At 44.2% G+C, this 57,671-nt stretch carries 55 protein-coding genes, 3 tRNA genes and 1 pseudogene (2 of these 59 cut by a window edge); 35 read left to right on the forward strand and 24 right to left on the reverse strand.

Going from position 1 to position 57,671, the window contains the following annotated elements; all coding sequences use genetic code 11:
* On the reverse strand, window positions 1–982 hold the 5' portion of the coding sequence (locus tag ZYMOP_RS00260) for a threonine ammonia-lyase (RefSeq protein WP_013933356.1). It extends 257 nt beyond the left edge of the window; only the first 982 of its 1,239 coding nucleotides appear in the window; its start codon is at window positions 980–982; the stop codon falls past the left edge of the window.
* Between the two features lie 348 nt (window positions 983–1,330).
* On the opposite strand from ZYMOP_RS00260, the gene ZYMOP_RS00265 reads away from it, so the two are divergent.
* A complete protein-coding gene (locus ZYMOP_RS00265; protein ID WP_013933357.1) occupies window positions 1,331–2,980 on the forward strand; it encodes an amidohydrolase in 1,650 nt (549 codons plus the stop codon).
* Between the two features lie 106 nt (window positions 2,981–3,086).
* Here ZYMOP_RS00265 and astD read toward each other — a convergent pair whose 3' ends face one another.
* The gene (gene astD / locus ZYMOP_RS00270) at window positions 3,087–4,526 is read right to left on the reverse strand and encodes a succinylglutamate-semialdehyde dehydrogenase (RefSeq protein ID WP_049778854.1); all 1,440 of its coding nucleotides are present in this window, start codon (window positions 4,524–4,526) and stop codon (window positions 3,087–3,089) included.
* 252 nt (window positions 4,527–4,778) lie between these two features.
* Between astD and cobA the strand changes: the two genes are divergently transcribed.
* On the forward strand, window positions 4,779–5,591 hold the full coding sequence (gene cobA / locus ZYMOP_RS00275) for a uroporphyrinogen-III C-methyltransferase (RefSeq protein ID WP_013933359.1): 813 nt from the start codon (window positions 4,779–4,781) through the stop codon (window positions 5,589–5,591).
* A 56-nt stretch (window positions 5,592–5,647) separates the two neighbouring features.
* On the opposite strand, the gene spt is transcribed toward cobA, so the two are convergent.
* Both spt and ZYMOP_RS00285 read right to left on the reverse strand, forming a co-directional pair.
* A complete protein-coding gene (gene spt, locus ZYMOP_RS00280) occupies window positions 5,648–6,850 on the reverse strand; it encodes a serine palmitoyltransferase (protein WP_013933360.1) in 1,203 nt (400 codons plus the stop codon).
* Between the two features lie 65 nt (window positions 6,851–6,915).
* The gene (locus ZYMOP_RS00285) at window positions 6,916–7,170 is read right to left on the reverse strand and encodes an acyl carrier protein (RefSeq protein WP_013933361.1); all 255 of its coding nucleotides are present in this window, start codon (window positions 7,168–7,170) and stop codon (window positions 6,916–6,918) included.
* Window positions 7,171–7,440: 270 nt separating this feature from the next.
* Here ZYMOP_RS00285 and ZYMOP_RS00290 point away from each other — a divergent pair, with 270 nt between their 5' ends.
* Entirely contained in the window at window positions 7,441–8,451 is a 1,011-nt protein-coding gene (locus tag ZYMOP_RS00290) for a hypothetical protein (protein ID WP_013933362.1), read from the forward strand.
* A gap of 74 nt (window positions 8,452–8,525) precedes the next feature.
* On the opposite strand, the gene guaA is transcribed toward ZYMOP_RS00290, so the two are convergent.
* Window positions 8,526–10,106: a glutamine-hydrolyzing GMP synthase gene (guaA, locus tag ZYMOP_RS00295; protein ID WP_013933363.1), complete on the reverse strand. Its 1,581-nt coding sequence runs from the start codon at window positions 10,104–10,106 to the stop codon at window positions 8,526–8,528.
* A gap of 438 nt (window positions 10,107–10,544) precedes the next feature.
* Here guaA and ccmC point away from each other — a divergent pair, with 438 nt between their 5' ends.
* The 9 genes from ccmC to ZYMOP_RS00335 all read left to right on the forward strand — a co-directional run bounded on the left by ccmC (window position 10,545) and on the right by ZYMOP_RS00335 (window position 16,570).
* A complete protein-coding gene (gene ccmC / locus ZYMOP_RS00300) occupies window positions 10,545–11,270 on the forward strand; it encodes a heme ABC transporter permease CcmC (protein WP_013933364.1) in 726 nt (241 codons plus the stop codon).
* Window positions 11,267–11,431 (forward strand): hypothetical protein, encoded by a 165-nt coding sequence (locus tag ZYMOP_RS09505; protein WP_013933365.1) that lies wholly within the window; start codon window positions 11,267–11,269, stop codon window positions 11,429–11,431. Before ccmC ends, ZYMOP_RS09505 begins: the two co-directional genes overlap by 4 nt.
* Window positions 11,432–11,441: 10 nt before the next feature.
* The gene (ccmE, locus tag ZYMOP_RS00305) at window positions 11,442–11,879 is read left to right on the forward strand and encodes a cytochrome c maturation protein CcmE (protein WP_013933366.1); all 438 of its coding nucleotides are present in this window, start codon (window positions 11,442–11,444) and stop codon (window positions 11,877–11,879) included.
* A 1-nt stretch (window position 11,880) separates the two neighbouring features.
* Complete coding sequence (locus ZYMOP_RS00310) at window positions 11,881–13,839, forward strand: heme lyase CcmF/NrfE family subunit (protein WP_013933367.1); 1,959 nt, start codon at window positions 11,881–11,883, stop codon at window positions 13,837–13,839.
* Window positions 13,836–14,366 (forward strand): redoxin family protein, encoded by a 531-nt coding sequence (locus ZYMOP_RS00315; protein WP_013933368.1) that lies wholly within the window; start codon window positions 13,836–13,838, stop codon window positions 14,364–14,366. The genes ZYMOP_RS00310 and ZYMOP_RS00315 overlap by 4 nt, the downstream gene beginning before the upstream one ends.
* Complete coding sequence (locus ZYMOP_RS00320) at window positions 14,363–14,797, forward strand: cytochrome c-type biogenesis protein (protein ID WP_013933369.1); 435 nt, start codon at window positions 14,363–14,365, stop codon at window positions 14,795–14,797. Before ZYMOP_RS00315 ends, ZYMOP_RS00320 begins: the two co-directional genes overlap by 4 nt.
* On the forward strand, window positions 14,794–15,438 hold the full coding sequence (locus ZYMOP_RS00325) for a tetratricopeptide repeat protein (protein WP_013933370.1): 645 nt from the start codon (window positions 14,794–14,796) through the stop codon (window positions 15,436–15,438). Before ZYMOP_RS00320 ends, ZYMOP_RS00325 begins: the two co-directional genes overlap by 4 nt.
* 40 nt (window positions 15,439–15,478) lie before the next feature.
* Window positions 15,479–15,964 carry a DUF3617 domain-containing protein gene (locus tag ZYMOP_RS00330; protein ID WP_013933371.1) on the forward strand — a complete coding sequence of 162 codons (486 nt, stop codon included), beginning with the start codon at window positions 15,479–15,481 and terminating at the stop codon, window positions 15,962–15,964.
* 114 nt (window positions 15,965–16,078) lie between these two features.
* Window positions 16,079–16,570: a DUF3617 domain-containing protein gene (locus tag ZYMOP_RS00335; RefSeq protein WP_013933372.1), complete on the forward strand. Its 492-nt coding sequence runs from the start codon at window positions 16,079–16,081 to the stop codon at window positions 16,568–16,570.
* A 330-nt stretch (window positions 16,571–16,900) separates the two neighbouring features.
* On the opposite strand, the gene ykgO is transcribed toward ZYMOP_RS00335, so the two are convergent.
* Window positions 16,901–17,026 carry a type B 50S ribosomal protein L36 gene (ykgO, locus tag ZYMOP_RS00340; RefSeq protein ID WP_013933373.1) on the reverse strand — a complete coding sequence of 42 codons (126 nt, stop codon included), beginning with the start codon at window positions 17,024–17,026 and terminating at the stop codon, window positions 16,901–16,903.
* Window positions 17,027–17,296: 270 nt separating this feature from the next.
* Here ykgO and ZYMOP_RS00345 point away from each other — a divergent pair, with 270 nt between their 5' ends.
* From ZYMOP_RS00345 to ZYMOP_RS00375, 7 genes are all read left to right on the forward strand, one after another.
* Window positions 17,297–18,142, forward strand: a complete 846-nt coding sequence (locus ZYMOP_RS00345) for a DUF4136 domain-containing protein (protein WP_013933374.1) — start codon at window positions 17,297–17,299, stop codon at window positions 18,140–18,142.
* Window positions 18,139–19,281, forward strand: coding sequence for a M14 family metallopeptidase (locus tag ZYMOP_RS00350; RefSeq protein WP_013933375.1), 1,143 nt, complete (start codon window positions 18,139–18,141; stop codon window positions 19,279–19,281). The genes ZYMOP_RS00345 and ZYMOP_RS00350 overlap by 4 nt, the downstream gene beginning before the upstream one ends.
* Window positions 19,282–19,512: 231 nt before the next feature.
* The gene (gpmA, locus tag ZYMOP_RS00355) at window positions 19,513–20,199 is read left to right on the forward strand and encodes a 2,3-diphosphoglycerate-dependent phosphoglycerate mutase (protein WP_013933376.1); all 687 of its coding nucleotides are present in this window, start codon (window positions 19,513–19,515) and stop codon (window positions 20,197–20,199) included.
* 320 nt (window positions 20,200–20,519) lie between these two features.
* Window positions 20,520–21,515, forward strand: a complete 996-nt coding sequence (locus ZYMOP_RS00360) for a 2-hydroxyacid dehydrogenase (protein ID WP_013933377.1) — start codon at window positions 20,520–20,522, stop codon at window positions 21,513–21,515.
* Window positions 21,516–21,671: 156 nt separating this feature from the next.
* Window positions 21,672–22,136, forward strand: coding sequence for a Fur family transcriptional regulator (locus tag ZYMOP_RS00365; protein ID WP_013933378.1), 465 nt, complete (start codon window positions 21,672–21,674; stop codon window positions 22,134–22,136).
* A gap of 155 nt (window positions 22,137–22,291) precedes the next feature.
* Complete coding sequence (dxs, locus tag ZYMOP_RS00370; protein ID WP_013933379.1) at window positions 22,292–24,241, forward strand: 1-deoxy-D-xylulose-5-phosphate synthase; 1,950 nt, start codon at window positions 22,292–22,294, stop codon at window positions 24,239–24,241.
* A gap of 105 nt (window positions 24,242–24,346) precedes the next feature.
* Complete coding sequence (locus ZYMOP_RS00375; RefSeq protein ID WP_013933380.1) at window positions 24,347–25,762, forward strand: mannose-1-phosphate guanylyltransferase/mannose-6-phosphate isomerase; 1,416 nt, start codon at window positions 24,347–24,349, stop codon at window positions 25,760–25,762.
* A 52-nt stretch (window positions 25,763–25,814) separates the two neighbouring features.
* Here ZYMOP_RS00375 and ZYMOP_RS00380 read toward each other — a convergent pair whose 3' ends face one another.
* A complete protein-coding gene (locus tag ZYMOP_RS00380; RefSeq protein ID WP_013933381.1) occupies window positions 25,815–27,125 on the reverse strand; it encodes a glycosyltransferase family 4 protein in 1,311 nt (436 codons plus the stop codon).
* 277 nt (window positions 27,126–27,402) lie between these two features.
* Here ZYMOP_RS00380 and ZYMOP_RS00385 point away from each other — a divergent pair, with 277 nt between their 5' ends.
* Entirely contained in the window at window positions 27,403–28,200 is a 798-nt protein-coding gene (locus ZYMOP_RS00385; RefSeq protein WP_013933382.1) for an ABC transporter permease, read from the forward strand.
* 139 nt (window positions 28,201–28,339) lie between these two features.
* Here the strand turns inward: ZYMOP_RS00385 and ZYMOP_RS00390 are convergent.
* Both ZYMOP_RS00390 and recJ read right to left on the reverse strand, forming a co-directional pair.
* Window positions 28,340–28,415: transfer RNA gene (locus ZYMOP_RS00390), tRNA-Glu, on the reverse strand.
* 119 nt (window positions 28,416–28,534) lie between these two features.
* Window positions 28,535–30,298, reverse strand: coding sequence for a single-stranded-DNA-specific exonuclease RecJ (recJ, locus tag ZYMOP_RS00395; RefSeq protein WP_013933383.1), 1,764 nt, complete (start codon window positions 30,296–30,298; stop codon window positions 28,535–28,537).
* Between the two features lie 116 nt (window positions 30,299–30,414).
* On the opposite strand from recJ, the gene folE reads away from it, so the two are divergent.
* Together folE and dgcA are read left to right on the forward strand one after the other, a co-directional pair.
* Complete coding sequence (gene folE / locus ZYMOP_RS00400; protein WP_013933384.1) at window positions 30,415–31,020, forward strand: GTP cyclohydrolase I FolE; 606 nt, start codon at window positions 30,415–30,417, stop codon at window positions 31,018–31,020.
* Window positions 31,021–31,124: 104 nt separating this feature from the next.
* A complete protein-coding gene (gene dgcA, locus ZYMOP_RS00405) occupies window positions 31,125–32,120 on the forward strand; it encodes an N-acetyl-D-Glu racemase DgcA (protein WP_013933385.1) in 996 nt (331 codons plus the stop codon).
* A gap of 85 nt (window positions 32,121–32,205) precedes the next feature.
* Here dgcA and rplI read toward each other — a convergent pair whose 3' ends face one another.
* From rplI to rpsF, 3 genes are read right to left on the reverse strand one after another with little or no spacing between them, the layout of a single operon-like run.
* A complete protein-coding gene (gene rplI / locus ZYMOP_RS00410) occupies window positions 32,206–32,838 on the reverse strand; it encodes a 50S ribosomal protein L9 (protein WP_013933386.1) in 633 nt (210 codons plus the stop codon).
* Between the two features lie 14 nt (window positions 32,839–32,852).
* Window positions 32,853–33,077, reverse strand: coding sequence for a 30S ribosomal protein S18 (rpsR, locus tag ZYMOP_RS00415; protein ID WP_011241043.1), 225 nt, complete (start codon window positions 33,075–33,077; stop codon window positions 32,853–32,855).
* Between the two features lie 20 nt (window positions 33,078–33,097).
* Window positions 33,098–33,472, reverse strand: a complete 375-nt coding sequence (gene rpsF / locus ZYMOP_RS00420; RefSeq protein WP_013933387.1) for a 30S ribosomal protein S6 — start codon at window positions 33,470–33,472, stop codon at window positions 33,098–33,100.
* A 529-nt stretch (window positions 33,473–34,001) separates the two neighbouring features.
* Here rpsF and fabD point away from each other — a divergent pair.
* From fabD to tatC, 6 genes are all read left to right on the forward strand, one after another.
* Window positions 34,002–34,937 carry an ACP S-malonyltransferase gene (fabD, locus tag ZYMOP_RS00425; RefSeq protein WP_013933388.1) on the forward strand — a complete coding sequence of 312 codons (936 nt, stop codon included), beginning with the start codon at window positions 34,002–34,004 and terminating at the stop codon, window positions 34,935–34,937.
* Between the two features lie 81 nt (window positions 34,938–35,018).
* Window positions 35,019–35,756, forward strand: coding sequence for a 3-oxoacyl-[acyl-carrier-protein] reductase (gene fabG, locus ZYMOP_RS00430; protein ID WP_013933389.1), 738 nt, complete (start codon window positions 35,019–35,021; stop codon window positions 35,754–35,756).
* 134 nt (window positions 35,757–35,890) lie between these two features.
* On the forward strand, window positions 35,891–36,553 hold the full coding sequence (locus tag ZYMOP_RS00435) for a hypothetical protein (protein ID WP_013933390.1): 663 nt from the start codon (window positions 35,891–35,893) through the stop codon (window positions 36,551–36,553).
* Window positions 36,554–36,708: 155 nt separating this feature from the next.
* Entirely contained in the window at window positions 36,709–36,963 is a 255-nt protein-coding gene (locus ZYMOP_RS00440) for a twin-arginine translocase TatA/TatE family subunit (RefSeq protein WP_013933391.1), read from the forward strand.
* 105 nt (window positions 36,964–37,068) lie between these two features.
* Window positions 37,069–37,446 carry a Sec-independent protein translocase protein TatB gene (gene tatB / locus ZYMOP_RS09675; RefSeq protein ID WP_013933392.1) on the forward strand — a complete coding sequence of 126 codons (378 nt, stop codon included), beginning with the start codon at window positions 37,069–37,071 and terminating at the stop codon, window positions 37,444–37,446.
* Window positions 37,443–38,228, forward strand: coding sequence for a twin-arginine translocase subunit TatC (gene tatC / locus ZYMOP_RS00450; protein WP_013933393.1), 786 nt, complete (start codon window positions 37,443–37,445; stop codon window positions 38,226–38,228). Before tatB ends, tatC begins: the two co-directional genes overlap by 4 nt.
* A gap of 65 nt (window positions 38,229–38,293) precedes the next feature.
* Here the strand turns inward: tatC and ZYMOP_RS00455 are convergent, their stop codons facing one another.
* The 5 genes from ZYMOP_RS00455 to ZYMOP_RS00475 form a co-directional block, all read right to left on the reverse strand.
* Window positions 38,294–38,428 (reverse strand): entericidin A/B family lipoprotein, encoded by a 135-nt coding sequence (locus ZYMOP_RS00455; protein ID WP_013933394.1) that lies wholly within the window; start codon window positions 38,426–38,428, stop codon window positions 38,294–38,296.
* Window positions 38,429–38,737: 309 nt separating this feature from the next.
* Complete coding sequence (locus ZYMOP_RS00460; RefSeq protein WP_252507424.1) at window positions 38,738–40,270, reverse strand: sensor histidine kinase; 1,533 nt, start codon at window positions 40,268–40,270, stop codon at window positions 38,738–38,740.
* A 141-nt stretch (window positions 40,271–40,411) separates the two neighbouring features.
* A complete protein-coding gene (locus tag ZYMOP_RS00465; protein ID WP_252507425.1) occupies window positions 40,412–40,612 on the reverse strand; it encodes a NepR family anti-sigma factor in 201 nt (66 codons plus the stop codon).
* Between the two features lie 406 nt (window positions 40,613–41,018).
* Window positions 41,019–42,443: a DEAD/DEAH box helicase gene (locus tag ZYMOP_RS00470; protein WP_013933397.1), complete on the reverse strand. Its 1,425-nt coding sequence runs from the start codon at window positions 42,441–42,443 to the stop codon at window positions 41,019–41,021.
* A gap of 142 nt (window positions 42,444–42,585) precedes the next feature.
* Complete coding sequence (locus ZYMOP_RS00475; protein ID WP_041581609.1) at window positions 42,586–43,041, reverse strand: hypothetical protein; 456 nt, start codon at window positions 43,039–43,041, stop codon at window positions 42,586–42,588.
* 285 nt (window positions 43,042–43,326) lie between these two features.
* Here ZYMOP_RS00475 and pgi point away from each other — a divergent pair, with 285 nt between their 5' ends.
* The 5 genes from pgi to ZYMOP_RS00500 all read left to right on the forward strand — a co-directional run bounded on the left by pgi (window position 43,327) and on the right by ZYMOP_RS00500 (window position 49,089).
* The gene (gene pgi / locus ZYMOP_RS00480) at window positions 43,327–44,853 is read left to right on the forward strand and encodes a glucose-6-phosphate isomerase (protein WP_013933399.1); all 1,527 of its coding nucleotides are present in this window, start codon (window positions 43,327–43,329) and stop codon (window positions 44,851–44,853) included.
* A gap of 191 nt (window positions 44,854–45,044) precedes the next feature.
* Window positions 45,045–46,391: a glutathione-disulfide reductase gene (gene gorA, locus ZYMOP_RS00485; RefSeq protein WP_013933400.1), complete on the forward strand. Its 1,347-nt coding sequence runs from the start codon at window positions 45,045–45,047 to the stop codon at window positions 46,389–46,391.
* A 173-nt stretch (window positions 46,392–46,564) separates the two neighbouring features.
* Window positions 46,565–46,641: transfer RNA gene (locus tag ZYMOP_RS00490), tRNA-His, on the forward strand.
* A gap of 221 nt (window positions 46,642–46,862) precedes the next feature.
* The gene (locus ZYMOP_RS00495) at window positions 46,863–48,812 is read left to right on the forward strand and encodes a potassium transporter Kup (protein ID WP_013933401.1); all 1,950 of its coding nucleotides are present in this window, start codon (window positions 46,863–46,865) and stop codon (window positions 48,810–48,812) included.
* A gap of 200 nt (window positions 48,813–49,012) precedes the next feature.
* Window positions 49,013–49,089: transfer RNA gene (locus tag ZYMOP_RS00500), tRNA-Met, on the forward strand.
* A gap of 439 nt (window positions 49,090–49,528) precedes the next feature.
* On the opposite strand, the pseudogene ZYMOP_RS09680 reads toward ZYMOP_RS00500, so the two are convergent.
* Window positions 49,529–49,953 (reverse strand): annotated as a pseudogene (locus ZYMOP_RS09680) (transposase family protein); the annotation flags it as partial.
* Window positions 49,954–50,471: 518 nt separating this feature from the next.
* Here ZYMOP_RS09680 and ZYMOP_RS00510 point away from each other — a divergent pair.
* Entirely contained in the window at window positions 50,472–51,737 is a 1,266-nt protein-coding gene (locus tag ZYMOP_RS00510; protein ID WP_013933402.1) for a hypothetical protein, read from the forward strand.
* 500 nt (window positions 51,738–52,237) lie between these two features.
* Window positions 52,238–52,570 carry a hypothetical protein gene (locus ZYMOP_RS00515; RefSeq protein WP_013933403.1) on the forward strand — a complete coding sequence of 111 codons (333 nt, stop codon included), beginning with the start codon at window positions 52,238–52,240 and terminating at the stop codon, window positions 52,568–52,570.
* Window positions 52,571–52,826: 256 nt separating this feature from the next.
* On the opposite strand, the gene ZYMOP_RS00520 is transcribed toward ZYMOP_RS00515, so the two are convergent.
* From ZYMOP_RS00520 to murI, 6 genes are all read right to left on the reverse strand, one after another.
* Window positions 52,827–53,564 carry an RNA methyltransferase gene (locus tag ZYMOP_RS00520; protein ID WP_013933404.1) on the reverse strand — a complete coding sequence of 246 codons (738 nt, stop codon included), beginning with the start codon at window positions 53,562–53,564 and terminating at the stop codon, window positions 52,827–52,829.
* On the reverse strand, window positions 53,561–54,022 hold the full coding sequence (gene nrdR, locus ZYMOP_RS00525; RefSeq protein WP_013933405.1) for a transcriptional regulator NrdR: 462 nt from the start codon (window positions 54,020–54,022) through the stop codon (window positions 53,561–53,563). Before nrdR ends, ZYMOP_RS00520 begins: the two co-directional genes overlap by 4 nt.
* Window positions 54,023–54,026: 4 nt before the next feature.
* Window positions 54,027–55,316, reverse strand: coding sequence for a serine hydroxymethyltransferase (glyA, locus tag ZYMOP_RS00530; protein WP_013933406.1), 1,290 nt, complete (start codon window positions 55,314–55,316; stop codon window positions 54,027–54,029).
* A gap of 14 nt (window positions 55,317–55,330) precedes the next feature.
* Window positions 55,331–55,810, reverse strand: a complete 480-nt coding sequence (gene rpiB, locus ZYMOP_RS00535; protein WP_013933407.1) for a ribose 5-phosphate isomerase B — start codon at window positions 55,808–55,810, stop codon at window positions 55,331–55,333.
* Window positions 55,811–56,028: 218 nt separating this feature from the next.
* A complete protein-coding gene (gene hemA / locus ZYMOP_RS00540; protein ID WP_013933408.1) occupies window positions 56,029–57,243 on the reverse strand; it encodes a 5-aminolevulinate synthase in 1,215 nt (404 codons plus the stop codon).
* A 121-nt stretch (window positions 57,244–57,364) separates the two neighbouring features.
* Window positions 57,365–57,671 carry the 3' end of a glutamate racemase gene (murI, locus tag ZYMOP_RS00545; protein WP_013933409.1) on the reverse strand. It continues 530 nt past the right edge of the window, so the window shows 307 of its 837 coding nt (coding positions 531–837); its start codon lies beyond the right edge, outside the window; its stop codon occupies window positions 57,365–57,367.

The raw sequence follows: 57,671 nt of genomic DNA on the forward strand, positions 1-57,671 counted from the left end.
CTAAATCACGTAACAGCACATTGGCCAGTAACCGCGTATCAATATTACCACCGGAAAAGATGATCCCGACTTGTCTGCCCTGAAAGCGTTCAGGATGCGATAAAACAGCCCCTAAACAGGCAGCACCCGCCCCCTCAACAATCGTTTTTTCAATTTGAACAATCAAAGATAACGCATGTTCAAGGTCAGTTTCATTCACCAATAAGAGATCATCGACCAACATTTTAACAAAACGTCGAGTGATAGTTCCCGGTACCTGAACCGCTATACCCTCTGCCAGGGTATCACCACCGCACGGTAAATTTTTACCTTTGATATAGTTATACATGGAAGGATAAAGTTCAGCTTCAGCTCCCAAGACATCAAGGGGTCGATCCATATTTTTGGCAACGGTCGCGCAACCGGAAATGAGACCTCCGCCCCCAACAGGGACGACCAAAGTATCAATAGCGGGGGCATCTTCCAGCATTTCCAAGGCGACGGTACCTTGACCTGCGATGATAGCCGGATCATTAAACGGATGAACAAAAGTTAAGTCATCTTGTTCTGCCAATTTTAACGCATGGGCCAGCGATTCATCAAATTGTTCGCCATAAAGAACAATTTTAGCCCCATGACCGCGCGTTTGTTCGACCTTTACGGTCGGGGTGTGTTCCGGCATGACAATGGTAACAGGAATATCAAGCCGATTACCATGATACGCTAACCCTTGTGCATGATTACCTGCCGAGGCAGCGATAACCCCTCGTTCTCTCGATTTTTGATCAAGGGATAATAATTTATTAAGCGCACCCCGTTCTTTATAAGAAGCGGTAAACTGAAGATTTTCGAATTTCAGCCAAATGCCCGCACCCGTTAAGTCTGATAGCGTGCGACTATAGAGCGTCGGCGTTCTGACAATAGCATTTTTAATACGCTTATGAGCCTGTTTAACATCATCAAGCGAAACCGGAAGAGTTTCTGGATTATCCAAGCTTACCATGCTTTATCCCGCATTTTCAGCAATAGCGAGAAATTATCGCTATTGCCTTTTAATCTAAAATAGATGTTATCCGTTTATACCCCTACCTGTGAAAAAAATAGGGTTCATCATGTTATAGCAGAGGGGCTTTCTATTGCTGAAGAAATCTTGTTACGTATACTGATCGGAATTTCCATCCAATGATAGAAATCCTAGCGTAAAATAAAGATAGAAAGCAAGCAACAGCGCCCCAATAAAAGTTGTTGCCTTTCGGGCTTACCTATCCTTTTAAGAAGTTATTGGTTAATGGCTTCTCTTCACATCTTATCATGATCAGACAATAACGGATAAACTTGGGAGAAATATGCGTTGAAAATAGTAAAAACGCTCGCATTTGTAGCCAGTATATCCGCTTTTTATGCTTTTCCTCTCAAAGCTGATGGTCTGATCGATCACATTAACGGTATAACCCTCGATACCAAAGGTAACCTCCATCGTTTTACTAGCCTTTTAATTGGCCGTGATGGTAAGGTAGTAAAATTACTAAACAAGAATGACAAAAAACCGAGTGACGTTGATTTCTATCTTAATGGTAAAGATCAAACGTTAATACCGGGGTTTGTGGATGGGCATACCCATGTCATGGCATTAGGGGAGCGGGGCATAGCCCTTGATCTTTCCGATACAGAATCTCTTCAACAAGCTCAGGACAAAATGCGCCATTTTGCAGAAGAGCATCCTACCGCACGTTGGATTCTAGGCGGGGGCTGGAATGAAGAAAAATGGCATCTAGGGCGTCAGCCGCAAGCCAGCGATATTGATAAAGCGATCAATGATCGACCCGTCTGGTTGTTGCGATCAGATGGCCATGTGGGTTTAGCCAACAGTCTTGCGCTTGATGCGGCGCATATTACGAACCAAACGGCGGCGCTCATTAAAGAAGGTCATGTTGGTTATACCACCAATCATCGGCTTTCAGGCTTATTGACCGATCAGGCTATGACTTTGGTTGCGCGCGTCATTCCCCCTTTACAACCGGTTGATCGGGATGCCGCTTTTACCAAAGCCCAACAAATATTTTTTAGCCGTGGCATCACAACGGCCACCGACATGGGAACGTCGATTGATGACTGGAATGTCATGCGCCGCATGGGCGATCTCGGACATCTGCGCCTTCGGATAAGGGCTTATGCTGATGGCCTTGATCCTTTATTATCTATTGCCGGAAAATATCCAACCCTCCAGTTATATAATGGCCGCCTTTCCATGGGGGGGGTAAATTTTTCAATGGATGGCAGTGTAGCATCCTATGGGGCATGGTTGAAACAAGACTATGCCGATACTGTAGGACGACATGGAATAGATACTGTTAATGACGCTAAATTGCGTAACTTAATGAGCCGCGCTGCGATGGATGGTTTTCAGGTTGCAGTTCATGCAGCGGGCGATGCCGCCAACGATCAATTATTAAATGCAATTGATGAACTATCGCAAAGCTATACCGGCGATCGGCGCTGGCGCGTGGAAGATGCCACAGTGATCGACATCGCCGAGATCAACCGTTACTCGAAATATGATCTTGTAGTCTCTATGCAGCCCGCCAATTACTTTTCAGATAAAACGACCATTAGCACCCGTTTAGGAACGAGCCGAATGCAAAATGGCAGTGTAGAAGCTTGGAAAAATTTAGCGGATCATGATGTCCATTTGGCCTTTGGAGAAGATTTTCCAGCCACAGAAACTACGCCTTTTATGACAATTGCCGATATTTTAAACCGTCACGATGATAAAGGCAGCCCTGAACAGCCCCTGAAAAAAGAAGCCGCCTTTTCCGCTTACAGTATTGATGCCGCCTATGCCGCTTTTTCTGAAAAGCAGATAGGTCAGCTTATGCCGGGATATTACGCGGATTTTATTCTGATAGATCGCGATCCTTTTGTCGTCGATACAGAATCCCTACGCCATACCCGCATATTGGAAACTTGGGTCGCCGGTCAACAGGTATGGTCGCAGGATTAATCAGCGTTTCAAAAGAGGCGTCGGAAATCTTTTTTGTAAAAGTTTTCCTTTAAAGGATTCACTTTAAACGAACGATTATGAGCGTATCGCTTTTTATTGCCGAACATCACTTTAAACCGACCGTTATTTGCGTATCGGCTTTTCCGCTTTCTGTTGACGTTACCGGATAGGAACAATAATCGGCGGCAAAATAAGCACTTGGACGATGATTGCCAGATAAACCAATGCCACCAAACGGTGCTGTTGAAGGTGCGCCATTGGTTGGGCGATTCCAATTGATAATGCCGGCTTTGGCTTCTTCCCAAAAGCGCACAAAATGCTCTTCATTATCATCTATAAGCGCCGCCGAAAGACCAAAGCGTGTATTATTGGCCTCTTCTATCGCGGCGTCAAAATTATTGACCCGAATAATCTGGAGAACAGGACCAAAAATCTCTTCATCCGGACGGTCTGTGCTCTGTGTCATATCAATAAGCGCAGGGGTTAAGAACGGTTTTTCAGGGTCTATTCGCTGTAAAGGCCGAATAACCTTACCCCCTTTTTCTAGCCGATTCTTGTAGGCTTTTTCGATATGGTCGGCGGCTTCATTATCAATCACACATCCCATAAAAGGCTTAGGCTCGGCATAGGGTTGATCAATAATAAGACGATCTATCAACTGGCAAATAGCCTGAATAATAGGTTCCGCTTTATCCTCACGAATAATCAGACGGCGCGCACAAGTGCAACGTTGGCCTGCCGATAAATAGGCGGATTGAACTGCAATGGCAGCGGCCGATTCAATATCTTGGGTATCCCAAATTATAAGCGGATTATTGCCCCCCATTTCCAAAGCCAAAATTCGCCCTGGGGTTTCTGCAAAAATCCGGCTTAAGGCAACACCACCATGGGAAGAACCGGTAAATAATAGCCCATCAATATCTTTATGCTGGCTTAAAATTTCGCCTTCTTTTCGCCCGCCGATAACCAACTGCACAACATCCGAAGGTACAGCCGCTTCATGATAACATTGTACCAAGAATTCACCCGAAGCCGGCGTTTTTTCAGAAGGTTTAAAAATAACCACATTACCGGCGAGAATTGCTGGAATAATGTGGCCATTGGGTAGATGTGCCGGAAAATTGAAAGGCCCCAACACCACCAAAACACCATGAGGCTTGTAACGCACCGTGCTTTTTATATCGGGTGTAATTGCCGGAAGATTTTGGGTTGATGTCCTGTCTTTATAAGCCGCAATTGAAATAGCGACTTTACTGGCTACTATTTGGGCTTCTGTTCGGGCTTCCCAAAAAGGTTTGCCCGTTTCTCTGGCTATAATGTCACCAAAAATATCGGCTTTTTCTTGAACGATTTCTGCGAATCGTTCTAAAATATGAATACGTTCTTCAAGTGTGGTTTTAGACCATGCCTTCAAGGCAAGACGCGCCTTTTGAACAGTAGGCTCTATAGTACCGATCGGTCCCCTCCACAAAACACGTCCGGTTGCTGGCTCTTTAGAAATTATTTCATGCACAGTGTTGGTTTCCTTCCCCAGATAAAACCACATTCAATATCTTTGTAACGCCTTTTTAAAAAAGAACAGCTTAAAACGAAGCTTGTTCAGGCTATCGTAAACAAAAAAAACGGACAGTTAAAAATTGCTCTGCCCTGTTTTAGAACAAACTAATATAAAAGAGAGGATGGTTGTCTTTCAGACTAAAAATTTTCCAATCATTCATCCTTTGTCTAAAGTTTATCTAGGATAGTGAAAACAAGGGATGGTTTGTAAAAAGGTCAAAAAGACAGGCAAAAGATTATTATGACTAGCTTGCTTGATCCTGAAGCTCGGGGACGGGTTATCCTCGTAGGCGCAGGCCCCGGAAATCCGGAGCTTTTAACTTTGCGGGCTGTCGATGTTCTTCGACAAGCTGATGTTGTCGTTTATGATGAAGAGGTCGACGCTCGTATTTTATCCTACGCCCCGAAAACAGCCCAATGTATTGCGGTTTCATCTTCGCAAAAGGAAGGTAAGAATAACCGCAACCCCTTATCGCAGGGGGAAATCAATGCTCTTGTTATCGCCCATGTAAGAACGGGTTCTATCGTGGTTCGTTTAAAAGGCGGCGATCCCTTTGTCTTTGGGCGAGGGGGAGAAGAAGTTGAAGCCGTAAGGGCGGCGGGTATGCCAATAGAAGTTGTCCCGGGTGTTTCCGCGGCACTGGGCTGCGCTGCGGATGCCATGCTGCCGTTAACTCATCGTAATTTATCAGATGTGGTTAGCTTTGTTGCCACTTCTGAAAATGGCAATGCCCCTACTGTTAACTGGAAAGGTCTCGCTGGCCCGGGGCATACTCTGGTTGTCTATATGGATGTGAAAAAGGCACAGCATACCGCTAATTGTTTGATCAATGATGGGGTCGATCCCCATATGCCGATTGCCATTATTGAACGGGGAACTTGGGCAGACAGTAAGGTTATCCGTTCTGTACTTACAGAACTCGAAAACGCTATTCAGTCCGAAAAAATTATTGGCCCGGCTATTTTAATTGTCGGGGAAGTGGCCTTGTTAGCCGATGCCAAAGATCTTCTGGAAAAAGGCGCTGCTCATCCCGCAATGATGGTTGGATTATAAAAAATATGTCCGGTCAGAAAATCTGGCCGGACATAATCTTTGTCACCTTGATTTTTTTATGCCAAGACGCCGGTTTGCTTTCCCGCTTCTTTGAACATAGCCAGAATATCAGTGACTTGATCATCGCTATGTTCCGCACAAAGTGAACAACGCAGTAAAAACATCCCTGCCGGAGTAGCGGGCGGGCGTGCCAAATTGACGTAAAGGCCAAGCTCTAACAAGGCTTGCCACATCGCAACCGCTTGTTCCTGATCCGGTAAAATAATAGCGATAATTGCTGACTGGGCGGTTTCGGTCCCCAGTTTAAAGCCCATTTCTTTTAAGCCGCTATGCAACCGATGGGAATTTTTCCAAAGATGTTCACGCTTATGTTGGGATTTTTGCAATTTGCGAATAGAGGTCGCCGCCGTTGCGACAACGCTGGGCGGTAGCGAAGCCGTAAAGACATAGGGCCGACAAACCAAGCGTAACACTTCAAATTTAGGATGATTGGAAACGCAAAATCCACCAACGGTGCCCACCGATTTAGAGAAGGTACCGACAATAAAATCAATTTGCCCGTCTAATCCTAATTCTTCGAAAACACCGCGACCATTTTTCCCGAAAAATCCCATGCCATGGGCTTCATCATCAAGAATAACCGCATTATGCCGTTTGGCGATTTCTACCATCTCTTTCAATGGGGCAATATCACCCAACATCGAATAGACGCCTTCTAAAACAACTAACTTACCGGCATCTTTGGGAAGCCGTCCGAGTCGCCGGTCTAAATCTTCTGGAGAATTATGACGAAAACGGATGATTTCTGCATTACCCAATCGGCAACCATCATAAATGGAGGCATGACTATCGGCATCAATAATAACATATTCATCTTTACCTGCTAATGTAGAAATCATTCCCAGATTAGCTTGGTATCCCGTGGAAAAAACCATAGCATGTTCAGTGCCATAGAAATCTTTTAATGCGTCTTCACAAGCCTTGTGCCCTTGATAAGTGCCATTTAATACGCGAGAGCCTGTCGTCCCAGCCCCAAATTGTTGTAAGGCCTCAATTCCGGATTGAATGACATCGGGATCAAATGTCATCCCCATATAGTTATAGGTGCCAAGCAGGATAACCGGCTTGCCTTTGATGATAGCTTTTGTAGGCGATAAGACCTTTTCCATAACGACGGAAAAAGGGTCTCGACCGCCATGGCTTAACATTTCTGTACGGATAGCAATTAGCGGTTCAAATTTTGAAAAAAGATCAGTCACCTATTACACACTTTCAGTTCATAGCTATTTATAAGAAACGCTCGACAGATCATAAGACTCGGAAATCAATTGTTTTTTTCTGTAGTTAACTTTTTAATAACTGTGGCAAGTTGCCCCACAGTTTCGATCTCGGCCTGTAAATTCATCGAAATCGAAATATCAAAATCGTCTTCCACAGCCGCCACAAAATCCATAACCGTCAAGCTATCCCATTCCAGGCCGGTCGCGAAACTCGTCTCTTCCGTCAGAGGAATAGCCTTTTTATTAAAAGGCTCAATAAGGGCGACAACACGCTGCCAGATTTCATTATTTTCCGTCATGAAGTGTAATTCCTTAGTTCTAAAAAAGCAGTTTTGCCACGCAAGGCCAATTATTAAACATAAATATTTCTGATTTCCCGTATTTATTCAGGAAATAGAGAAGTCATTATCACTATGCTCCAGATATAAGGCACTATCATGAGCAGAACATGTCTCCGTTATGGAGGTGGTTAATCTATGAATGCTCCGCTTTGATAGAGAAGATAGATACGGACATCAAATATTAAAGCGTATCCGCGAGAGATTGCCAGATAACAGGGAGTATGTGTGATGATGGGAATAGAAAAAACGACAAATATCAGCGCTTCACTTTATAACGCGGAAAAATCTACCAGTAACTTGGTCTATAAGAATACGTCTCAAATTCTGATTGTTGCCTTTGACCCTAAACGACAGGCTTTATTAGAAAAATCGGTTTTAAATTTGGGCTTAATGTCTCGAATATTTCCGATTTACGAAGCCGCCGATATGGTTGCTAATGGTATGGCAGGCGATGCTATTTTATTGGATTTAACCTCTATTAAAGATGAATCTTTGGCCGAATCTTTATTGGATGCGGTCATGACCCGAATATCGCATGATATGATCGGGGTCGTTATTAACTTGCCCCTGTCATTAATAGATAATGCTTATAATCGTTTTTTTGAAACAGACGTGCAATTGCTAATCGAAAGCGATGAAAGCAGCTGGTATTCGGCTATTGAAAAAGCCATAAAAACATCTCCGCTTACTTTAAATGATGTAGTTGCCGATACAAGAACGCCCCCTTTGAAAACAATCAGCGAGGAAGTGAACCGCATTGCCAAGATGTTGGCTTCGCTCTCTAACGAAGAAGGTCGAAATCGGGAATATAGTTTGCCCCAATCCCTTTTAGGGGATGAACGAAAAAATGAAATTGCACGGCCAGAATTAAAAGCTGAAACGAAAAAAATCAGCATTAATGCAGCTGTTGTCAGAGCGATTATTCGTGCCCACCGCTTGCGGGATCAATATTTTTCTTCTTGTCTTTTTGCTGATCCTGCATGGGATATGCTTCTCGATTTAACGGCGGCAAAACTGGAAGGACGTCAGGTCTCTGTTTCCAGTTTATGCATTGCCTCTGCCGTTCCACCAACGACGGCTTTACGTTGGATTAAGTCTTTAACGGAAGAAAAAATATTTATCAGAATTGCAGATCTCCGCGATGGACGACGTGTTTTCATACAGCTTTCTGACATGGCCATGGATGCGATGATCCCTTATCTCGCTGCTTCGCTTAGTTTAATAACGCGCGCTCTCTAAATTTGAAATAATAAAGCCAGTCCCAAGGGAAGGGGACTGGCTTATTGTTTTTTTGTATTCTCTTGGAATAGATTTTATTCCCACTCGATCGTTCCAGGTGGCTTGGACGTGAAATCATAGGTTACACGATTGATGCCTTTGACTTCATTCACAATTCGGGTGGCAACATTGGCCAAAAATTCTGCCTGAAAGGGATAAATTTCAGCGGTCATGCCATCTGTAGAAGTAACGGCTCGTAAAGCACAAACGGAATCATAGGTGCGACTATCGCCCATAACACCGACAGTTCTTACGGGTAATAACACCGCAAAAGCCTGCCAAATGGCATCATACAAACCAGCATTACGAATTTCTTCAAGATAAATGGCATCTGCCTTACGAAGAATATCACAACGTTCTTTAGTCACCTCACCCGGAATACGAATGGCTAAACCGGGGCCAGGGAAGGGGTGACGATCAACGAAAATATCGGGCAATCCTAATTCTCGTCCGAGATTACGCACCTCATCCTTGAACAATTCCCGTAAAGGTTCGACCAACTGCATATTCATGCGTTCGGGTAAACCACCGACATTATGATGACTTTTAATAGTGACCGAAGGGCCCCCTTGGAAACTGACACTTTCGATCACATCAGGATAGAGGGTACCTTGCGCCAAAAAGTCAGCGCCCCCGATTTTTTGGGCTTCTTCTTCAAAAATTTCGATGAAGGTTTTACCGATAAATTTCCGTTTAGCTTCAGGATCGGTGACGCCTTTTAAACCCGAAAGGAATAACGCTTCTGCATTTACATGAACGAGGGTAATTCCATAATGTTCACGAAATAGAGAAACGACCTCTTCGGCTTCCCCTTGTCGCATCAATCCGTGATCGACAAAAACACAGGTAAGTTGATCGCCGATTGCTTCATGAATTAAGACGGCGGTTACCGATGAATCAACCCCACCGGATAAGCCACAAATAACGCGCCCCTTGCCAACTTGTTTTTTAATCTCGGCAATTTTGGTGTCACGAAATTCGGCCATGGTCCAATCACCGGCAAGACCACAGATGTTGTGCACAAAATGGGCAATAAGCTTGGCACCATCAGGGGTATGCACCACTTCAGGATGAAATTGCATTGCGTAAAAACGACGTTTTTCATCCGCGACTAAGGCAAAAGGCGCCCCTTCAGAAACCGCAATCGGTTTAAAGCCTTCGGGCAAGGCTTCCACACGATCGGCATGGCTCATCCAAACTTGATGCTTTTCCCCGACCTTCCATAAATTTTCAAAGAGCGGTGAGGCCGATTTGATTTCTATGAAGGCACGGCCAAACTCGCCATCGACGTCATTGGCGGTTACTTTACCCCCTAATTGATGGCACATGACTTGCTGACCATAGCAAATCCCAAAGATCGGAATACCCGCCTTAAAGAAAGCTTCTGGTACGCGAGGACTTCCCTCTGCCACAACCGAAGCGGGGCTACCGGAAAGAATAATGCCTTTTGGTTTTAACCGTAAAAAGGCTTCCTCTGCACGGTTAAAAGGAACAATTTCGCTATAAACACCCGCTTCGCGAACGCGGCGGGCGATAAGCTGGGTTACCTGACTTCCGAAATCGACAATGAGAATCGATTCAGAGACAACTTTATCGGCGATTGAAGAAACGGACATAAAGCTTTCGATAGGGAGGGATAAGCATCCTGTCCAGATGCTTCCTTTAAGAAGGCGCTTTATCTTAAAAAATCTGTAAAAATTTTACGAAGGAAAGCCTTATTATTTTTACTTTTAACCTTTTTTAAAATTATGCCCAAATAAATTTAAACTATTTTAACATTTTGGCAAAAATCTCCAAAATGAAGATTTCATATCCTTGGAAAGGATAATAAGTCCGCATCGGTGCTTCATCAACAGGATAGTGATCGTTGATCGCCTATTCAAAAAATATTGATTTCAAAAACTGATAAGGTCTCTTTTTTGACAGAGAAATACCCAAGAAATTCCTGTAAATGATAATTTTTAACCTGATTAAAGACGGTTTAGTATCATGAAAAATTCCAATCTGGATATCTATGCTTTTTAAAAGGACATGATCTTGTTACGGATAAGGCTATGATGAGACTTGCTAATCCCCATTATTTTCTGTCCTTTTCCAAAAAATTAACGCCATGGCTTGCGATTATCGGCATTTTATCGAGTTTAGCAGGTATAATCGGCGGACTGTTTTTTACGCCGCCTGATTTTCTGCAAGGGGAAACCGTTCGTATCCTTTATATCCATGTCCCAACTGCATGGTTGGCGATGGGGGGATGGAGTTGTATTGCGCTTGCCTCTTTTGTTCAATTTGTCTGGCGACACCCGCTCGCCGGCATCGCGGCAAAGGCTATGGCTTTACCGGGCGCTGTCTTTACAGCCCTTTGCCTGATGACTGGGTCGATATGGGGACGTCCGACATGGGGAACATGGTGGGAATGGGATGGCCGATTAACCTCGGTACTTATTTTGTTTTTCCTCTATCTTGGCTATATTGCCTTATCGCGTTCGGTTAGTTCGGTTAATAGCTTTAGTAGCGTTTCACGATTACCGGCTATTTATGCCTTGTTGGGGGCTATTAATCTGCCCATTATTCATTATTCGGTATTATGGTGGCGCACGCTTCACCAAGGACAAAGCCTTGGTCTTACGCATTCGGCTATTGCCCCTTCTTTACTTTGGCCGCTGCCTTTGACTTTATTGGGGTTTTCCTGCCTTTTTGCCTTAATCACTCTTTTTAGGATGCGTTATTTGCTCGCTCATGCGCAATATGAAGCCCGCCTCCAGCGAATGGCCTCGCTATGAGCGGAGGCTATAATCAGTGGCTTTTTGTCATTTCCGCTTATACTGTCGTCATTCTGGCTACCGTTGGGATATTGACCACTTCGTGGTTACAGATGCGCCGCGCAGAACAACGCCTTCCTTCTCGTAAAATATCCAAAAAAGATCCGCCTCGCGCGCATTGACGGAGAAAAAATGCAGCCTAAACATCAACGGCTTATCTTGGGTCTTGTCGCGCTTGTGGCTGTAATCGGGGCAGGGTTTCTGGCCCTGATCGCTTTTCGACATCAGGCCGCTTATTTTTATACACCTGTTGAAGCGATCAAGGCCCATCTACCGGTTGATCGTAATATCCGATTAGGCGGCATGGTCGAAAGAGGTTCGCTAACCCATGAAAAAGATGGCGTGACAATCGGTTTTAAAGTGACCGATGGTTATCAATCCTTACCGGTTTCTTATCGGGGCATTGTACCCGATCTTTTCCGTGAAGGCTCGGGCGTGGTGGCCGATGGTCATTTCGAAAAAAATGGCCTTTTTATCGCTGAAACTATCTTGGCCAAACATGATGAACGCTACATGCCGCCGAATATGCCTAATAATCCTGCCAACATGACCACGCCTCAGGGAAATTAATGTGATTGCTGAATTGGGTCTTATCCTTTTATGGCTGGCGGCCATGATGGCCTTGTTACAGACAGTTTTCGGGCTGTCCGTTTTGAATAATCGAATGGAAAGGGCTTTTTATAAGACGGTTAAACCAATAGCGATTATGCAAGCCTTACTGTCTAGTATGGCATTTTTGGTATTACTTTGGCTTTTCTTGCGGGTGGATTTATCGGTTACTTTAGTTGCTGAAAATGACCATATTGCAAAACCTTTTCTATATCGCTTGGCTGCCAGTTGGGGCAATCATGAAGGCTCTATGTTGCTATGGGTGACCATTCTTAGTCTTTGTGGTGCTTTACTCGCGTTATTAAGTAAATCGGTTGAACCGAAATTATTATCACTCGCTCTAGGGGCTCAAGGTAGTCTGGCTTTAGGCTTTTTTGCCTTTTTACTCTTTGTTTCCAATCCTTTTTCTCGACTAAACCCGCCGCCATTAGAAGGCTTGGGCCTTAATCCTTTATTGCAAGATCCGGGATTAGCTTTTCACCCGCCTACGCTTTATCTAGGATATGTTGGCCTATCCGTTGCCTTTTCTTTTGCCGTTGCTGCTCTGTTGCAGGGCAAGGCCGATCCTTCTTTTGCCAAAGCTATGCGCCCTTGGGTGATCGGGGCATGGGTATTTTTAACGATAGGAATCGCGGCGGGCAGCTATTGGGCTTATTACGAATTGGGCTGGGGCGGTTTTTGGTTCTGGGACCCTGTAGAAAATGCGGCACTAATGCCATGGCTGGCAGCGACTGCGTTATTTCATTCGATTTCAGTCCTTGCCAAAAGAGATGCCTTGCGCGTTTGGACGCTTGTTTTAGCCGTTACCGCCTTTTCCATGAGCATGATCGGCACTTTTCTTGTCCGTTCGGGTATTCTCGTCAGTGTCCACGCCTTTGCCGTCGATCCATGGCGCGGCAGCTTCATACTTGGATTACTGGGGCTTTATATCGGCGGTGCCTTAATGCTTTTTGCGCTTAGAATTGGCAAAATCCATCAAGGCAGCCAGTTTAATATGCCTAGTCGTGAAGCCGGATTGATTATCAATAATCTGTTATTGGGGGTAATATTGGCGGTAGTGCTGATCGGCACGCTTTATCCTTTATTTTCCGAAGCGCTTACCGGCGATAAACTGTCGGTCGGACCACCCTATTTTAATATGATAGTCAGTCCCTTGGCGTTAATTCTGTGTTTGGTCATGGCATTTGGGCCTTTTTTCCGCTGGCGTCAGGATCACTGGTCAAAAATACGTTGGCCTATGGTGATCGGTCTTTTGGCTTTTTGTCTGACAGAAGCTAGTCTTTGGGGGGCTGATATTTCTTTTGCAGCGTTAAGCTGGATAGCTTTTGGTATAGCCACCGCCACAGCTTTACTCAGTCTATGGCCTTTGTTTTTACAGAAAAAAAAGCTGTGGCACCTCCCACTCAGTCTATGGGGAATGGTTATGGCCCATCTGGGTATAGCCCTCACTTTGGGCGGGATCGCCTCAAATGATCTTTTTTCCAAGGAAGTCTTAACCGCTTTGGAACCGGGGCAGCAGGCAACGCTTGGCCCTTGGCAGCTTCACTTTAACAATGTTATGCCTGCATTGGGTTCCGACTGGAGTGCGATTGTTGCGGACATAACATTGGAACGAAAAGGACAATCCGTTACCTTAAATCCTGAACTTCGCCATTTTACTAACCCTGTAACGGATGTCAGTGAAACAGCCCTCAAGACAACCAGGGCAGGCCAGCTCTATCTTGTTTTGGGACAGCAAGGGGAGGATGGGCGCTGGCAAATACGCGGTTGGTGGAAACCCATGATAACCTTGATCTGGATCGGCGGATTTTTATCAGCGGCGGGAGGACTTTTGGTATTATTGGACAGGCTAATTAAAAAACTAAGGCAGTCTGTATTTTTTTCTCATCATGCTTATGAGAGAGAAAGGCCCAATTTATGAAGCCTTGGATAAAATGGTTGCCCTTTTTGGCCTTTGTCGCGTGCTTTTTACTCTTTCGCTTTTCGTTGATGCACCCCACAAATTCGACAGTACCCTCAAAACAAATTGGCCGCGCTTTACCCGATTTTCATTTAGAACCGGCCTTATCGGACATGGCCGGTCTGTCAACGACAGATTTTAAAGATGGCCATCCCCATTTTCTGAATATATTTGCCAGTTGGTGCCTCCCTTGTGCTGAAGAGGGCGCTTCTCTCATGGCGCTTCACGATGCAGGTATTCCGGTTATGGCGATTGCTGTTCGTGATCGCGCAGAAGATATTACCCGTTTTCTCAACCGGCACGGTAATCCCTATCAGGCTATCGGTCAGGATCAGGGCAGTCATGTTCAAATTGCCATTGGATCATCCGGTGTGCCTGAAAGCTTCCTTATAGATGGTCAAGGCATTATTCGCTATCAGCATATCGGCCCTATTACAGAACAGGATTTACCGCAACTGATGACGATCTGGAGACAGTTACCGTCATGAAACCTTATTCGTTTTTCAAAAATATAGCGGTTATCATAGGTATTTTAAGCCTGTTCGTAGGCGGCACCTCCTTTGTTATGGCCGATCAACCCCATGATCCTTATGCCGATCGGCCTCTTAAAGAGGCGGCACAGGAGGATAAGGCGCAAAATTTAATGACCTCTTTACGGTGCCTCGTCTGTCAGGGGCAATCTATTGCCGATTCTAATGCAGCGATGGCCGCTGATATGCGGGCTATTGTCAGACATGATATTGAACAAGGGCAATCTCCTGAAGCTATCCGGCAATGGTTCATTGATCGTTATGGTGACTGGGTCAGTTATAAACCGACATGGTCAAAACGAAATTGGCCTTTATGGCTATTTCCCCTTTTTGTACTACTAGGCGGTCTTCTTTTGTTACGGCGCTTATTCAGGAAAGAAAAACCATGAATGGCTGGATTATAGCAGCCCTGCTATCGGCACTTGTTTTTCTCTCCCTTTGGAAGATAGGCCGCTTACCTCTTATAGCTTTACAAGCGGTTGCCGCCGTTTTGTGTTTCGGTCTGGCTGGCTATGCTTGGCAAGGACAGCCTTTCTTAAAAGGCCATCCGGCAGAAAATATTCCGAAAAATAATCAGCAAAATGATCCGTTTATCCAGGATCGCTGGATGCTGTTTCCCCATTATGGCGAAGATTCACGCGCCTTGATTACTTCTGATGCCTTCATTAAACAGGGACAATATGCCTATGCTGTCGGGTGGTTAAAAAGCGAAATTCGCCGCCGCCCAAAAAGTGCTATGCTTTGGACAGCTTTAGGGGATGCCTTGGTTCAGGCTTCTGATGGACGGGTTGTCCCTGCGGCTAAATTATCCTTTGAACAGGCTGAAAAACTGGCCCCTAAGTCAGCGGCTGGCCCTGCTTATTTTTATGCCGTTGCCTTGCTAGGGGAAGGACATTTAGACCAAACCCTTGTTATCTGGCATCATTTACTAGACGAAGCCCCAGAAAAAGCCCTCTGGCGTCATAATATCGAAGAACGCATGGCTATTCTCGAAAGACTGAAAAACAGTCTATCCGATGAAAGTCATTGAACAATAAATTATTTACCCTTGTTTTTCTTAAGAGGATGCTATGAAAAAATATCTTATTTGTTGCTTGCCGCTTTTGATCGCGGCAGCCCCATCATCGGACAAGTTGAAAACAGGACAATGGGAAGAAGTTGTCCAGAATATGGTTGTTCATGTCGATGGCCAAACCCATCCCACGGGCAAGACCGAGCGTACTCTTCATTGTGTGAAGGAAGAAGATAGTGATCCTCGGGTCGTTTTCTCAAAAACCCAAGAACATTGCACAGTTTCTCAGCTTGACATCAAAAACGGCAATTTTACTGTAAAACAGGCCTGCTCTTCCGAGGCGCAAGTGCCTTTCCGTGAAATGACGGTTAAGGGGAGCTATACCCCTGAAAATTACAAAATGACCTATACTATAGTCAGTGGTACGCCAGACCGTCCGGCCATTATGACGGCTGATATTTCTGCTCATTATATAGGCGTCTGCCCAGCATCCACCGATGCATCCCATTCTTCTTCAGGCAGAGCACCCGCTAACCCGCAATAAAATTTATTCTTTTCTTTATGTTAAGCCTTCGGCTTTTATAAAAGAACCTGAATTTTAGGATAGCACTCGGCTGCCACATCAACAGTTCAACAGAATATGGTAAAGGAAAGATGCATGAAAAGACTTTGGCTTCTCTCATGGCCTCTGCTGCTAGCCGCAGCGCCTGCCGATTCTGATTATCTAGCGGCTGGTCAGTGGCAGTCCTCAATTGATATTGAAACTGTGACCTTGGATGGTAAGCTGCTGCCGGATAAAAAACCTGCAACATTACAGCCTGTCCGTTGTGTCAAAAATACCGAAAATAAACCCATGACCTTCTTTGCTTATTCTGATGATCCCGAATGTCAGATCATTTCTTTGGTCGCAGGGAAGGGGCATGTGGCTATGAAAGGTGTATGCAGTCGAAACGGTAAAAATTTGACGGGGATTGAAACAGACGGCAGCTATCATTTGCGTGATTATGATATGGCTTATATTCTGCACAATGATGAATCCGGCCATAATATGGAAATAAAAGGCCATATGACCGGCCATTATTTGGGGCTTTGCCCTGCGAGTGACAAAAACTCAGGCGAGATTACACTACCTAAAAAAACTATACCCTGACTAAGAAACTATACCTTAAAAAAAGCTACCGGCCTTTTTTAATCAAAAGGGCAATTTTTGATGAAGGTTATAATCTGAGGTCTTAAACCTACGGATTGCCTATAGGACGCTTTATCCAATAGTCCAATAGCATGCCTTTGATGCTCTGTCTTACGGTTACGGCGCGCCGCTTTTCGAGGCGACTATTCTTGATACAGGGTGTATTTTTCCTATTTTTCGGACAGTTTCAGACAGAAAAAAAGGCCAATGGAAAACCATAGGCCTTTTAATAAAGCATCTGTTTAAAAAAACAGACAAGCTATAGCCTAGGCTATAGCTTCATCATCTGCATCAACCTTGACGGGCTTTAAAACGACGCACCGTCTTATTGATGATATAAGTGCGGCCACGCCGGCGAATCACCCGATTGTCGCGATGGCGCTCTTTTAATGATTTGAGCGAATTGCGGATTTTCATGGCCGGACTACCTGCCTTCATCTTGAATTAGGAAAAATGAGGCCTCTGCCTATTCGTTGAAAGACGGTAAGTCAAGGGGATAAGCTATATATTCCGATAGAAAGCCCGTATTTTTAAAGAATACGCTCTGCCTATCTCTTCCATCATGAGGTCTCATTCATAAAATAGGCATGTTTTTTCTTTATGATTTTAAAAAATTTCTCTTTCTAGGGTGACAGCCTGATAGAGAAGGCGTTGTTCGTGTGGATGGAGACTATGTTGAGGCCTTTAATGATAAAATCCCAAAAAACAGGCGATAAGGTTATCCAATCGGCCTTGCGGCACAGTTTTCAGAAAAAACTAACAGCCAAGCTAGTGCGCTACAAATCTAAGATGCTCTTTTCTTGTCTGCTCTCAGTTACCTTAAGCGGCAGTATGTTTCTTTCTGCCTGTGCAGGGGGCAAGCACATGCCCGTCGAGGTCACACGATTTCATACAGCCCAACTTGTAGCGGGGGGCAGTCTAGCGATAATGCCACATGATCCGACGATGAAAAATACGTTTGAATATCAAAAATACAGTGCAAGTCTGGCGACAATCCTGACACAGGTGGGCTTTCAGGTTGTTCCCAATCCCCAACAAGCTGATTTTATCCTGACATATGATGTCATGCGCGGCACGCGGTATCAAAATAATGCCATTAATGCCGGAGATAATCGTCCCCATGGGGGCATCAGCATGGGCGGTGGTTACGGTAGCGGTGGCGGCGGCTTTGGGGGCGGTTTTGGCGGCGGCGGCATCGGCTTCGGTGGGGGATGGGGCGGTGGTGGCACCGGCGGAATTAGTATTGGCGGAGGCGGCGGAGGTGGCCGTTATGGTGGCGGCGGCGGCGGGATCAGCACCGGATTTTCTATTCCGGTTGGTAATGGTTATCGTACAAGCCCAAGAGTAGAAACCATGCTAACAGCCCAACTTAGCCGTCATGATACGCATCAGGTTATCTGGGAAGGCCATGCCAAAACGCAGGCAAAAAGTAACGCACCAGAAGGCAATCCTGATTGGGCGGTCAATCGGTTAGCTACGGCTATGTTCAGTAATTTCCCCGGCCCTTCAGGCGAAATGGAAAAAATAAAATGACTATTCACATAAATGCTGCTTTTGATGGTGGTAATATTTATGTTCTCAATCAGAACGGCGCTCAATTTGATCTGGAGATTATAAAAGATAATCAATCAGATTTTTATCAGTGGTTTTATTTTAAAGTAACGGGTGCCAAGGGGCAGCCCTTGGAATTAGCTATCCATAATTGCGAGTCTTCCGCATTTCCAGCGGGTTGGGAAGATTATAAGGCGCGGGTTTCGGAAGACCGTTGTGATTGGCATCTGGCAGATACACACTATGAGGACGGGATATTAACGATCCGTTATACGCCCAAGCAAAATATTGTTTATTTTGCCTATTTTGCTCCTTATTCCATGGAACGCCATCATGATTTGATTGCCCGTATTTCGGGTTGTTCTGGGGTCGGCTATGAACAATTGGGCACTAGTCTGGATGGCCAGAGTATTGATTGCCTGACAATGGGGGAGGGGCAGCGTTCAATATGGCTTATGGCACGCCAGCATCCGGGTGAAACCATGGCCGAATGGTGGATGGAAGGTGCGCTTGAACGATTGACCGATGAAAATGATAGTGTCGCACGTCTTTTGCGTCAGAAAGCCCGATTTCACATCGTCCCTAATATGAATCCAGATGGGTCTAGCCGTGGTCATCTGCGTACAAATGCCGCCGGTGCCAATCTTAACCGCGAATGGGCAGAACCGACTAAAGAACGCAGTCCTGAAGTTTTGGCTGTCCGCAATCATATGGATAAAACGGGCGTTGATTTTGTGATGGATGTTCACGGGGATGAAGCTATTCCGCATGTTTTCCTTGCCGGTTTTGAAGGTATTCCCGACCTCAAACGTGAACAGGACAAGCTATTCAGACGTTATCGGAATAAACTGGCTAAATATACGCCCGATTTTCAGAGGAGTTTTGGCTATGGTGAAGATGCTGCGGGACAGGCCAATCTTGCCTTAGCTACTAACCAATTGGCTTATCGTTTTAAGGCTATTTCGATGACTCTCGAAATGCCCTTTAAAGACCATATCGACGTAGAAGACCCCAAAAGAGGTTGGTCACCGGAAAGATCCAAACAATTGGCAAGAGATTGCCTGGCAGTTTTAGCCGATTTTATTGATAACTTGCCCTTCTCTGGAAATGATCTTGCGTAGCGAAACTATTAGGGGCAATCGTAATTTTGCTTCTGATAGCAGTTTTAATAAAGACGATAGCCGCTATTAGTAAAAGTCGTTGGTCTGCATCATTTTCACGAAAGTTGATGGCATTTTTGCTGACCATGCAGGCTGTCGGCGTTAATTATGCATGGCTTCTGTTGTTGATTCGGAAATTGTAACGGTTTACCGAACTAACAAATAACGAAGAGATATTGAAAGGAGTGGAATATGCCCACGCTCGTTTTGTCCCGTCACGGACAGTCCGAATGGAACCTTGAAAACCGTTTCACCGGCTGGTGGGATGTTAATCTGACTGAACAGGGTGTTCAGGAAGCTTTGGCCGGCGGTAAGGCTCTTGCTGATAAGGGTTTCGAATTCGATATCGCTTTTACCAGTGTGCTTACCCGCGCTATCAAAACGACCAATCTTATTCTTGAAGCCGGTAAAAGCCTTTGGGTCCCGACTGAAAAAGATTGGCGTTTGAATGAACGTCACTATGGTGGTCTGACTGGCCTTAACAAGGCCGAAACGGCTGCCAAGCATGGTGAAGAACAGGTTCATATCTGGCGTCGTTCTTATGACGTTCCACCGCCTCCGATGGAAAAAGGCGATAAATTCGATCTTTCCGGTGATCGTCGTTATGCTGGTATTCCTATTCCAGTAACCGAAAGCCTGAAAGACACTGTTGCTCGCGTGCTGCCTTATTGGGAAGAACGCATTGCTCCCGAACTGAAAGCCGGCAAGCGCGTTTTGATCGGTGCTCACGGTAACTCATTGCGTGCTCTCGTTAAGCATCTGTCGAAGATGTCGGATGATGAAATCGTGAAGTTCGAACTGCCAACGGGTCAACCTTTGGTTTATGAACTGAATGATGATCTCACGCCGAAGGATCGTTATTTCCTTAACGAGCGTTGATTATAAGTCCTTATTTATAAGGCTTTTCATTTCCGGTCAGGGAGAAATCCTTGGCCGGAAAGTCGTTTTAGGCCTTTTTTCTAAAAATTAATCTATTTGTTTAGACCTCTTAGAATTGACATTTATTTATAATTTAAAAAATAAAATAACACTTCTTATAAAAAATTATTCCCCTCTTTATGGAACATAAAAATTAACAAAATGTTCTATATATAGACAATAAATTATCATAAAATTTAGACTATTCTATTTTCTTCTTAAAATTTTAAGAAATTTAATTTTCTAAAAAGATAATAATTTGTTTTCCAGAGAGGAATTCTATGCGCGTCGCGATATTCAGTTCGAAAAACTATGATCATCATTCCATTGAAAAAGAAAATAAGCATTATGGACATGATCTTATCTTCCTGAATGAACGACTAACTAGAAAAACAGCGCCCAAAGCAAAGGGCTCTCAAGCTGTATGTATTTTTGTCAATGATGAAGCTGACGCCGAAGTTCTCGAAATTCTCGCTGAACTAGGTATCAAATTAATTGCTTTACGCTGTGCCGGTTATAATAACGTTGATCTAGAAACTGCTAAAAAATTAAATCTTAAAGTCGTTCGTGTTCCAGCCTACTCTCCTTATTCAGTCGCTGAATATGCCGTTGGAATGTTGCTTACGCTTAATCGACAGATTTCACGTGGTCTACACCGTGTCCGAGATAATAACTTTTCTCTGGAAGGTCTAATCGGTCTTGATATCCATAAAAAGACGGTCGGTATTATTGGGGTTGGCCATATCGGAAGTGTCTTTGCCCATATTATGAAGCATGGCTTCGGGGCTAATGTTATTGCCTATGCCCCCCGTCCTAAGCCAGAGCAGGCAGAGAAGATCGGTTTTCAGCATGTTTCTTTGGAAGAACTTATTGAAACCAGTGACATTATCTCGCTTCATTGTCCTTTAACCCCTGAAAATCATTATATGATTAATAAAAATACCTTAGCTAAAGCTAAAAAAGGGTTTTATTTGATTAATACGAGCCGTGGGGGGCTGGTAGATACGAAGGCTGTTATTCATGCCCTAAAGTCTAAACATTTAGGCGGTTATGCTGCGGATGTTTATGAAGAAGAGGGGCCTTTATTTTTTGAAAATCATGCCGATGATATTATTGATGATGACATATTGGAACGCCTGATTTCATTTCCTAATGTAGTCTTTACGGGCCATCAGGCCTTCCTGACAAAAGAAGCGCTTTCGAATATTGCTCATAGCATTTTACAGGATATTTCGGATGCAGAAGCCGGTAAAAAATTGCCGGATGCTTTGGTCTAATATCTGAAATTATAATTTTAATCTAAAAGGCAAGGTTAAGTCGTTCTAGGAAATTTAAAGCTGTTTTTATAAAAGCAGTCCTTATATTAGAAACAAGATTCTCTCCTTAACATGCTTTCAAGAGGAATTTCAGCCTTGGGCGGAAATGCTTTTCCTATGACATATCATTCCCATGTTCAACATAGCGGTGTTGAGTTATTAAACGCTGCAAAAACCGCTTTATTAAAAGCAGGAGAACAATGGACTGCTATGCGAAGCGCTGTTTTTGAGGCGTTATCTCAATTTAATACGCCTGCTTCTGCCTATGACATTGCTGATATTGTCTCAAAATCACAGGGCCGTCGAGTTGCAGCCAATAGTATTTATCGTATTCTCGATATTTTTGTCAGTGCGAATCTAGCTCATCGCGTAGAAAGCGCTAATGCTTATATCGTTAATGCCCATCCAGAATGTCGGCATGACTGTATTTTTTTGGTTTGCGACCAATGTAATCGGGTTGTTCATATTGATAATGATCAAATAAGTACTTCGCTGCATGAAATTGTGACAAAAAATAACTTCAAAGTGGAGCGATCTGTTATCGAAATAAGAGGGCAGTGTGCTGATTGTTCAGTAGTTTAATCTGTTGCAATGACTCTTCGCCCCAAAAGCTTTTGTAACTTTTATGTCGCAGTTTTTGGTTATATTCTCTGACTATCTATCCAAGCTGTTCACCTTTGGGACTAATTGATTTAGTTAAAGAGCTTAATTTCGGTTTGATTTAAGGCCTTAAGCTTATGTTCCCGAACAATAAGACGCCATTGCTTGATACCATAAAGACGCCTTCAGACTTGCGTCATTTAGAGCGCATGGAGCTGAGGCAATTGGCGGATGAGTTAAGGAAAGAAACAATATCCGCTGTCGGTGTAACGGGTGGACATTTGGGTTCAGGCTTGGGTGTTATCGAACTGACGATAGCGCTGCATTATGTTTTTGATACACCCAAAGATGCATTGGTATGGGATGTAGGTCATCAGACATATCCGCATAAGATACTGACAGGGCGTCGGGATCGCATACGCACGCTGAGGCAACGGGACGGGTTATCGGGTTTCACGCAGCGGGCAGAAAGCGAATATGATGCGTTTGGGGCCGCGCATAGTTCGACCTCTATTTCTGCGGCGTTAGGTTTTGCGATGGCCAGCAAGTTATCCCATAAAAAGGATAAAGCGGTTGCGATCATCGGTGATGGTTCGATGACAGCGGGCATGGCGTATGAGGCGATGAATAACGCCAAGGCAGCCGGAGAGCGTCTGATTGTCATTTTGAATGACAATGAGATGTCGATTTCCCCGCCCGTTGGTGCGCTTTCTTCTTATTTAAGCCGTTTAATTTCGTCTCGTCCCTTTATGAACCTGCGGGATATTATGCGGGGGGTGGTGAACCGGATGCCGAAAGGGCTGGCGATAGCCGCCCGTAAAGCGGATGAATACGCGCGGGGTATGGCAACCGGCGGCACCCTGTTTGAAGAGCTAGGTTTTTATTATGTTGGGCCGGTAGATGGTCATAATCTGGATCAGCTTATTCCGGTTCTTGAAAATGTGCGCGATGCCAAGGATGGCCCTATTTTAGTCCATGTCGTGACAAGAAAAGGGCAAGGTTATGCGCCAGCGGAAGCCGCCGAAGATAAATATCATGCGGTGCAACGGTTGGATGTCGTTTCCGGTAAGCAGGCCAAGGCGCCTCCGGGGCCTCCCAGCTATACTTCAGTGTTTGCAGAACGCCTTATCAAAGAAGCCCAAGCAGATGATAAGATTGTAGCTATCACGGCTGCGATGCCAACCGGCACGGGTCTCGATCGCTTCCAACAATATTTCCCCGAACGGATGTTTGATGTCGGTATTGCCGAACAACATGCCGTCACCTTTGCGGCCGGTCTGGCGGCTGCCCATTATAAGCCTTTTTGTTGTTTGTATTCGACCTTCCTGCAACGGGGTTATGATCAGCTGGTGCATGACGTAGCGATCCAGAACCTCCCAGTGCGCTTTGCGGTGGATCGGGCGGGCTTGGTTGGGGCTGATGGCGCGACCCATGCCGGAAGTTTTGATCTCGCCTTTATGGTCAATCTTCCCAATATGGTGGTAATGGCCCCTTCCGATGAAGCCGAACTTTCCAGTATGGTTCATACCATGGCACAATATGACAAAGGCCCCATCTCTGTTCGTTACCCGCGCGGAAACGGTATCGGGGTGACCTTACCGGAAAATCCAGAAACGCTTACCATTGGTAAGGGACGTCTGCTCCGTCGCGGTAAAACGGTCGCCATCTTATCCTTGGGCACCCGTCTTGAAGAATCTTTGAAAGCGGCTGATCGCCTTGATGCACAAGGCCTTTCTACCTCTGTTGCAGATATGCGCTTTGCCAAACCCTTGGATGAAACCCTTACCCGTCATCTCCTGAAAACCCATAAGGTCATCGTTACAGTTGAAGAGGGCGCTCTTGGCGGCTTCGCTACCCAAGTCCTCACTATGGCTTCCGATGAAGGTTTGATGGATGAAGGCCTTAAAATCAGAACCCTGCGGTTACCTGATCGCTTCCAACCTCAGGATAAACCCGAAATCCAATATGCCGAAGCCGGTCTTGATGCCGATGGTATTGTCGCCGCCGTTATCTCTGCATTACATCGCAATGCTAAACCTGTCGAACTCGTTGAGATCGCTAATCTCGGCAATATCGCTCGTGCTTGAGAATAATGGGATAGATGTTTTTGATTTTATAAATCATTTCTTGAATAAAGTTTTATACAAGTTAGTTAATTTTAACTGTCTTAATAAATAAAAAGAGATCTGATAATGCTGCATCCCGTTGTTCTGTGTGGTGGTTCCGGAACGCGCTTATTTCCTTTGTCGCGTCAGAGTCACCCTAAACAGTTACTCTCCCTCACGGGTGAAAGTAGCCTTTTTCAGGATGCTGTGAAACGCGTTGTTGATCCCGAGATTTTTACAGAACCACTTATTATTTGTAATAATGAATACCGTTTTACAATCGCAGAACAACTTCAAAATATTAACGTAAAAGCCCAAGACATTGTGTTGGAGCCTGAGGGTCGTAATACAGCACCCGCTATCGCTTTAGCCGCTGAGATTATAGCCGCTAAAGATCCCAATGGGTTAATGCTTATTCTACCATCAGACCACGTTATTCGTGATATTATCGCTTTTGGAAAAGCTGTCAGGCAAGCAGAAGTTATCGCCAGCCAAGAAAATGCTCTCGTGACCTTTGGGGTTTGTCCCGTGGCGCCTGAAACGGGATATGGATATATTGAACTAGGCGAATCCCTACCCTCAGGTGGTTACAGCATTGAAAGTTTTCGGGAAAAACCTGATTTAGCTACAGCTGAAAGTTATCTAAAAAATGGTCATTTTCTTTGGAATAGTGGGATGTTTTTATTCCCCGTTCAAAGAATTTTAGAAGATTTTGCTCTTTATCAGCCCGAAATTTTAGCAGCTGTTCGTATCGCTCTTCGAAAAAGCAAAAACGATCTCGATTTCATGCGGATAGATGAAGATGCTTTTTCTAAAGCGCCTTCTATTTCTATTGACTATGCGATTATGGAACCTGCTAAAAATTTGGCTGTTATCCCCGTTGATATTGGGTGGAGTGATGTGGGTTCGTGGTCTTCTCTTTGGGCTATTAGTGACCAGGATGACGATGGTAATGTGTTAATGGGCGATGTCGTGGCGGAGGAATCCTCCAATTGTTTAATTCGTTCTGAAAATGGACTGGTTGCTACCATAGGGGTAGAAAATCTAACTATTATCAATACCTCTGATGTAACCTTGGTGGTTAATCAGGATAAAGCCCAATCCGTAGGGGCGTTAGTCAAGCGGATGATCAAATCGGGCCGTCTTGAGCCTTTAAATCCGAAGCAAGTAGCCCGTCCTTGGGGCTGGTATGAATCTATCGCTTCTGGTCAACGATTCCAGGTTAAGCAAATCATGGTTAAACCTGGCCGACGGCTATCGTTACAGAAACATTTCAATCGTGCTGAACATTGGATTGTTACGCAAGGAACGGCCCGCGTTACTGTAGGTGAGCATGTAGATCTTGTCCGTGAAAATGAATCTATTTATATTCCGATGGGAGAAATTCATCGTCTCGACAATCCCGGTAAAGTCGACTTACTTCTGATTGAAATTCAGACGGGATGTTATCTGGGTGAAGATGATATTGTTCGATTGGAAGACGATTACAAACGAGAATTATAACAAAAAGTAAAGCGCTTTGACAGGTTCAAAGCGCTTAAACTTCTTTTTCAAATTAAATTGAAAAACCGAATTCCTGATAAAAGTCTTTTAAGCGGTTTTTATAATTTTCCATTGAAAATTGCTCTGCCTGTAATGGGCCACGTTGCCGTAACGTTTTTACTAGATTAGCATCTTCTGCGATAGCACTTATCGCTTCTGCTAACGCATCAACGTCATAAGGATCAACTAAAAGCGCTGCCTCTCCAGCAATTTCCTGAATAGCGGGATGGGTTGAACTGATGACAGGCGTACCCAAGCTCATTGCCTCGGCGACCGGTAACCCGAAACCTTCAGCGATAGAAGGAAAGACTAAGGCCCGTGCGCCTTTAACGACACTGACAAGCTGGGAACGAGACATATAATCTAGCTGAATAATTTTTTTCTTTCCTGGTAAATCCCGATCCTTTAATTGTTCGATTAAAGCATGATCCTGTTCAGCACTCCAGCTCCGTCCGCTGACGATTACTAAAGGATATCCTGGACAATCCGCCGCCATATACGCTTCAATAAGACGCTTTACATTTTTCTTAGGCTCAATCGCTCCATAAAACAGAAAGTAATGGCCATATTCTAGGCCAAACAACCCATTTAAATCTCTCTCGACTAAATGTTCAGGACGATTTTTGAGAGCGTCTTCAAACCCTACTGCTTGATATAAATTGGTAACCTGGTTTTCTGGAGCCTTAAATAAACGGAGAATGTCTTGTCTAGAAGCTTCGGACACCGTTAAAATATGATCACCATTTTCAATAATTTGGCGAATAATTTGCCAATTCATGACTTTATCACTTCTATCCGCATAAGGATGGGTAAAAGGTACTAAATCATGAATGGTATAAAAATTGATGCTGCCAACAGATCTTATAGGAATAAGATGTGTCCAATGCATAATTTCTGGTTTATCTTCTAGGTCTATGGAAAGAAATTTATGAGAAGATTTGAAATAAGTCTTAGAAAAATTAAATATATTAGGGTAATTATAAATATAATTTAAATTATTATTAAGGTAGCTTAAGTTTCTTTTGTCTACAAAATCATTATCTGTAATTTTATATGGTACCGCATTATTGTTTTTATACTGATTAAGTAGACGATTAATAGTAGAAAATATTTTTTTTATTTTTTTGTTTGGTGTTTCTTCACAATAAAATAAAATTTCTTGAAGAATCTTGTTGTCTGAATTGTCAACATTTCTACCATATACGGCCCCAGTTTGATAACCTAAATTTTTTGCGGCTTCTAATAGTGAACGCGTATAAGACGCAATACCTGTGCCATGTTTTATCGCTAAATTAAGCCCATCCACAAAAATTTTATAAGTCATTCCAATGAGACCTTCGTGTTTATATATTATAGACTAGTATGTAAAAGTAATATACTTATAATTTGTTTTAATTAATGATATTAGTTTAGCCAAATATTTAATAGCTTAAAATAAAAAAATGATTCATGTATATAACAAATCTTCTTAATAATAAGATGCATCTTTATTAAAAGATAACCTTAAAAAAATATTTATTTAAATTTACATTAAAGTTATCTTTGTAAAATAGCAAAATTTAGAATGTAATTCTAAATTTTTGATATTAAGAGTAGGATATATGATAACAAACAGCCAATTATTTCGTGGATTACAAATACAGTGTCGTGTGATTGGAGCTCTTATTCTTAGAGAACTTCATACCCGTTATGGTCGAGAGAATATAGGATATCTATGGATAATCATAGAACCTATGCTTTTTGCTTCAGGTATCGGAATATTACATGCTGGGGCCGGTGGTTCAGAATTTGCGATGACGGATATCCGTCCTATCCCTTTTGCTCTTGTAGGTTATGGCACCTTTATTATTTTTAGAAATGTCGTGGGCCGAGCAGGGGGTACGATTGAAGCAAATGCACCGCTTCTTTACCATAGAATGGTAAGTATATTCGATATGTTGGTAGCGCGCACTTTACTTGAAGCTGCAGGTGTTATGAGCAGTGTCTTTATTTTATTATTTTTTACCTATTGTTTAGGGCTAGGTACTTTGCCAGCAAGGCCTGCTATACTTATTATTGGACAAATTTACATGACTTGGCTCTCATTTAGTCTAGCCATGATAGTTTGTGCTGCTACCCACGAGAATGCCACGCTAGAACGCCTGTTGCATCCGCTTATCTACTTTGCAATGCCGATATCAAATATATTTATTATGATGGAATGGATACCTAATCCTTATCGTGAGTGGATTGATTGGGTACCTATGGCGCAATGTGCAGAAATTGTGCGCTATGGACAATTTGAATCTGCTAGCAATAAATATTTTAGTTATGGATATATGAATTTAGTATGCATGACACTCACCTTAATCGGATTGTTATATTTACGATTAATTCGTAGACATGTCGTGCTTAATTAAAATTAATAGCTCAAAATTTAAAAGTTATTCTTAAATAGAATAGCTTTTAAATTTAGCAGATATTGGATAAATAAATATAATTTATTTTTAAGGAGATAGAAGCCTAAAACGACATTTGGCTTGTAGAAATAGCCTTGATTGGCGACCCCAACGGGAATCGAACCCGTGTTTTCGCCGTGAAAGGGCGATGTCCTAGACCGCTAGACGATGGGGTCGCTCGCGGCGTGAGGCGGTTGATATGGAGTTTATGGAATAAGGTCAAGAAGTTTTTTTTAAATTTTCTACTTTTTTTCAAAAACTTCTCGCCTATCCCTTATCATAAGACAAAATAGCCTTATTCCCATGAAACATCCTCTATATGAAACTGAACATCCTTGCGGCCATTCCATTCATTTGATTGCACTTTACCCGCTACCCATAAGTTTTTCTCCTTACCTGCCGATATTACAGCATGGGCAAGGGGGGTATCCATGACATTAAAGGCAATCCCTTTAAAACTTTTACCTTCGCGACCGACAAAAATAGCGGAAAGGTGTTTTTCTTTCAAAATTTGATAACGGATAACCCGAACCGGTCCGGTAACAACATGCGGCGAGGGCCAACCTGCCCCATAAGGCCCTCCCACTTCTAACGCGTCCACCAAAGATGTATTGATACCGCCAGCCGCTAAAACATCATCTACCAGCAAGGCTTTTTCCATTTGTGCCTTTTCGACCGCCTTTCGTAATCTTTCGATTAGAAAAGAGGTGAATGCTTCCAATTTATCTTTATGGACACTTAATCCTGCTGCCATAGCATGGCCGCCGCCATTAATAAGTAATCCCGCCTGCTTGGCTTCAAGAACCGCTGCGCCCAAATCTACCCCTGTAATCGAGCGGCCAGAACCTTTTCCTATACCTTCTTCATCCAAGCCGATGACGATAATAGGACAGCCGTGTTTTTGTTTTAAACGTCCTGCGACAATACCGATAACACCGGGATGCCATCCTTCCCCTGCAACAACGATAACAGGCTGATCACGTTGTTCTTCGCATAATATTTGCGCGGCCTCTGTGACGGCCTGTTCTATATCGCGTCTTTCCTGATTAAGGGTATTAAGTTCCTTGGCCAATTTTTGGCATTCTAGCGTATCAGAACTTGTCAGCAAGCGAACGCCCAAATCGGATTGACCGACACGCCCCCCCGCATTGATGCGAGGGCCTAAAGCAAAACCTAAATCATAAGGGGTAGGGGCATTGGAAACAGCTGCGACATCCAAAAGAGCCACTATCCCAGGACGCAATCTTTGCGCCATGACTTTTAGCCCTTGTGTAACAAAAGCTCTATTCAATCCATGAAGCGCCGCAACATCGGCAACCGTTCCCAGCGCGACCAAATCTAACATAGAAACTAAACGGGGTTCTGGACGGTCTAAAAAGTAACCTTTATTGCGCAAATACCTTAATAAAGCCGCCCCCAACAAAAACGCCACCCCCACAGCTGCCAAATGGCCATAAGCAGCGCCTGTCGTTTCTTCATCAAGCCTATTAGGATTAACAACCGCATAGGCCTTGGGTAATTCTGCCTGACATTGATGATGATCGACTACCAAAACATCAACACCAAGCGCTTTTGCCTCTTCCAAGGCTTCATAAGCTTGGGCACCACAATCAACGGTTACAATGAGCTGCGCCCCTTTTTGGGCTAATTTCTGCATAGCCCCAACCGACGGGCCATAGCCTTCTACAAGACGATCAGGAATATAATAGGCCGCTTCAACGCCTAATTGACGTAGCAGATCAATCATAAGGGCAGAAGAAGTCGCCCCGTCCACATCATAATCTCCGAAAATGACAATGGATTCTTTTTTATAAATGGCTAAAGCTAGACGTTCTGCCGCCCGATCCATATCCTGTAATAAAGAAGGGTCAGGCATAAATTCCCGAATAGTAGGATTACGATAAGCCTCTAATCCTTCTCGGGGACAACCCCGGGTTAAAAGTAATCGATCCACTAAATCTTCTAGTCGATTTTCCCCTATCCCCCCCATTCTTTGACCCCGCCACTGCCATGACTGACCTAAAACTGAATGAGAAACGCCACAGACTGGATTAGCCATAAATATCCCGAACTACTTTCATAAGACAAGATAACCATCATTGCCCCTCTATGCATGACATGATAGCGCAACAGGACTTATTAAGCCACAACCCCGAAATAGGACAAAATACGACAATGAAAGATAAACAAGATCTGGCGACCTTACATCCAGATCAGAACGTACCGGAAGAAATACAGGAGGCTATTCGTAGCCTAATCCGGTGGGTAGGTGATGATCCAGAACGGGAAGGCTTACTGGATACCCCAAAACGTGTTGCCAAGGCATGGAAAGCTTATTGTCGCGGCTATCAAGAAAATCCGGTCGATCATTTAGGTACCGTATTTGAAGAAGTCGGGGGTTATGACGATCTGGTTTTGTTAAAAGATATTCCTTTTTATTCCCATTGCGAACATCATATGGCGCCGATTATCGGTCATGCCCATATCGCCTATCTTCCTGATAAAAGAGTAGTGGGTATTTCTAAACTGGCCCGTGTTCTCAAAGGATACGCCCAACGTCTTCAAATTCAAGAGCGTCTCACGACCGAAGTTGCAGACTGCATCTGGAATGGCCTCCATCCTCATGGCGTAGCGGTTGTTATCGCCGCTACTCACAGTTGTATGTCTGCAAGAGGGGTAGAAACACCAGGCGTCTTGACGGTAACGAAGACAATGCGGGGCGTGTTTAAAACAGATATAGAGCGTCAAAAAATAGTATTAGGTCTAATGGGCGTCTCTTAATCTTTAAAGATAAAAGAAACTATCCTGCTTTTATTGGGAATTTTTTTCTCATAAAGTAGAAATAGTGATATGATGTTATAGCAAACAGCTATCGGGAATAGATTATGACAGCTATCCGCAGCCTTTCCATTATGGGTGAAAGCCTGCCGCTAAAAGCGCCTTTCCGGATTTCCCGTGGTGTTAAAAATGCGATTGATGTTATCGTAGCCAATATCAGTGAAGGCGGAATGACCGGGCGGGGGGAAGGTATTCCCTACGCCCATTATGGTCAAACAATTGAAAGCACTCTTATAGAGGCGAATTCAATCAGCCATAAAATCACTGAACATTATGGACGAGAGGCCATTTTATCCATGTTACCGGCAGGCCCTGCCCGTAACGCGATAGATTGTGCCTTATGGGACATCGAAGCCCGCATTTCAGGGCAAAGTGTTGCTGAAATAATGGGTATTCCAGAACTCAAACCCTTGGCGACGGCTATGACTGTTAGCCTTGATGATCCTGAGGTTATGGCCAGGGCAGCGGCCAAGCTAGCCTATTGTCCTGTTATAAAAGTAAAAGTGGATGCCCATAATCCGCAAGAATGCATTAAAGCTGTTCGCGATCAGGCACCCTCTGCACGTTTAATTGTTGATCCCAATGAAAGCTGGTCTTTTGAACTTTTAGAAAAGATACAGAATTTTCTAGCCGATGCCCGTGTGGCTTTATTGGAACAACCGCTGCCTACAGGTGAAGACGAAGGTTTATCTAACTTTACGCCTGCTGTTCCAATCTGTGCCGATGAAGCTTTTCATTCGGCAGATGATTTAGAGCATATCGCCGGTCGCTATCAGGTTATCAACATAAAACTGGATAAAACGGGTGGCTTAACCGCCGCCATTGAAATCATGAAACAAGCCCGCAGCCTTAATCTCAGCATTATGGTAGGCTGTATGGTGTGTTCATCGCTTTCTATTGCTCCTGCCTTTCATTTGGCCTCTCAGGCTGATTTCGTAGATCTCGATGGGCCGGATTGGTTGGTCCAAGATCGGAATGACGGTATGCTTATTGATAACGGCATTATTCATCCGCCAGCGCCTACTTTTTGGGGCGGCCCCTAAAATATATTATTGGCTTGAACGAAAAAAACCGCCTGAATTTTTCAGGCGGTTTTTTAACAAGAAGATTAAAACTTTTCAGAAGATATTAGAGTGACTCTTCTTCTGAATTCGTTTCTTCAGTATCGGCAGCATCAGCCGCTACTTCTTCCTCTTCCGTGACCAAACCCGGTTCTGCGTTTGGATCATAGTCTTCCGTAAAGCTTGCGCCATCACGTTCAAACATCTGATTCATGACGTCAACACCTTCAGCCTGAAGCTCGGCTTCTTCAGGTGAACGGGCCACATTGACCTTGATCACCACAGAAACTTCAGGATGAAGAGCGATACGGATTTCAGAAATACCGATAGACTTGATCGGACGATCAAGAACAATCTGATTTTTCGTTACTTTGGCTTCCGGTTTCACTTCAACCAAAGCTTCAACCAGATCGCGCGCAGAAACAGAACCATAAAGATGGCCGGTATTAGAAGCCTGACGGATCAGGGTAACCGTTACACCATTAATAGATTCTGATTCTTTTTCAGCATCCGTGCGACGGGCAGCATTTTCAGCTTCAATCTGGGCACGGTTAGCTTCAAAGATTTTACGATTGGCTTCATTAGCGCGTAAAGCCTTCTTCCGTGGAAGAAGAAAATTACGGGCATAGCCATTTTTTACGGCAACAACGTCACCGATATGACCGAGTTTCTCGATGCGTTCGAGCAGGATAACATCCATGGATCGGGCGCTCCTTACTTAACGATGAAGGGCAGAAGCCCGATGTGGCGGGCGCGCTTGATAGCACGGGCCAGTTCACGCTGCTTTTTAGCGGAAACCGCCGTGATGCGGCTAGGAACAATTTTGCCGCGCTCAGAAACAAAACCCTGAAGCAAACGAACATCTTTGTAATCAATCTTCGGTGCATCTTTTGCAGCAAAAGGGCAGCTCTTGCGGCGACGGAAGAAAGGACGTGCCATAATATTTTTTCCCTTCAGGCTCAGGCTGCATCACGATCGCGGCGGCGATCACTGCGGTTCGAGCGATCACGCTCACCACGACGCATCATGGCTGAAGGACCCTGTTCATGTTCATCAACACGGACGGTCATGTAACGGATCACATCTTCGTTAATCGCCATCTGACGTTCCAGCTCGCGGATAGCATCGGCTGGGGCATCAATATCCAGCATCACATAGTATGCCTTACGATTTTTCTGGATACGATAAGCAAGATTACGCAGACCCCAAATTTCGGTCTTTACGATCTTACCTTCTTTTTCTTCGATGATAGCAGTTGCCGCACTGGCAAGCCCATCAACCTGGGCCTGAGCCAGATCCTGACGGGCAAGAAACACATGCTCATAAAGAGGCATAGTCTGTCCTTAAATATTGGCCGATCGCTGACGTGGCACCATGCCAACGCCCCTCCGACTGTCGTTTACTTAATTTGGGCCATTAAAAATAACCGCCTCAAACTAAGACGATCATTAAAAGATCATTGTCTAAAAAAGTCTATAAAGACTCAATCATCCAAAAACGTCAGGTATCAATAATGCCTGATAAGTCGGGGGCAATGGCCTATTCTTCGTATTTTTGCAAGATGTTTATGGCCTTGAAAAAACTTCATCTGATAATAAAGTCTTTAAATAATCTGAAATTCTCCATAACAAGCCTGAAAAGCCGGTCTGCTTGATGGGTGGTCTTGTCAGTTTTATAACAGCAGGATAAGGCATTCTATCTTCGAGAGGCTTTTCCGGCTATCAATTTTTTTTAGCCTCTTAAGAGCCTACTCAAACTTAATTATATTTTATGCCCCTTGATGACAAAGGCTGGCATTTTCAAAAAACCGGCTCTTTATGCGGCCAAGATAACAAGAATTTATTGTAAGGGAACCCGAATATAATGCGTGCCTTTATTTTTCCGGGACAAGGTAGCCAAACTGTCGGTATGGGAAAAGCGCTGGCGGATGCCAGTGTCGCTGCCCGTCATGTTTTTGAAGAAGTCGATGAGGCGTTAAAACAGAATTTATTTCGCCTGATGACAGAAGGGCCAGAAGAAGGGCTGCGCCTTACAGAAAATGCACAACCGGCTATCATGGCCAATGCCTTGGCTGTTTTGGCCGTTTTGGAAAAAGAAGGCGGAATTCGTTTGACTGATAAAGCGGATTTTGTCGCAGGTCATAGCCTAGGAGAATATAGCGCGTTAGCAGCGGCGGATGCTTTTGATATTACGACAACAGCCCGTTTATTGAAACAGCGTGGACAGGCTATGCAGGCGGCTGTTCCTGTAGGTGAAGGCACGATGGCCGCTATCCTCGGTCTCGATCTGGAAGCGGTTGAAGCCATTGCCGCCGATGCAGCTCAAGGCGATGTTTGTCAGGCAGCTAATGATAATGCACCGGGACAAGTGGTTATCTCTGGCTCGGTTGCGGCTATCGAACGGGCGGTTTCACTGGCCAAAGAGCGGGGCGCGCGTCGGGCTGTCATGCTGGATGTTTCTGCCCCTTTCCACTGTAGTTTAATGCAGCCAGCTGCTGAAGTTATGGCTAAGGCTTTAAAAGCAATGCCGCCTCGGCAACCTGTCATTCCGGTTTTTGCGAATGTTTCGGCAACGGCTGAAAGTGATCCCAAAAAAATCACCGAATTGTTAATTGAACAAATTACAGGTCGGGTTCGTTGGCGTGAATCTATTGCGGCTATGGCTGAAGCGGGGGTGGATGAATTTGTAGAATTCGGAGGTAAAGTTTTATCGCCGATGATTCGCCGTATCGCACCGGATAGCAAAGCCATCAGTTTGGTCACGCCTGCGGACATCGAAAACTTTGCTGCTCACTTATAATTACCCGCAAAAATAGCCTTATTTCTTTTGGAAAAAGCTGGAAAATAGCCAAAAAGCTCTTTTCTGGCAGGAGAATAGAGTATGTTCAGTCTTGAAGGCATGACCGCGCTTGTAACCGGCGCTTCTGGTGGTATTGGTTCCGTTATTGCTCAAAAATTGGCCGAGCAGGGGGCGCGCGTGGCGCTTTCTGGCACAAGAGAACAGGCCTTAGCAGAAGTCGCCGCCACTTTACCTCATGATCCGGCCATATTTCCGGCCAATCTTGGCGATAAAGAAGACGTTGAAAAACTGATTCCTTCGGTTTTGGAAAAATTTGGTAAAATTGATATCTTAATCAATAACGCGGGCATTACCCGTGATGGATTGGCCATGCGGATGAAGGATGAAGACTGGCAGCAGGTTCTTTCGGTTAATCTGGAATCCGCTTTTCGTCTTAGTCGGGCAGCCATTAAGCCCATGATGAAGGCACGCTTTGGCCGTATTATCGGCATTACCTCTGTTGTAGGCTTAACGGGCAATGCCGGACAGGCCAATTATGCAGCAGCCAAGGCCGGTATGATTGGTATGTCAAAATCATTGGCACGGGAAGTCGCCAGTCGAGGGATCACGGTAAACTGCGTTGCCCCCGGTTTCATTGCTACTAAAATGACAGATGCCCTTTCCGATCAACAAAAGGACAGCATCAAAAGCCAAATTCCGGCAGGCAAATTCGGAACCGGTGAAGATATTGCCGCGGCTGTCATTTATTTATCATCGCGTGAAGCCGGATATGTGACGGGTGAAACCCTGAATATCAATGGCGGCATGGCGATGATCTAGGGCGGATATTAAAACCTATAAAAAGACAGGAAAAAAGGCGATTATATTCTTATTTTGCGCTCTTTTCTGGTCTTTTGGTATAATGTCCGTTATTTATCTTGGCGTTTTTTATCCCGTCGTTATCAGGGGGTCACTTGTCTCTTTTTAAGCCTAGATCTGCACTTCTCCTAGCAACACCGCTTTTTTCTTTGTTGCTGGGCGGTTGTGTCGTCCATCATGGTCAGTTTGATGAAATGGGCGCTATGACGGTAAAACGCAGCAGTTGTCCGGCCGTGGCGGTGCCTGATTATACGGGCGATATAACGCTGTTTGATCCACCGGATAGCCGAACGGCTTCTGCTTTGGATGTGGATGCCGTCATTACCCGTCTAAGGCCGCATTGTGATGAACCCCCTTATGGCGCGATTGTAACCCATTTAACGTTCACGGTTCAGGCGAGAAGGCGGCATGTCGGCGGCGCTCGGGATGTGACCTTGCCTTATTTCGTGGCCGTGATGCGGGCAGGGACAAGATTGCTTTCCAAACAAATGGGCAGTGTAACCGTTCATTTTGAACCCGGTCAGCTAACGACCGATACCGAAGTGACGGCGACTTCTGCAATTGATCACGAATCTGCCACTTTACCACGCAGTATTCTTCATCAGTTAAATAAACCACGGCTGGCAACCGATTTAGATGCTTCCATTGATCCAACAAATGACCCAAAAGTCCGGGCCGCTATGAAAGAGGCTAGCTTTGAAATGTTGGTAGGTTTTCAGTTAACAGAGCCTCAATTAGCCTATAATGCGACCAGATAACATTATTTTAGAATAATTCTCTGGCATTTTGCTCGGAAAGCGCCTGATAAAAAATCAGGCAAATAAAATGGGTATCTTCTGGTAGAAGGAAGCTTTTTCCTTCATTATAGAGTATAAGATTATTGCCCTGTTTAGGGGCTAGGGAGACATTCGCTATGGGCGGCATGAGTATTACGCATTGGATTATCGTTGCAGTCGTCGTCATGATTTTATTCGGGAAAGGGCGCTTTTCTGATATGATGGGCGATGTTGCAAAAGGTATTAAAAGCTTCAAAAAGGGCATGGCAGAAGATGATTCTACGCCACCGGCCCCACCGGTAGCCCCTGCACCAAGATTGGAAAATCAACCCCTTCCACCTGAAACCAACAGCACGACTACGGTTCAAGGTACCAAGGAAGAAAGACGATAAAGCTTTGTTACTATTTACATTCTGACAAAATTTATTTCTGAAAACGATCAGAAAGTCTGCATAATGGGCTTTCTATCCTTATTGAATGATCGTGCGGATTTTTAAATGTTTGATGTCGCTCCCTCTGAACTTTTACTGGTAGCCTTGGTGGCCTTAGTGGTTATCGGCCCAAAGGATTTACCGCGTGCTATGCGTGTTGTCGGGCGTTGGATGGGGAAAGCACGAACGCTTAGCCGTCATTTTCGGTCTGGTGTTGATGAAATGATTCGTCAGGCCGAAATGGAAGAGATGGAAAAGCGGTGGGCTGAAGAAAACGCTAAATTATTGGCCGAAAGTCAAAGTGAAGCGACCGAACCTCAACCTCAACCCGCCGTCGTTGCTGAGACTGTGCCTGTTCCCGATCATAAAACCCCTGTTGTCTTAGAGAAAACTTCTGAAAATTCCTTGAAAGAAAAATCGGGTCAGCAGGAAAAACAATCATGAGCGAAACAGAGGATATTATAGGCGTCGATGACAGTCGCGCGCCGTTGCTTGAACATCTGCTCGAATTACGTAAACGGCTATTGGTTAGTATCGTTGCCTTAGGGGCAGCCTTTCTGCTCTGTTTACATTTTTCTAGGTCTATTTTTGCGTTTCTGGTTCAGCCCCTCCTAAAGGCAGGACAGGGACGTTTAATCTATACCGATATTTTTGAAGCTTTTTTCGTCGATATTAAAGTAGCCTTTTTCGCCGCTATTATGTTGGCCTTTCCTATCATTGCCATGCAAATCTGGCGTTTTGTAGCGCCGGGATTATATGCCAATGAGAAAAGGGCTTTCTTGCCTTTTCTGATTATGACGCCCGTTTTATTTTTATCGGGTGCGGCTATGGCCTATTATTTAGCTATGCCGATAGCTCTGCATTTTTTGTTGGGCTATCAAGGGAATATTGGTGGTGTCGAACAGACAGCTTTACCGGCTGTTGGGAATTATCTTAATTTCGTTACAAAATTCATTTTCGGCTTTGGGGTGGCCTTTTTACTTCCACTTTTGCTGCTTCTTTTAGAACGCGCCGGTTTTGTCACGCGACAACAACTTGTTGCAGGACGACGCTATGCGATTGTCGCGGCTGTAGCGATTGCAGCGGTTTTAACACCGCCGGATATTGTTTCTCAATTGTTATTAGGCGGGCCTTTAATCCTACTTTATGAAATGGCTCTAGTCGCTATGTGGTTTAGCGAGAAGCGACGTAATAAAGAAGATAAAGAGACCGCTTTGGTCGATTAACCCTAACATACATAAGGCCGCTTCCTGTAAAGAAGCGGCCTTTGTTATAATGAAGTTTAACGGACTTATTTATGGCGTTCTGCACTATTAGCCATAGACTGCCCCGCCGAGGACATGTCCTGCCCAAAACCCTGAACTGTATTGCAGGCGCTCAAGCCTAAAAGGCTGGAAGCAATAAACAGACCTATAAGAACACGCATTTCTTTTCCTCACAAAGCGTAGAGTTTTCTCTCTGCGCCTTCTTCCAAAAATAAATAATAAAAATCTCACAGGCTATAAAGCTGTAAGCCAAATATCATTCTTTACCAAAATTATATGAACAACGGATGATAAATGCAGAAAAGAGAGACCTGGAATGTCAGTGAGGGGGAGGGAAACATTCCAGGTCTTTAGCATCGGATAGTCGGGCTAAGGGGGATAAGCCTACCAACCATCTTGATAAAAAAACTACCTTTCCAATAGAAAGTTCCGTCAAAATATTTTTTAATGAAAATTATTATCAATAGTAATTATGAAGGCAGAATATCAATATCATAGTGAAAATAGCCTTCATCTTCTTTGTCAGAAAATTTGCCGCCTAGTTGTCGACCAAAGGCATTGATAATTCTTTTTATAATTTCACTATCTTTCGCTGTAGACAACTGCTTAATCGCCTCGGATTCTATGGTTAAAGTAGCCTTGGAAGAGGTCTTATCCTCTGATGATTGGCGATGAAGCGTAATTTTCAAAGGCAAAATAATATCCAAGGATAACGCAAAATCAGCGATTTCAACTATGATAAAAGCAATAGGCATTGCCTTTTCCAAGGGAACCGAGGCATCGTCAATATCGGTTTCGACATGAAAATTTTTCGCTGTAGAAGGCAAGTTTGTTTGAAGACTGCGCACCAGATCCTTAATCATTAAAGGAAGATCTAGGCCATAGCCTAAATCAAGCTGGTTATAATATTGCCTTTGAACAATAGCCAAAGCATCGACCCGCCTTTGAATGGCGGTATAAGTGGCCTTTTCTCGTGCCGATTGGGCTCTACGGCTATGAATACTCAGCAGACTAGCGACAACTTGAAGATTGTTTTTTACGCGATGGTGCACTTCTCGTGTCAGCATTTTTTGATGCTCAAGCGCTATTCTTAAAGCACGCTCATGAGAAGCAAGGCGTACAGCCACGTGATAGAATGCCTTGCTGACCTGCCTGATTTCTTTTGCTGCACCCAAAGAAGCCGGCTTTATTTCGCTAATTTCTCCGCTTTGTCCATAATCTGTGATGGCTTTTTGCATTCGGCGTAAAGGTCTGAGCAGCATGTAATGCATAACGAGCCAACCGATAATAGCCGTCGAGAACCAGATAAGTATGGGTAACAAAATGAAAAATAAGTCTAATTCTCGAAAAGGGGGTAAATTATTATCATAGATAAGGGTGGCCATACCGCCAAAAGTCGGGACAACAATAGGATGGCTATGTTTCAATAGGCGCTGTTCAGGATAAAGCAGCGGTAAAATCTGACTGTCCTTAGTCAGAAATAAGCCTGCGCCTTCAGGCGTAACCTTTTTATTTATCATCTGAAAAAGAGATTTTTGTCCGATTTCGCCAATAACAATATATTTGGAAAGCGGGTATCGCCCCCCTAAAAAGGTAAATTGTAATTTACCTTCTTTCTCTAATATATCCACATTATAGAAATTAGCTTGGCTAGTCGGCTTAAACGGTAAGGCGATAGCCGTTTTCCCACTGAAATGCTCGCTTTTACAGACAATATGCCCAGAAGTGTCCATAAGGGCATAATCAACAAAGACAAAAGATAAACTGTAAAGATGGTTTATAAGTGGCGTGCACTGTACCGTATCGCCATAGTCGTAACTGCCTTCTTCATCCAAGGCATTACGGGCATCATATGCTAAGATGTCGATCGCATCATCAAGCGTTCGGGCACTTTCCGTGGCGACGAGCTGCGCTTCTTTTTTAAGATTGATTCGGTACTGATGGGAAGAGGCAAAAAAAGCCTCTAGAGCGATAAAGCTGGGCGGCATTTGTGCCAGGCTCAAGACTATGAGCATCCGCAACCAAGTCGGCAATGCGACAAAGCGAAGAAATAACCTTCGGGTAAATTTCGGCCTTTTTAGTAGGATCTGCGAAGGCTTCTTGTTGAAAAATGCCTTCATATATTATCCATCCGTGCCGATGCTTCAGTTTAGCTTTGCCAGAAGAGCCAGTAAATCTTCGGGAATGCTTTCTTCCACTGTTTTTTGGTAGGCATTCCGCAAAGCATAACCAATTGCATTTTTCCGGTCTTCTGCCGGTTTTGCCGATTCATCAGCATGCGAGGCATGGTCGGAAGAAGAAGGTACTTCCTCTGATACTGGCCTTTTATGTTTTTCTACTGTCATGCTGCCATGCATCTTGTTAGTGCGTATTATATCGGATTATATCGGATTTGGTTCAATTTTCAAAAATTCAGTCACTTCCTTCTTATAATATCTATCCCTGCTGTCTAGAATCATTATAAAAGTTTTAGATAAGGGCATCTAAAAGATACTCTTATTAAAAAGCTATCAGAAAATGAAGAAAATCTGTTAGACTGAACAGTCCCCTTTGCATCGAAAATTACCGATCAGCGATCTTATAAAAAAGATAACCAACCCATATAAAAGAAACAAAATATGCTAAAATTTGTTCCTCTCTTCTTCAATGAAGGGCACTGATTTTCTTTATTTTTTTTAAAATTTAACTATTCAATCCGTAAATTAGGAAAAAAATATTTTTTTTTAAAATTAATATAAAGTTAAAAAAAATTTATTTTTTTGGGGTTCTTGCGGTCGTTTTGGGAATAGCTTGCATTAAGAAAAGCGGAACCGGGCCATTCCATTCCATAATTGTTTCTATTTTAGTCAGTGATTTGGATGAATTTTCCGAAAGAAGAGGTTGTTGCTCGGCAATACTATGTCCAACACTTGCCTTCTTTTCAAATTTTGGTGCTTTGGGCGGTAGGTTTTTAGAAATCTTTTCTTCGTCCTTGGGACGCTGAGATTGCGTTCTTGTCCTTGTTTTTCGTGTTTTAGCTGGTTCCGAATCGACTGCTTTCGCCGATGCAATTTCGACTTCTTTTTCTGATCCAGACCGCGGAATGGTGGTACCTATCAAGGCTTCAATCGCTTCAATCGCTTCTTTATCACTAGGTGTAACAAAGGTAACGGCTATGCCACTAGCCCCGCCTCGCCCTGTGCGCCCAATACGATGGACATAATCATCTGGATGAGAGGGGACATCAAAGTTAAAGACATGGCTAATCCCTTTGACATCCAATCCACGTGCCGCAACATCCGACGCGACCAAGAGATTGATAGCGCCATTACGAAAGCGATCTAACTCACGGATACGTTCAGACTGATTCATATCCCCGTGAATTTGACCAACTGAAAAGCCGTGTTCTTCCAAGGTGCGGGCCAGCTGACTAACGGTTGTTTTACGATTACAAAAAACAATCGCTGTATGGTCAGCGATATTATCCAATATGTCACAAAGCTTCTTCTTTTTGGATCGAGAAGAAACTTCTACTATTTGTTGTTCTATCAGGCTGTTAGCCGTCGCCGGTCTGCTTATTTCAAGCTGACGGGGATTGGTCAAAAAGCGATCCGCTAATTTCTTAATAGCCGGTGGCATAGTAGCTGAAAATAGTAAGGTCTGTCGGGTAGAAGGAAGCTTGGTACATATCGTTTCAATATCGGGAATAAAGCCCATATCCAGCATTCTATCCGCTTCATCGATAACCAGCAGTTCACAGCTGGAAAGCAGAATTTTTCCTCTTTCAAATAAATCTAAAAGCCGCCCGGGGGTGGCAATCAAAACATCGACACCTTTTTCAAGCGCTGCTTGCTGATCCGCCATCGGTACCCCACCGATCAACAAGGACATCGATAATTTGTGATACTTGCCATATTTTTCGAAATTTTCAGCCACTTGGGCCGCTAATTCACGGGTTGGCTCTAAAATCAAAGAGCGAGGCATCCGTGCCCGACAACGCCCATGCGCCAGAATATCAATCATAGGGAGCACAAAACTAGCTGTTTTTCCGGTGCCTGTCTGTGCAACAGCAATTAAATCCCGCATCATCAGGACTGCTGGGATAGCGGTTTCCTGAACAGGGGTTGGCTCTTGATAGCCAAGATCTGCTACGGCTTGCAGGAGTTCTTTTGAAAGGCCGAGATCGGCAAAGTTCATGAAATATCCGACCAGAAACAGGCGATACCCTCCATGGATATCGCAGATTATCGAAGGGGTGCGGCAACTACTACGCCGCGTCAAGCGAAGCTTTGCTATAGCAACGGATATCCAACCCCGCAAATCAAAGTAAAATTTTATTTCAGTGTTTTAAGACACCTTCAACAAATCTGAAACGGTGAATCAAACATTCTCCACCCCATCTAGCATAAACGGGATCGCGTTTCGCGCATATTTGCCCATCCTGTCCAGCGCGCACATAAAAGCCTGAATAAAAATCTAATGCAGGACAGTGCTCCAGATGCGCCCTTATTCTATGCCCGCCCCGTAAAATCAAATCAACACTATCTCGTTCAGACATCGCCGCCGCCCCGACATCTTCCGGCGCAATACATTTTGGCCCTTTAGATTCTTTCCATATCGTTTCTGGCGGTGGAATCATTTTACCCTCTGGGGGTAAACCTCTTGGCGGACGATCCTTCATATTGTGCATATTAAGATGGATTTCCATAATGCCGACAGGAGGCGCGTGATGAAGAGGGGTCGCTAATACTGAGAAAGGAAGAAAGAAGAACCCGAAAGAGATAGGGCGGAACAAGTATCCTAATCCTTTCGTTATAAACGGCATAATATTGTCATAAGACCTCAACGTTTCTCCTTACTCTTTCTAATATATGACCAATAAATGATGAATTTTCGATGAATCTATTGGGCTCAATCCAGAAAATCCATGAAGCCGAAAGGCAACCTTTCTACGCGATTATTCTTTTCAGTTTTCGTGGTTCGTCTTACTATATACTTCCCTTTAATAGAGACGGCGTTTACACCTGTCTTTTGAAGAGGGATAAAAATATAGAAGTCTTCACTTTTAGGAGAGTGTATTGTGACAAGAATTGCTAATAAAGCTGCCATAGATTCAGCTTGGAAGCAAATAAGTGATTGTCCGGAAAAAACTTTAAAACAGCTTTTTGAAGAAGACAGTAACCGCCTTGCTAGTTTGGTGGTAGAGACCGCAAGCTTGCGTTTTGATTTTTCTAAAAATCATCTCGACACGCCTAAGCTGACTGCCTTCAAAAAGCTGTTGGAAAGTTGTGATTTTGATGCAAGAAGAAAAGCTCTTTTTGCCGGTGAAAAAATCAATATCACAGAAAATCGCGCGGTAGAGCATATGGCCGAGCGCGGTCAGGGTGCCCCTGAAAGTGTTAAACGGGCTAAAGAATATCATGCCCGTATGCGTTCTTTGATCGAAGCGATTGACTCAGGTGCTTTTGGAGAGGTTAAACATCTTCTTCATATCGGTATTGGTGGTTCGGCGCTTGGTCCAAAATTATTAATCGACGCTTTGACGCGGGAAAGCGGTCGCTATGATGTAGCCGTTGTCTCCAATGTTGATGGTCAGGCCTTAGAAGAAGTCTTCAAAAAATTTAATCCACATCATACATTGGTCGCGGTTGCCTCTAAGACCTTTACTACCGCTGAAACCATGCTGAACGCAGAATCCACCATGACGTGGATGAAAAAGCATGGCGTTGAAGACCCTCAGAGTCGGGTTATCGCCCTTACGGCTAATCCGGCAAAGGCTTCTGAATGGGGTATTGATGATACCCGTATCCTGCCTTTTGCGGACAGTATTGGCGGTCGTTATTCGCTGTGGTCTTCTATTGGCTTCCCTGCGGCTTTAGCGCTGGGTTGGGAAGGCTTTGAAGCCTTACTCAAGGGCGGTGCCGCTATGGATCGCCACTTTCTTGAAGCGGCTCCTGAAAAAAATGCCCCTATTCTGGCCGCTTTTGCCGATCAGTATTACAGCGCTATTCGCGGTGCTCAGACGCATGGCATTTTTGCCTATGATGAACGCTTACAGTTGTTGCCTTTCTATCTCCAACAGTTGGAAATGGAATCCAATGGTAAGCGCGTCGATCTGGACGGTAATCTGATTACGCATCCCAGCGCCTTTATCACATGGGGTGGGGTAGGTACTGATGCCCAACATGCTGTTTTCCAGCTGTTACATCAAGGTACTCGTCTGGTTCCAATCGAATTCATCGCGGCTATCAAGCCGGATGATACCCTTGAACCGACCCATCACAAAACCTTGCTGACCAATGCCTTTGCCCAAGGGGCCGCTTTAATGAGTGGTCGTGACAACAAAGATCCTGCGCGGTCTTATCCGGGTAACCGTCCTTCAACCACCATTTTGATGGATGAATTAAGACCGGCTCAGTTGGGTGCTTTGATTGCCTTTTATGAACATCGTACTTTTGTTAACGGCGTAATATTGGGCATTAACAGCTTCGATCAGTTTGGTGTCGAATTGGGCAAGGAAATGGCCCATGCCATTGCCGATCATCCAGAAGATGCTGAAAAATTTGATCCTTCAACGCGGGCTTTGATTGCCACCGCTTGGAAATAATATGCCTTGACGATGTCAATTCGTTCAATGGCTCTGATCGTGATCCTTAACTGGATTTCATAATCGGAAATGTTCATTCTTTCCGTCATATTTAGTCAGTATCTGCCTTAAAAGTAGATACTGACTATTCGGTTTTCTGATAGCAGATATATAATTTGCTATCAGAATTCTTTGACAGAGAAAGAGCGATTATGACGACTTATGATGTCGATCTGTTTGTTATTGGTGCGGGTTCCGGCGGTGTGCGGGCCTCTCGGGTGGCGGCTTCTTATGGCGCTTCGGTCGCTATCGCCGAAGAATATCGTGTAGGGGGTACCTGTGTCATACGGGGCTGTGTTCCCAAAAAAATGCTTTATTATGCAGCAGATTTTGCATCCGATGTTGCCAAGGCTGATCGGCTAGGCTGGCAATTTACAGATAAAAAATTCGATTGGCCTCATCTGCGCGATGTTATTCTTTCGGATGTTCAACGTTTGGAGGGTCTCTATACCCAGACACTGAACAATAATAATATCAAAATTTATCAAGAACGCGCTGTTATCGAAGGCCCCCACCAAATTGGCTTGGCAAGCGGTAAAAAAATTAAAGCGCGGCATATTCTTGTTGCGGTCGGTGCCGAGCCTGCACGTTTGGACATCCCCGGGGCTGAATTAGCGGTGACTTCCAATGAAATGTTCTTGCTGCCAGAATTACCCAAAAGGGCGGTTGTTATTGGTGGTGGCTATATTGCTAATGAATTTGCGGGGATATTAAACAGTTTTGGGGTTAAAACCGTCGTTGCGACGCATGGCGACATCATTCTGCGCGGTTATGAGCAAGAAATGGCGCAACGCTTGGTTGAAATCGGTCAGGCGCATGGCATCCATTATCAGTTTAACGCAGCATTAAGCAGCATTGTCCGTGAAAATGATGGCAGTCTAACCGCTACCTTCTCGAACGGGACTAAAATCGAAACTGATCTCGTCTTATTCGCTATCGGGCGTATACCTAATAGTAAAAATCTTGGATTAGAAGCCGCACATGTTGCCTTGGATAAAAAAGGAGGCATCATTGTTAACGAAGAAAACCATAGTAGTTGCTCTTCTATTTATGCGGTTGGAGACGTAACCGATCGTGTCCAATTGACACCGGTTGCTATTCGCGAAGGCCAAGCTTTTGCTGATCGCGTTTTTGGCAATAAAAAAGCTTCGGTGGATTATACCACTATTCCGACGGCAGTATTCTCGCATCCCCCCTTGGCAAGCGCAGGTCTGACCGAAGAAGAAGCGCGGGCTGAATATAAAAATATCAAAATTTATAAATCCAGTTTCCGCCCTATGCGCAATGCCTTAATAGGCAGCGATGATCGCGCGCTTTATAAAATGATTGTGGACGGTCACAGTGATAGGGTGCTCGGCTTACATTTAATTGGACCAGATTCGCCTGAAATCGTGCAATTGGCTGCGGTCGCTATCAAAGCGGGCCTAACAAAACAGGATTTCAACGATACAATCGCATTGCATCCAACCAGCGCTGAAGAATTAGTTCTTTTACGTTAATCATCTAAATTTCGGGCCTTATAACAGGCAAAAAAAGGCAGTTAAGAAAAAAAATTCTCTTTTTTATCCTGCTTTTCTGTAAATAGTCTTGACCTAAACCCCAACTCTATTTAATTGAGCCGGACATTCACGGACAACCTTAAACCATCTGTTGTCCGGTTCAATGCCTTATGGCGGTCGTAGCTCAATTGGTTAGAGCGCCGGTTTGTGGTACCGGAGGTTGCGGGTTCAATTCCCGTCGATCGCCCCATTTTTATAATAATAACTTCTCTTTAATTGGCTAATTTAATAGTTGTTCCTTGCTGAACAAAGATAATTCTACTTGCAGAAATGATCATATCGTGATTGTTGCCAATATAGTAGAATATATCAATTTGGTTCTTCTGCTTTTGGTTCTTCTGCGGAGAATATTATCTTTAATTCTTTTTCGCAGAGTAAACCTTTTTTCTTATCGGCAAAACGGAGATCGTTATGAGTAACGATACTTCCCCGGCTACATCACCCGTAGATGTAAAATCTTCAGACACATCTTACGGCGTACCCGGTCATAGTCACAGTGATAAAGACCTTTGGAAATTATCGCTCGGCGCTATCGGTATCGTTTTCGGTGATATCGGTACCAGTCCTCTTTATGCATTAAAAGAATGTTTTAAAGGACATCATCAACTCCCTGTAGATGACTTTCATATTTACGGCATTGTCAGCCTTATCTTCTGGACAATGATGCTCGTTGTGACGGTCAAATACGTTTTCTTTATCATGAAGGCGGATAATAAGGGGGAGGGCGGCAGTATGTCGCTGCTATCTCTTATTATCCGCGGTGCCAGCCCTAAACTCAGCCGATGGCTCATTGTCCTCGGGGTATTTGCAACCGCCCTTTTTTATGGCGACAGCATTATTACACCGGCTATCTCTGTGCTTTCTGCTGTAGAAGGTCTTACAGTTATCGAACCTTCTTTTGATAGCTGGGTACCTCCGATTGCTGTTGTTATTTTGATCGGACTATTTTTCCTTCAGGCGCGGGGCACCGAGGCAGTGGGTCGTCTTTTCGGCCCAGTTATGATCGTCTATTTTGCTACGCTTGCTATTTTGGGAATTTTAAATATCGGGCGCAGTCCTATTATTTTACTGGCCTTTAATCCCTATTATGCCATCCATTTCTTTGCCTCTGATACCTTACAGGCCTTTTGGGCCTTGGGTTCTGTCGTTCTGTCTGTAACGGGTGCTGAGGCGCTCTATGCCGATATGGGCCATTTCGGACGGCAACCTATTTCCAAAGGATGGTATTGGGTCGTTTTCCCAGCTTTAACGCTGAATTATTTTGGACAATGTGCGTTATTAAGCGTTGATCATTCCGCGATTGCTAATCCCTTTTATTTTCTGGCGCCGGGTTTTCTTCGTATTCCCCTTATTATCCTTGCTACTTTTGCTTCTGTTATCGCCAGTCAAGCCGTCATTACAGGGGCTTTTTCGGTTACACAGCAGGCTATCCAGCTGGGATATATTCCAAGACTTCGGGTTAATCATACCAGCGCCAGTACAGTCGGACAGATTTACATCCCGTCTGTTAACTGGGCCTTGATGTTTATGGTCATGGTTTTGATCGGCATGTTTAAAACCTCAACCAACCTTGCCAATGCTTATGGTATCGCCGTTACCGGCACCATGTTCATCACGTCTTGCATGATGGGTGTCTTGGTGCATCGTGTGTGGCATTGGAAAGCATGGCAATCCATTCCTCTGGTCACCAGCTTTCTTATTATTGATGGTGCCTTCTTCATGTCAAACGTCACGAAGATACCGGAAGGTGGATGGTTTCCGCTATTAATAGGTTTCATTGTCTTTACCATGTTGATGACGTGGTCACGTGGACGTCATTTAATGGCAGAAAGAATGCGGCAGGTGGCTATGCCCATTCAACTCTTTATTCGTTCTGCTGCGGCCTCTGCGCTTCGCGTTCCGGGGACGGCTATTTTTCTAACGCCAGAAGATGATGGTGTGCCGCACGCCTTGTTGCACAATCTTAAACATAATAAAATTTTGCATGATCGCGTTATTTTGATGACGATCAAAATTTTAGATGTGCCTTATGTCGATCCCCATTATAGATCGAGTATGAGTAGCCTTGAAGACGGATTTTATCGTCTCATCATCCGCTATGGTTTTATGGAAGAGCCTGACGTACCGTTAGCCTTAAACAAGATTGAACAATCTGGCCCCATGCTCCGCATGGACGACACCAGCTTCTTCTTATCGCGACAAACCCTAATCCCATCCTCTCACACAGGCATGGCAATGTGGCGCGAAAAAATCTTTGCATGGATGCTTCGTAACTCGGAAAGTGCCACCGAATTCTTCAAACTTCCCAGCAACCGTGTGGTTGAATTGGGTAGTCAGGTAGAATTGGTCGCAAACAAATAATATTTTAATTCTCTAAGGCTCGTTCTGATAGATTCCAGAACGAGCCTTATTTTTAAGTTTTTTCAGATTCTGAATAACTTAATCAAAAAAGAGACACATAAAAATAATCGCTCTTCTGAAAAAAACAGTTGACCGATTGCCTCAGTTAATCTTATACGCACGCCTCGTTAGCCAACACTTTTCATCAGTTAAGTGACCGTGGCGGAGTAGCTCAGCTGGTTAGAGCAGCGGAATCATAATCCGCGTGTCGGGGGTTCAAGTCCCTCCTCCGCTACCATATTTCAGCGCTATCTATCTTAAAAATTGTTATACTTATTCAAGCGCTCTGCGACTTCCAGCGGATGGGCGCATTATCTAAATCTGCGCTCAATATCTTTTTGATTCAAATCACTATTGTTCAGTATAAACAGTATAAAAGCATCATTCTGAATAAGCAGCCCATAGCCGCGTTAGGTCTTGTTGATAAAAGGTCGTTTTAGATTGGCTCGGACGTGCTTCAAGACGGATCTTTGCGGAAAGCTTTGGATGGATAGCGATTTCATGAATAGGGCATCAGGGGCGTTTTATTCCGCCAGAATGTCGGCGGTATTCGTGACTAGGTTACTAGCGCAGAATAATCATCTTTTTTCTATAGAGGTTATCCGTTGAGGAATCGGCATAAGCGCTATGGGCAAGGGAAATCAGTCTATATAGTCTCGCCGCTGGGCTAGACAGGGCTAGGTTCTGTTGACAAAAGAAGGTAGCCATAATCTGACGGCAGCGAGGTTAAGGAAGGCGAGGAAAGACTTCCTCATCTTGTCATCGCGCGTGTGGCGATACGGCGAACGGCTTTAACCTGTTGAACATTCACTCGATGCGATTACGGCCCCGATAAGGATAGAAATTTCAGGGAATCTTCTGTGCGGATAAGGCGCGGGCGGAATAACAGGAAGAATTCTCGAAAAGGCAGGTTCTCTCGTATCCTGTCGCTATCATACTCCTTGTCGGCCAGAAATCGGTGTGGTGTTACAACCGGCAGAGACATCAGGGTATTGGCACCGGAATAGTCAGAAAAAATCTCGCTGCCCATCAGTTCAAAGCCAAGAGGGGGTTCCTGGCCGGCAGCATGGGCGTGGATCTTACGCGTAAAACTACCGCAGCTTTATAAACAAGTTTTATATCCTGTGCTGACGATTAGGGAGGCTCTCTTTGTTTCTAGCTGACAGAAGAGAGGTGAAAAAATGTCTGGTCATTCCAATCCGCTATATACTCTGACATCCTGACCGGTCACTCCATCGTGCAGACTTCTCTCCAACAAAGGGTAATAGTAAATAGGGACAGACTACGGAAAGGTCTGTTTTTTATAGCCTCTTGCCTATGTCCCACGATGATCGAACCAGACACAGAACATTTTCTATTATCAGAATATTCCCTACTATTTTAGCCTATACCGGAACCACAATCCCATCGAAAATATCTAAGCAGGCTTAAGCCATTTCGACATATTGCCCCTTCCTTCGCCCCGTCATGATAACAGCAGACAATCTTTTTCGCCTTTCTCAATTTTACCGCTGCCCCATTGTGAAGCCTATTTTCCAACGGGCGCCAGTGCATCCTATACTTGACCCTTGTCGCTACTAGGCCCAGTAAATAGCCACTAGCCACAACCAGAGATACACAGTGACGAACCTTATAACGACTTTGATTGACCGCTGGCGGACTGACCCCGATGCAACCTATCAAAGTTGGTTTCTATGGGAAGAACGAATCAAAAATTTTCGGTCTATCCGACGGGGTATTCAGCAGGTTGTCTCTGAAATTAAGGCGGATAGTTTCGGGGTCGCTTATCGGGAGTCTTCATTGGAAACCGTCGTTCATTCGATTGCCGAACAACGTCAGATATTTAAAGGAGCGGATCACGCCTTTTTGTGGAAACCCAAATATCGTATCCCTGATATTTACGAAAATTCCGATAATCAGCGCGCCTTTGGGCATCTTTTGGATATTTGCCTGTGTCATAATACAGAAGAATATCTTCTAACCGCTATTCAGGATATTGATCGTCAGGCTATCAAAGGTCTAGGGCCTGCCGTCGCTAACCTTCTTTATTTTTTACATCCTACCCTGATGCCGCCTTTTAACACCGCTATTGTTAACGGATATAATGCGTTAACCGGCGCTAAGGTTAAATTGGCTAAATGGGATCACTATCTGGCGATGAGGCAGGGTATATTAAAGCTCAATAATCAATATCGCAAAAGGCTTTCTAACGATCTTGGTGCCATCGGCGGGTTACTTTTTGACATTGGCAGTAAACGCTATACTGCCCCCCCGTTAACAGATGACCAAGAGGCGCAAGCTCTTTGGGCACAAGATCTTGGGCAAATCCGTGAAGAAAATGCCAAGGCGGCCAAGGCTTTGGCCGCTATCCGCGATGCAGATTATACTCATACAGAAATTCAAGGCTGGTTACGCGATTTAGGCTTTGCACTAGGCTATGATGTCTGGATAGCGGCGAACGACCGTAATCGGGCGTGGAATGGAGAAAGGTTAGGGAGCAGTTGTCTCGAGAGCTTACCGGGCTTTATATCACACACGGCAGCCGATGCAGTGCGTATGATTGATATATTATGGCTTGATAAAGCCAATCATCATATCGTAGCCGCTTTCGAAGTTGAGCATACGACCTCAATCTATTCGGGTATTATGCGGATGCTGGATCTTGCTTTTGGTTCTGAAGTTCATGCCCTTGAAGGCCTATTTCTTGTCGCACCCGATAATAGGGAAGGGGAGGTTAAAGCCCAACTTATGCGTCCAGCCTTTCGCCATATTGCCAATCTTAAATTACGCTATTTACCCTATAGTGAGCTGGCTTCTCATCGTGAAACGATTGCTCGCTTTGGACAGGGACTTAAACCTATCGAAGCTATTTCACGAATAATCTAAATGATGGCTGTTAAAATAAATAGAAAAGACATTTTTTGTAAATTTTTACAAATATCAAAATAATGTTATAGTATTTTGTAAAAATTTTCTAAATAATTATTTAATAAAAAAATTTTTAATATCTAAAAAAATCCATTTTGATCTTTTTATTGGTAGATATTTATATATTACTATTTTATATAATTAAAAATATTGAAATTTAAAGCAATAAAAGGATTATTATTTAAAATAATTGGTTTTTATAAAATTTATTTTTATAATTTATATTTTATTTCATAAAAAATTCTATTTATTGAATGATAAGAGATAACTCTTATCAAAATTATGTCTATATTGTAATATTATTTTAATATAATCAGTTTATCGATATATTTTGTAGTTTCTATCAAGGCTACCTATATTGATTTAGGCTCATAAATATAAGTATCCTACAGATTATCTCAAAATTAAGGGTAACGAAACTATCTCTAAAATCATTTCCAAGATGAAAGGGGCTAGATATGAGAATGATGAGAAGGATATTAAATTTCCTAGGAATAAAACAAGGATTAAGAGAGAATAAGAAGGTAAAAAAATCTCTTCCTGATAAGGAATCGCGTATATCGCTATCGGATATAAATAGTTATACTTTTGATTTTCCACCGACTTTAATGCAAAATTTTGCCTTATTAGAAGATGCATGGAAAAAAGGCTTGCTGACCGAAGATGAATTTATAGAAGCTGAAGACAAAGCCGTTCAACTTTATCAGTCTATTATGAATACTAACGAAATCTTCTATGAATTATATCGTCTGGCTATTCAACGTGTAAGAGACCAACAGGTAGAAGAATAGATTAAAGCGTATTACTTAAACCTGTTAAGAAAGTAAAAATGGAAAATTCAGCGACCGTAGTCACATCATCAGTTCAAAATGGAACCATAGAGCCATCTGATCCCTATGATCCCGCACCTCACCATAGTATGTCTCTACCCGTTGTACTATTGTTTTTCTTGTGTTTAGGTATTTGTATTTTTAACTATATACATAACAGAAAAAAATAGCCTCTATTCTATTCAAATAATTATAGATAACTTCATAATTCAGTAATTTATTTAATATGCGCTTGATGGCGTGGTTTCTCAAGGGTCGAAAGAATCCCTCTCAAGGTACGTATTTCCATCGTATTCCATGCCGGTTTCGTTAACAATGTGCGCAACGTCCGCTTTATAGTGGGTACTCGGTCTGTGGGGAAGAAATAGCCATTTCGGTCTAACATTGTCTCTAAATGATTAATCATACCCTCTAGCGCTTCTTGTGGGGCGGGGCTTTCCATCTCTACAACGGTTGGTTGCGCCAGCATAGAGCGGCACCCTTTAGACCATTCATAAGCGACCAAAATAACGGCCTGCGCTAGATTGAGACTAGAAAAATCAGGATTGACCGGCACCGTAATAATCGTTCTGGCAAGGGCGACGTCATCTGTTTCAAGACCGGCTCGTTCTGGCCCAAATAAAATACCGACCTTACCCCTCTGTTTGTGAATGGTCTGGGCCGCGACTTCCGGCGTCATAACAGGCTTGGTAACGCCTCTTTTCCGAACAGTCGTCGCATAGACATGGGGACAATCCGCTACCGCTTCTGCCACCGTTGAAAAGACGCGGGCTTTTTCCAAGACACTATCCGCACCACTTGCAGCGGGTCCTGCCGCGGGATTGGGCCAGCCGTCACGGGGCACCACCAAGCGCAAATCATTAAGACCAAAATTCAGCATAGCACGGGCTGCTTTACCGATATTTTCGCCCAACTGGGGACGAACTAAAATGATAGCAGGAACATCAGCACTCATTCTCGGGCAGCCTCAATAACAGAACGGGCGAAATCTTCGAAGTCACGCGCTTCCGTAAAATCCTTATAAACACTGGCAAAACGGATATAAGCGACGCTATCAAGCGTTCTTAATCCTTCCATCGTCATTTGCCCCAATCGAATAGCCTCTACTTCGTTTTCACCAGAGGTCTCGATTTTATGCTGAATAGAACTGACCAAAAGTTCGATCTGATCGGCGGTAATGGGGCGTTTTCGACAGGCAAGCGTAACAGATCGGGTTAATTTATGACGGTCGAAAGGTTGACGACGACCGTCTTTTTTCACCACGATAATATCGCGCATCTGAACACGCTCAAAAGTGGTAAAACGTGCACCACATTCTTCGCATTGCCGACGGCGACGAATAGCCGCCCCATCTTCTGTGGGACGGCTATCCTTTACCTGACTATTGTCGCAAGAACAAAAAGGGCAACGCAAGAGATCAAAGCTCCGGATAAATAGGGAAGCGATCACATAAAGCTTCAACCCGTTTACGGACATCGGCCTCTACAACAGGATCACCCGCTTCCCCTTTATGACTGAGTCCATCAAGAACATCAGCAATCATATCAGCGACCTGCCGAAATTCTTCGCTTCTAAAACCGCGGGTCGTTGCAGCAGGGGTGCCCAGACGAATGCCAGAGGTTTTGACAGGCGGTAACGGATCAAAAGGAATACCGTTTTTGTTGCAGGTGATGCCAGCCCGTTCCAAAGCACAATCCGCATCACGTCCCGTGATACCCAAAGGACGAAGGTCAACCAAGGCAAGATGGGTATCCGTGCCACCCGTCACCAGATCGCTGCCTCTTTCTTTCAGACGTGCGGCCAAAACTTTTGCGTTTTCAACAACGGCTTTGGCATATTCCTTAAAAGAAGGCTGTAAGGCTTCCCCAAAAGCGACCGCTTTAGCGGCAATAACATGCATCAAAGGACCGCCCTGCATACCTGGGAAAACAGCAGAATTAATCTTTTTCGCCAGCGCCGGATCATCGGTCAGGATCATGCCACCCCGTGGGCCACGTAACGTTTTATGGGTGGTAGTCGTCGTAATATGCGCATGAGGTACCGGCGAAGGATGAACACCGCCTGCAACTAACCCAGCGAAATGGGCCATATCGACCATGAAGATCGCGCCAACTTCATCCGCTACTTTACGGAAAAAAGCAAAGTCAATATGACGGGGGTAGGCTGAACCACCCGCAATAATAACCCGTGGCTTATGCTCTTTGGCTAAAGCAGCAACCTGATCATAATCAATTAACTGATTATCAGGATGAACCCCATATTGAACAGCATTAAACCACTTGCCCGACATCGCCGCTTTCGCACCATGCGTCAGATGGCCACCGGCATCTAAAGACAAACCCAAAATGGTATCACCCGGTTTTGCGACCGCTAATAAAACGGCCCCATTTGCCTGTGCACCGGAATGCGGCTGTACATTAACAAACGCGCTGCCAAATAATTTTTGAGCCCGCTCAATGGCTAAAGATTCGACTTCATCCGAAGGGGCACAACCCTGATAATAACGTTTACCCGGATAACCCTCTGCATATTTATTGGTAAATACAGAACCTTGTGCTTCTAACACAGCGCGGCTGACAATATTTTCAGACGCGATCATTTCGATCTGTTTACGCTCACGGGTCAATTCATGTCCGATAGCCGTAAAAACATCGGGGTCAGCCGCCGTAAGGCGATCTGCAAAAAAAGAATGCATATTCTGGGTCATAGATTAAGGCCCTTTCAGATGTTGAAATTGGGGTTAGACAGTTTATTAATCCGGCGAACATGACGTTCACCACCAAAAGGCGTGGCAAGAAAGGCCAAAATACAATCTTTTGCTGTTTCAATGCCGATCAATCTTGCCCCTAAGGCAATGACGTTGGCATTATTATGTTCTCTTGAAAGACGCGCAGAAAGATTATCTGTAATCAAAGCACAACGGGCTTCTGGATGGCGATTAACGGCGATAGAAATACCGATCCCCGAACCACATAAAGCAATGCCAAAATCACCCCGTTTTTCAGCCACAGCCTGAGCCAATTTGTAGCCATAGTCAGGATAATCAACAGAATGATTTTCATGCGGGCCCAAATCTTCAACCTCGTGGCCAATTTCCTGTAGCCAGTTGATAAGAGCCGTTTTTAATTCAAAAGCCGCATGATCAGAGGCGATCACTAGCTTTTTTTTAGAAGATTTATTCGACGACACAGAAGAGGTCACCTATTTTCCCCAAGTCAAACCTGTCTATAAAGAAAGCGAGAAACGCAAAATTTATAGAAAGCAAGCCCTTTCAGGCGGTAAAGCGGTCTCTTTCTAAGCGTTTGAATCAAGAATGAAAACCGTTCTGCTGGGTATAAAAGAGAAAAAACCGACCTGATTGTTAAAAACAGGCCGGTTTTTATCATTTTTGACAAAAATAAAGAGAAAAGAAAATAGGTTTAGGCTGCAAATCGCATATCAAGACGCTGCCAAATTTCAACCAAGGCTTGCGTTAAATCACGCATCATCGCTTCGGTATGGGTTGGCCCCGGTGTAAAGCGAAGCCGTTCTGTGCCTCTTGGAACTGTTGGAAAATTAATGGGCTGAACATAAGCACCATATTCATTCAACAAAATATCAGAGATGCGTTTAGTTTTAACCGGATCGCCCACAAAAAGCGGCACAATATGGGTCGTTGTCTGCATCACGGGTAGATTGGCCTCTTTGAAAAGCTGTTTCAAAGTAGCTGCACTTTTCTGCTGTCCGTCTCTTTCTTGGGAAGAGGCTTTTAAATGACGGATACTCGCCAAGGCACCCGCTGCCAAAACAGGGGCTAACGACGTAGAAAAGATAAAGCCCGGTGCATAAGAACGGATGACATCCACAATCAATTGATCGGCAGCAATATAGCCCCCCATAACACCGATAGCCTTGGCCAAAGTGCCTTCAATAATCGTCAACCGATCGGCCAAACCTTCACGATCGGCAATACCGGCCCCCCGTGGGCCATACATGCCAACAGCATGGACTTCATCAAGATAGGTGATCGCGTTATATTTATCGGCAAGATCGCAAATCGCTTCGATGGGGGCAACATCGCCTTCCATCGAATAAACACTTTCAAAAGCAATTAATTTAGGAACATCTGGACTTTCAGCGGCCAATAATTCTTCCAGATGCTGTACGTCATTATGGCGATATATCCGTTTTTCGCAACGCGAATTCCGAATTCCGGCAATCATCGAGGCATGGTTCAATTCATCTGAAAAAATAATACAGCCCGGTAATACCTTGGCCAAGGTAGAAAGTGTGGCTTCATTGGACACGAAACCTGACGTAAAGGTCAAGGCAGCCTCTTTACCGTGCCAATCGGCTAATTCTGCTTCAAGGTCGCTATGGTAATGGGTGGTGCCGCTGATATTGCGTGTTCCGCCAGAACCGGCTCCCACATTATTAAGGGCTTCTTCCATAGCGCCGATAACTTTGGGATTTTGCCCCATCGAAAGATAGTCATTCGAACACCAAACGGCGATAGGCGTTGGCCCATTATGGCCGGCAAAACAACGGGCGTTCGGAAAGTGGCCTTTATTGCGCAGAATATCGATAAAAACACGATAGCGGCCTTCTTTATGCAGGCGCTCAATCGCTTGGCTGAAGATATGTTGATAATCCAAAGGATTACTCCTTTTAACGAAAGAGGCCTTAGCCTAATTATAGAAGACGGTTTTTCTTTTAGCGCTCTAGAAAAGATCAGACCAGAGGAATTTTTAAAAAAACTAAAAGAACAACTCGATTTCAGAGAGAAATAATTTCACTTAATCCTCTTTTTTTCATTGCCTGTCTGAAAAAAGGAAGAACTGTAGTGGGCGCTGTAAAAACGAGTTTACCGCTTATCGTTTTTTTATCATCCTCTTTTTTTACCCATAATGATTTTAATTTATTCTTTACCTCTAAATCATCGGCTAACCAACGCACGCGTCGGGCTATACCTTCACTCCCGTCTATAAAAGATAACGAACGCGGTGAAACGGCTTCTAATTCTTCTTTAATCAAGGGAAAATGCGTGCAAGCCAGTACAACGATATCTATTTTATCCCCACCC

It is taken from the genome of Zymomonas mobilis subsp. pomaceae ATCC 29192 (assembly GCF_000218875.1).
GTDB lineage: Bacteria > Pseudomonadota > Alphaproteobacteria > Sphingomonadales > Sphingomonadaceae > Zymomonas > Zymomonas pomaceae.

Excerpts from the sequence above, each read along its gene's own strand:
- dxs (WP_013933379.1), top strand. The coding sequence starts at position 22,292 with ATGTTCCCGAACAATAAGACGCCATTGCTTGATACCATAAAGACGCCT.
- ZYMOP_RS09505 (WP_013933365.1), top strand. The coding sequence starts at position 11,267 with ATGAGCGGAGGCTATAATCAGTGGCTTTTTGTCATTTCCGCTTATACT.
- ZYMOP_RS00520 (WP_013933404.1), bottom strand. The coding sequence starts at position 53,564 with ATGAGTGCTGATGTTCCTGCTATCATTTTAGTTCGTCCCCAGTTGGGC.
- fabG (WP_013933389.1), top strand. The coding sequence starts at position 35,019 with ATGTTCAGTCTTGAAGGCATGACCGCGCTTGTAACCGGCGCTTCTGGT.
- tatC (WP_013933393.1), top strand. The coding sequence starts at position 37,443 with ATGAGCGAAACAGAGGATATTATAGGCGTCGATGACAGTCGCGCGCCG.
- astD (WP_049778854.1), bottom strand. The coding sequence starts at position 4,526 with ATGTGGTTTTATCTGGGGAAGGAAACCAACACTGTGCATGAAATAATT.
- gpmA (WP_013933376.1), top strand. The coding sequence starts at position 19,513 with ATGCCCACGCTCGTTTTGTCCCGTCACGGACAGTCCGAATGGAACCTT.
- ZYMOP_RS00455 (WP_013933394.1), bottom strand. The coding sequence starts at position 38,428 with ATGCGTGTTCTTATAGGTCTGTTTATTGCTTCCAGCCTTTTAGGCTTG.
- ZYMOP_RS00350 (WP_013933375.1), top strand. The coding sequence starts at position 18,139 with ATGACTATTCACATAAATGCTGCTTTTGATGGTGGTAATATTTATGTT.
- ZYMOP_RS00375 (WP_013933380.1), top strand. The coding sequence starts at position 24,347 with ATGCTGCATCCCGTTGTTCTGTGTGGTGGTTCCGGAACGCGCTTATTT.
- ZYMOP_RS00320 (WP_013933369.1), top strand. The coding sequence starts at position 14,363 with ATGAAACCTTATTCGTTTTTCAAAAATATAGCGGTTATCATAGGTATT.
- glyA (WP_013933406.1), bottom strand. The coding sequence starts at position 55,316 with ATGACCCAGAATATGCATTCTTTTTTTGCAGATCGCCTTACGGCGGCT.
- cobA (WP_013933359.1), top strand. The coding sequence starts at position 4,779 with ATGACTAGCTTGCTTGATCCTGAAGCTCGGGGACGGGTTATCCTCGTA.
- ZYMOP_RS00325 (WP_013933370.1), top strand. The coding sequence starts at position 14,794 with ATGAATGGCTGGATTATAGCAGCCCTGCTATCGGCACTTGTTTTTCTC.
- dgcA (WP_013933385.1), top strand. The coding sequence starts at position 31,125 with ATGACAGCTATCCGCAGCCTTTCCATTATGGGTGAAAGCCTGCCGCTA.
- ZYMOP_RS00290 (WP_013933362.1), top strand. The coding sequence starts at position 7,441 with ATGATGGGAATAGAAAAAACGACAAATATCAGCGCTTCACTTTATAAC.
- ZYMOP_RS00380 (WP_013933381.1), bottom strand. The coding sequence starts at position 27,125 with ATGACTTATAAAATTTTTGTGGATGGGCTTAATTTAGCGATAAAACAT.
- ccmC (WP_013933364.1), top strand. The coding sequence starts at position 10,545 with ATGATGAGACTTGCTAATCCCCATTATTTTCTGTCCTTTTCCAAAAAA.
- rplI (WP_013933386.1), bottom strand. The coding sequence starts at position 32,838 with ATGGATGTTATCCTGCTCGAACGCATCGAGAAACTCGGTCATATCGGT.
- ZYMOP_RS00360 (WP_013933377.1), top strand. The coding sequence starts at position 20,520 with ATGCGCGTCGCGATATTCAGTTCGAAAAACTATGATCATCATTCCATT.
- ZYMOP_RS00515 (WP_013933403.1), top strand. The coding sequence starts at position 52,238 with ATGAGAATGATGAGAAGGATATTAAATTTCCTAGGAATAAAACAAGGA.
- ZYMOP_RS00285 (WP_013933361.1), bottom strand. The coding sequence starts at position 7,170 with ATGACGGAAAATAATGAAATCTGGCAGCGTGTTGTCGCCCTTATTGAG.
- ZYMOP_RS00365 (WP_013933378.1), top strand. The coding sequence starts at position 21,672 with ATGACATATCATTCCCATGTTCAACATAGCGGTGTTGAGTTATTAAAC.
- ZYMOP_RS00385 (WP_013933382.1), top strand. The coding sequence starts at position 27,403 with ATGATAACAAACAGCCAATTATTTCGTGGATTACAAATACAGTGTCGT.
- ZYMOP_RS00440 (WP_013933391.1), top strand. The coding sequence starts at position 36,709 with ATGGGCGGCATGAGTATTACGCATTGGATTATCGTTGCAGTCGTCGTC.
- tatB (WP_013933392.1), top strand. The coding sequence starts at position 37,069 with ATGTTTGATGTCGCTCCCTCTGAACTTTTACTGGTAGCCTTGGTGGCC.
- recJ (WP_013933383.1), bottom strand. The coding sequence starts at position 30,298 with ATGGCTAATCCAGTCTGTGGCGTTTCTCATTCAGTTTTAGGTCAGTCA.
- ykgO (WP_013933373.1), bottom strand. The coding sequence starts at position 17,026 with ATGAAAATCCGCAATTCGCTCAAATCATTAAAAGAGCGCCATCGCGAC.
- ZYMOP_RS00345 (WP_013933374.1), top strand. The coding sequence starts at position 17,297 with ATGATAAAATCCCAAAAAACAGGCGATAAGGTTATCCAATCGGCCTTG.
- ZYMOP_RS00335 (WP_013933372.1), top strand. The coding sequence starts at position 16,079 with ATGAAAAGACTTTGGCTTCTCTCATGGCCTCTGCTGCTAGCCGCAGCG.
- ZYMOP_RS00495 (WP_013933401.1), top strand. The coding sequence starts at position 46,863 with ATGAGTAACGATACTTCCCCGGCTACATCACCCGTAGATGTAAAATCT.
- ZYMOP_RS00470 (WP_013933397.1), bottom strand. The coding sequence starts at position 42,443 with ATGAACTTTGCCGATCTCGGCCTTTCAAAAGAACTCCTGCAAGCCGTA.
- ZYMOP_RS00465 (WP_252507425.1), bottom strand. The coding sequence starts at position 40,612 with ATGACAGTAGAAAAACATAAAAGGCCAGTATCAGAGGAAGTACCTTCT.
- fabD (WP_013933388.1), top strand. The coding sequence starts at position 34,002 with ATGCGTGCCTTTATTTTTCCGGGACAAGGTAGCCAAACTGTCGGTATG.
- ZYMOP_RS00330 (WP_013933371.1), top strand. The coding sequence starts at position 15,479 with ATGAAAAAATATCTTATTTGTTGCTTGCCGCTTTTGATCGCGGCAGCC.
- rpsR (WP_011241043.1), bottom strand. The coding sequence starts at position 33,077 with ATGGCACGTCCTTTCTTCCGTCGCCGCAAGAGCTGCCCTTTTGCTGCA.
- rpsF (WP_013933387.1), bottom strand. The coding sequence starts at position 33,472 with ATGCCTCTTTATGAGCATGTGTTTCTTGCCCGTCAGGATCTGGCTCAG.
- folE (WP_013933384.1), top strand. The coding sequence starts at position 30,415 with ATGAAAGATAAACAAGATCTGGCGACCTTACATCCAGATCAGAACGTA.
- ZYMOP_RS00315 (WP_013933368.1), top strand. The coding sequence starts at position 13,836 with ATGAAGCCTTGGATAAAATGGTTGCCCTTTTTGGCCTTTGTCGCGTGC.
- ccmE (WP_013933366.1), top strand. The coding sequence starts at position 11,442 with ATGCAGCCTAAACATCAACGGCTTATCTTGGGTCTTGTCGCGCTTGTG.
- gorA (WP_013933400.1), top strand. The coding sequence starts at position 45,045 with ATGACGACTTATGATGTCGATCTGTTTGTTATTGGTGCGGGTTCCGGC.
- guaA (WP_013933363.1), bottom strand. The coding sequence starts at position 10,106 with ATGTCCGTTTCTTCAATCGCCGATAAAGTTGTCTCTGAATCGATTCTC.